A 57,671-nucleotide genomic window follows, 5' to 3' on the forward strand; every position below is an offset into this window, starting at 1 on the left:
GTGATCACGGTGCTCGAGCCGGCCGACCAGGCGCTGGAAGACCGCGAGCGGGGCACCGAGCAGGCCGCAACGCGGGCCAAACAGCGCGCCGCCGTCATCAAGTACGTCAAGGGCATCGCCACCGCAGGCCTGGAAGCCCACTGGAACAATAAATTCCAGATGGAAATCAGCGACCCCGAATGCGGCACGCGCATCCTGCCCATCGTCTACCGCGTCGTCTATGTGGAGAGCAACGAGCATTACATCATGCAGATCCACAAGCGCTACGACCGCGAAGGCGTGACGGGCACCGTGATCGACGTATCGGCGTCGACCAATGGCCAGGTGCACGCGCATGAATTCGGCCACTGCTATGGCTTGCCGGACGAATACTCGTACGTGGCGGGCGACGACGAAACCGTCAAGTACAAGAAACCGGACGGCACCTGGGACGCGCCCGTGCCCTCGCTGTCGGACGATGAGGAACCGGAACCGGCCGCTGCCAACATCATGAACTCGGCCGGCTCCATCATCCTGCGCCCCCGGCACGCCTGGCAACTCGCCATCGAAGTGCAGGAGCTGCTGCGGACGAAAATAGGACGGAAGATCAAATGCGATATCATCCTGAACGGCTCCTAATCGCACTGCTCGCAGTGTCCCTACAACTCCCAGGAAACGCCATGCCGAACGACGTCCTCTCCATCAGCGCCCGCTGCATCGACAATCCGGCCTGCATTTTCACGGGCGGCGACATGCGCGTCGAGGTGCTCATCCAGAATACCGGCAACGGGGAAGTCGGCTATCCGCTCGAATACATGCAACTGCGGGGACCCAACATGCGCCTCATCGACAACGCCAGCGAACAAAGCCAGGTCTTGAAGACGGGCCTGGCAAACCATGCCCTGAAGCGCGCCTTCACCAGAATCGCGCCGGGCCAGTCGGTTGCGCTGCAAAGCATCATCAAGAACTCGGAACTGCTCATGTTCCGCAAGGAATTCGTCGACGTGACGGCCGAAATCGGCGTCTCGACCAACATCCAGGCCGGCGACAGCGAGGAATTGCTGCCATTCAAGGGCAGCGCCAGCCTGAAAATCATCGGCAAGGACACGCTGGAGCGCGAGGCGCAGCGGCGATAAGGCCGCTATCGCACCGGGACAGGGCCGCTGGCGCGGACCTGGGCGACCGGCGCCTCCGCGCCGGCGTGCAACTGGCGCCAGAACGGCGCGTCGGGCCAGCGCTGCTCCCAGCCGTAGTATTGCCGGCGCTGCGCCAGGTACTGCCCGTAGCGCTGCATCACCGTGTGCGCAACATCGCCCAGCGTGGACTGGCCGGCGATGGCGCCGGCCGCCGCCATGCCGTTGGCGAGCGCCTTGACGATGCCGTGCGACGTGACGGGATCGTAAGCCGAGGCGGCGTCGCCGATGGCCAGCCAGCCGTCGCCATGCAGCTGGTCGAGACAGTACGATGGCGCGGGAAAGCTTTGCACGCCGCCCGCCAGCGGCGCCATGCCGCGGGCCAGGGCGGCCGTGTTGGGCGCGGCCGCCAGCCATGCCAGCCAATGGCCGACTTGCTGCAGGCGCTGCGCCTTGACGGTGGCCGCATCGCCGTAAAACGCCAGCAGCAAGGTGGCATCGGGCAGATGGGCGCCATACCACCAGCCATGTTCGACCGCTTCCAGGTGCGTCAGGCCGGTATCGGCGTGCCCGCCGCCGCCGGCGGGCGGCGCGAAGCGCATGGCCAGGCACACCAGCGGCAGGCTGTCGACCTTGCGGCTGCCGCGCTGGCGCGCGAAGACGGCGCGCGTGCCGCTGGCGTCGACCACCAGCTCGGCATGGATGCTGGCCTGGCGCAAGGACCCGGGCGCACCGAGCGCCAGTTCCAGTCCATGGCCGCCGCCAGGCACCGGTGCCGAAGCGGCCAGGCTGGCGTGCATCAGCACTTCCGCGCCGCGCAAGCGGGCCTGCCGCGCCAGGAACTGGTTGAAGCGGGCCCGCTCCAGGTGCCAGCCATGGCCCAGTGGATTCATCAGTGCATCGTTGTAGCCGCGCTTCTCGCTGCCCCACCAGGAACAGCTGCCATGGCAAGGCGCGTGCGCTTCCGCAAAAAAATCCCGAGCGATACCCAGCGCCTGGAACAGGCGGTTCGCCTCGGGCGGGATGCTTTCGCCGATGCGAAACTGCGTGTAGTCGCCGGCCTCGATGACGATCACGTCATGCACGCCAAGCTGCGCCAGCGCCAGCGCGCAGGCGCAGCCGGCCGGGCCGCCGCCGATGATGGCGACCCGGTAGCGCTGCCTGGCCGGCGCAGCCGAAGCGGAGTGCGGCGCTGTCACCAGCATCAGGATTTCGGCTTCGGCCGCGGATTGGGCCGGTACACCTTGTCGATGGCCGTGTTGCGCCAATACTCGACCAGATTGCTTTCGTCGCTGTCGAACAGGCTCGCCACTTCCAGGTAGTAGTCCTTGCAGATGGCCTTTTCGCCGTCCTTGCGCGCAATCGCCGTGCCTTGCACGACCACGCCGATGCGGTGCCAGTTCAGCAGGAACTGCGCGCGGTCCTGGTAGCGCCCCACATGCATGGCGGGCCGGTCGATCTCCGCATTGTCCGGGGTCGTCGATGGCACGCCGTCGGCCCGCGTGCCCTGGCCGCGCACGGAATAGCGCGGCGTCGCCAGTTCGCCGCCGTTGGCGACGACATCGTCATAGGTGTAGACGGCCACGGGCCGCTGCGCCGGCCAGGACGAATACAGCAAGGTATTGTAGCCATTGCCCTTGATCACCGTGGCCGCATCGATCGCCTGCTGGTTATTGCGCACCGTGCCGCCGGGATTCGGATCCGGCAAATGCGTGGCGCAGGAGTTGTAATCGGTATGCCAGGGCAAGGCCATGAACTTCGACAGGTCGCCGGGCTGCACCTCGCCGCCGCGCAGCGGCACATAGCCGGTGCCAAGAAAGGGCTGGTCCTTGACGGCGGCCTGGTAATCGAGCCGCTGTCCATTGATGCGGAACGGGCCGCCGCCGTCATGGCGCCGCCATCCCTGCCGGTACAGGCCGGGGTCGCGCACGATGAAGCCCATCTCGATGCCGGGGCTGTAGCGGCCGCCCAGGCAGTTGAACAGGACGGTGCGGTCCAGCGCTTCGCCGGCGCCCAGCAGGAAACTGCCGCTATCGGGCAGGTAACGGCCATGCGCCCATTGGTCCATGAAAAAATACTGGGCGCGGGTCAGGGTCAGCAGGCTGCTGCCCGCGTCGCCCAGCGACAGCGGCATTTGCGGCCGCAGCGACGGCGCGCCAGTCTGGTCCGGATGGCGGATGAAATTCATGATCGGATAAGTCAGGCCATCCGCCTTCATCTTGCCCAGCAAGTCGTGCTGCTTGATCGCCCTGGGCGGCAGGCTGGTCGTCCAGCGCTGCAGCGAGGCCGCACGCAGGATGGGCTGGACATCGGTGCTGAAATCGCTGCGGTAGCCGATTTGATAGGCGCCGTCCGCATAGACGGCGGGCCGCAGCGCCATCTGTTCCAGCCAGGTGCAATACAGGTCGTCCCACAAGGAGACGACGTTCGCCGTTTGCGGCGCATATGACGGGTCGCTGGACACCACCCAGGCGCTGCCCTCGACGGCGCGCGCCGTGCCGTCGGCAAAGAGCAGCATGGCCGTGACGGGGCCATCGGCCACGTCGTCGAACCAGTTGTCGTTGTTGACATTGTCATCGAGGATGGCTGCGGGCGCATAATTGCCTTGCGCATCAAAGCCGCAGGCCTTGCCATAGCCGCCCAGCACCAGCAGGCGGCCATTCTTTTCCGTGCTGATGGCGCCCAGCGAGGCGATGATGGCGCCAGGCGCGTGCGCCGGCGCGCCGGGCTGCCCGCCGCGCGGGAACGAGACGGGATAGTCGGGCAGGCTGCGCACGGCGCCGCTGGCCGCATCCGCGCACGACGGCGGCGTGGCGGCGTCGAACTGCTGCACGGACTGGCGCGATGCCTGCACGGTGCGCGGTCCGGCGTCGATGACCAGCAGCTTCAGGCGCAGCGGGTCGGCCGGCGTGCCGAAATGCGGCGAGTCGCTCTCGCCGAAGCGCGGATTGCGCAGGGGCGGCGCGCGCCTGTTTTCGAACGGCGCCACGCCGTCCCCGCCCTTCCAGCTATTGGCTTTCTTGTTGGCCAGGTGCACGGTCCAGACGATGTCCTTGACGATCTTGCCATCGACCATGCTGCCGATGGCCACTTCGGCCGCCGCCCCCCGCCGGCCGAGCGGATAGGTTTCCACGCCATCGGCTGCGTCGAACGCATACTGGTAAATCCGGAAGCGGGCGGCCTGCCGCTTGAGTTTTCCGCCGGCGTCGCGCAATTCGGTGCTGACGATGGTCGTGTCTTCCGTGCCGGGCCGGATCGGCAAGCCGCCCGTACCATCTTGGCCATCGAGCGGCATGCCGGCCAGGCTTTCCGGTCCCAGATAGTATTCTTCGCTGTTGCCGACGCGGGCGATGCCGATGGCCGGGTGAATTCTCAAACCTGTGTATGCCATGCTGAACTCCTGATCATCAAGGGTGTCTGTGCCGGTTGGTCAACGCATCACGGCGGCATGCCGTCCCTGACCCACTGGTCGAAGATATCGATGCCCTCCTGCGGCATCCTGCCGTCCGGCGGCATCGGGTGCGGCGCGGACATGACATACTGGCCTTCCCTGCCCCCCGGCTTGCGCAGGCGATGCCCGGCCTCCACCAGCCATTTCTCATTGCGGCTGTCGTAGTCGTAACCGTGAATCGCCACCTGGATCTGCCAGGCAAACGCCTTCACGCTCGCATAGTCGTTCAGGTACAGCCGCTGCACGCCCGTCGATTCGGAGTTCGACAACTTGACCTTGCTCATGTCGGCCACATAGCGCGAAAACAGGCCCTGCACATCGCGTTTGAAACTGGTCCGTTCGCTCATGGCTTGCTCTCCTCATACGTGGGTTCGGCCGGCTTGCGGCGGTCGACGATCCTGACCACCGGCGCGGAAAAATCGCCTTGCCGTATCAGGCCACGGCCCTTGTCATTGGTGGTGATGGCCGCCGTGATGCGCCAGGCCTGCTTGCGCTTTTTCGGGACCAGGCTGTCGACGATGCCGGTGACATCCGTTTCGATCGCATACTTGTCATGCTGGTGCGCGCCGGACAGGGCCCAATGGCTGCTGCTGGTGACCAGGTAGCGATCGCGGAACGATTTTTCGCCGATACGCGCGACCACGCTGGCGGGATGCAAATAGATATCGGCCTGAAAACTGTAATCTTCGTCGGCATGCGCGCGGTCCAGCACCATGTTGGCCCGCTTGTCGCCTGCGACCCGCCGCGCCGGTATCCTGTAGGCGCTGCTCACGGTGAGGTCGGGCCTGGCGACCGTGCCATCGGCCGCATCGTCGCTGAGCAAGGCGGCGAACAGGCTTTTCTGGTTGTTGCCGAAGACAAAACCCGCCTGCTGGTGCCGATCGATCAGGGCCTGGATGTCCTTCTTGCGGGCAAACTCGCCGCCATAGCGCGGCTGGAAGCCATAGCCCTGCCGGATGGTGTCGAAGTACAGATCCGCCCGGCCCATGTTGGCCGCGTAGTCGCCCGAATCGCTGCGCTGCTCATCGCCGCTGCCGGCGCTCCAGCCGACGGGCCTGGGCAGGCTGGCATCCTGCTCGCTGCGCATGTAGCTGGTGCGCCCGCTGCCGCGTATGCCGGCGTCGCCATGCTCGTCGAGCCACTTCTCGAAACTGTAATCGAGGAAATTATGGAAGGCATAGAACAGCGGATCCAGGCCGGCCGTGACGTTGTCGCCCATATTGCCGCCCATGTAGGTGGCGTGCATGTGATTGTGGATCTTCGTCTCCAGGTTGCCGCCGCCCAAGCTGCCGTATTCGTCGCCGCCGAAATCGGCCCAATCCATGTAGTAGATCTGGTAGGCCAGCAAGTTGGGCGAGGCCGTGGCCAGCGAGCTATCGAGCCCCTCTTTCTTGCGGGTCGCATCGTACAAGGGCGAGTCGACATCCTCGAAGGCTTGCGGATAGCGCACGCCGGTGGGCTTGCGGGTGAAATTCCAGTACGGCAGCGCGACATCGCGCGTGCTCGGCCCCCGTTCGCCGCTCGGGTCGGCGGCCTGCAGGGCTTGCTCATAAAAGTACAGCTGCGCCCGGTGCCATTGCAGGAAGGTGTTCTTCTGGTGCTCGCACTCGCCCGGGAATTCCTCATGGGCATTGTCCTCGGTCGCCACCTTGTCGAGGAAGTAGGCAATGTCGCAGCTGTTGCGCGTCGGATCGCCCAGCAGCTGCTTCAGCCTGTCCCCTGGCAAAGCCGCCTGGCGGTCATTGAAGACGTCGACGGAAGTGCAGTTGTGCACCCAGGCTTGCCACAGGAAGCCGCGCCGGTCATACACGTTTTCCTGGCTCTTGCGTTTCATCTCGCTCACCGCATGCTTGAAGGCGTCGAGCTCGGCCGGGGTCAGTTCATCGATATTCTTGCGGTAGCGCACGACGCGCGCACCGCCCTGCTCCAGCTGGGCCCGCGCTTCAGGGGCGCAGCGGGCGACAGCCAGGGCGCCCGATTCGGCGCCGGCAACGGCGCCAGAGCACAGCAGGCTGGCCAGTATGGGAAGGATAGAGGTTTTCATGCGTGACATGCGCCAGGCTCCAGGGACAGGTTGGGAAAGGCGGGAACGCGGCCGGCGCTCCCGCCAGGAACGGTCAGTGTCCGTGTCCGCCGGCGTCGCCGCCACCTTTGCCATCGGGCAGCACGACTTTGACGTTTTGCATCATGCCCTGGTCTTCATGCTCGAGGATGTGGCAATGCAGTACGTACTCGCCGATGTAGCGCTGATAGCGCGTGGCGATCTCGATCTTGTGCTTGGGAATCACCAGCAAGGTGTCCTTCCACGTGCCGATCAGGTCCTTGTATTGCGGATCGACCGGCGGCGGAGCCTCGCTGCCCTCGACCTTGTCGGTCCTGACGATGCTGATGATCTGGAAGGGATTGACGTGGATATGGAAGGGGTGGCTGCCATTCTTGGAAGCGAGTTCCCATATCTGCTGCGTGCCCAGCACCAGCGTGTGGTCGATGCGGTGCGGATGATAGACATACTTCAGGTCGGGCGTCGGCGAATCTTCCGGCTTGCCCTCCACCATGAAGCGGTACTCGTCCTTCACCTTCGCAATATTGAAGGTCACATACTCCTTCTTGTCGCTGCGCATGGCTTCCTGCTCCTTGTCGCTGAAAGCCTTGTGCGGGACAAATTTCGTGAGCTTGAGGCCATTGTTCAGGTCATTGAGGATGTCGGTCTTGAGGTTGCTCGGCAACTGCGCGCTGGGCAGGCGCTTGACGGCGCTGCGCAACTCGGCCAGCAGGAAGTCGCGCGGCGACTCGCCCGCCTTGGCGCGGGCGGCGGCCCTGGTGCTGGTCTCGGCGGCGATCACGCTGATCAGGCGCGTGTTGTTCACGTCATGCATCTGCGTCAAGTTGTTGAGATTGGTTTCCGCATACACGCAATACGCGCCCGCCTTCGGCAGGGAGAACAGGATATCGCTGCGGTAGCCCGGCTGCAGGTAGTTGAGGGTCTTGGCAATGATCCTGTCGTGCGTCAAGCCATCGCTGGCCACCTCGAATTGCGTGATGTCCTCGCCATCGCACAACTCCATCACGTCCTTGTCCTGGTTGGCCACGCTGAGCGCCTGGAACAGCTTTTGCGGATCATTGGCGCGCCGGATGCGCAACACGACGGAAGCCTGGAAACCCGTGTCGATCATGCGCCAGCGGTACAGCCGCTGCGTATCCATCTTCAGCACCGGCTGCACCTTGCCATTGACGGAGGTATAGCGGCCCGACATCAACCAGGCATCCGGGTCTTCGACCTGGCCGAAATCCTCGAGCACGCCCACCGCATCCTTGTCGCACGGCTTCGTTGGCGCCAGGCTGTTGCTGGGGCAGTCATACGGAATTTGCTGCAACAGCATCACTTCGCCGGCGCTGCCGCTGCCATCGTCGGGCTGGAATTGTTTCAGCATGACGTCGAGATCGCCCTGTGCGGTGGCGGTCGGATAACGGTCGCCTTCGACCACCAGCGCGCCGGCCATGCCGCTGGCAACCTGCATGGCCGTCGCGCCATGCTGATGCGGGTGATACCAGAACGTGCCGGCCGGATGGTCGATGGGAATATTGTATTCATACTCGAAATCCACGTCAGGCTTGATCGAGATCAGCACATTGTCGCTATTGCCCGAGGGCGAGACCCACAAGCCATGCGAATGCAGGTTGGTGTCGTTGAAGCAGCCGCGCGGACGCGGCGCATTGATATCGCCCGTCGCGCACTGTTCGGCTGGCAGCACCGGCAACTGGTTGTGCAGCTTGAAGCGCACGGTCTGTCCCGGCGCCATCACCACGGTGGGCGCCATGAAGGTGGCCGCATTCTCGTCGCGGCCATCGAGCGCCAGGCCGCTCGTCTGCTGGTACGAGCGCAGGCGCACCTTGTCATGCTTGGCCGTGGTCGGGTTGTAGATGGTGCCGTTGGCATAGCGGATGTACAGGTCGTAGGACTTCTCGTACTCGTCGCGCTTGCTCGCCGCGCGGCTGACAGGCCTGGCCCGCGCCTTCAGCTTTGGCGGTTCCTGCAGCAGGCGCAGCCCGAGGTCCGGCACGGACTTCAGGCTGCGATCGAGTGTGAGGTTGACCTTGGTTTCCGCGGCGAACGCGGCACTGCAAGCGAACGGCATGGCGGCAAGACACAGCAACACGTACTTGCTGGGAAGACGATGGGACATGGCAACTCCTCGATTGGACTCGGCAATGGAAGCATGGCTGGGCATGCATAGTTTTTATTAGTAACATTGCCATTATGCATAATGACAAAGAGTCAATACTCACACTAAATCACATGTTGTATTTATGGGTGGGGGGATTACGGGCTGGGGCGGCGGAGCTGGTTGCCAGCGCCGGGTGCGAGGGGACGGCGCTGCGGACTGGAGGCTGAGGCTGATGGGGCGCTGGCCGCCAGTGCCGGAGATGAGGGGACGGCGTTGGCCGCCACGCGGCCAACGTGCGCGCGCAGCGCGGCAGCATGAGGATACGGGGAGCCTTGCACGAGTACGCGCAAGGCTTCGCATCCCACGCGCAAAGCGCGCAGGCGCTTTGCTCGTCTCCGCAAGGCGGAAATGAAAAAACCCGCTGCTTCTTTCGAAGCAGCGGGTTTTATTGTACTGGCGGAGACGGTGGGATTCGAACCCACGATACAGGTATAAGCCGTATGCATCCTTAGCAGGGATGTGCCTTCGGCCACTCGGCCACGTCTCCTAGCTGATTACTCAACTATGTCTCTGTAGCTAACTGCGCTGCAGCGACGAACGTCATAATATCGACTGCCCCCCCTTTGGTCAAGGGCGTGGGGCAATATTTTTACATTTTTAAGCTTTTTCCAGCTCGAACGCTTTATGCAGCGCACGCACGGCCAGCTCCATGTACTTTTCATCGATCAGGACGGAAATCTTGATCTCCGAAGTCGAGATCATCATGATGTTGATGCCCTCTTCCGACAGGGTGCGGAACATCTGCGATGCGACGCCCACGTGGCTGCGCATGCCGACGCCGACGACGGACAGTTTCGACACTTTGGCGTCGCCCGTGATGCTGGCCGCGCCCAGCGATTCGCGGTTCGCTTCCAGCACGGCCAGCGCGCGTGCATACTCGCCGCGCGAGACGGTGAAGGTGAAGTCCGTTTTACCGTCGACCGACTGATTCTGTATGATCATGTCGACTTCGATATTCGCGTCCGCCACCGGTCCCAGGATGTGGTACGCCACGCCTGGACGGTCGGGCACGCCGAGCACGGTGATTTTGGCTTCATCGCGGTTGAAGGCGATGCCGGAGATGACTGCTTGTTCCATGTTTGTATCTTCCTCAAACGAAATCAGGGTGCCTGAATTGGCTTCTATTTCCAGCGGCAACATCGGGTCGGTCAGCGACGACAGCACGCGCGTGGGCACGCGGTAGTTGCCGGCAAATTCCACCGAACGCGTTTGCAGCACTTTGGAACCCAGCGAAGCCAGTTCCAGCATTTCTTCAAAGGTGATGGTCTTCAGGCGGCGCGCCTCGGAAACCACGCGCGGGTCGGTCGTGTAGACGCCGTCGACGTCCGTGAAGATCAGGCATTCGGACGCCTTCATGGCGGCGGCGATCGCCACGGCCGAGGTGTCGGAACCGCCGCGGCCCAGGGTCGCGATATTGTCGTTCTCGTCGACGCCCTGGAAACCGGTAATGATGACGATCTTGCCCGCATCGAGGTCGCGTTTGACTTTTTCGTCATCGATCGACTGGATGCGTGCCTTGGTAAAGGCGGAATCGGTCTTGATCGCGACTTGCCAGCCAGCATAGGATACGGCTTGTTTGCCGATCGCCAGCAATGCCATCGACAATAGGCCGACGGACACTTGTTCGCCTGTCGAGGCGATCATGTCAAGTTCACGGGGATCGGGTTGATCCATGATTTCCTTGGCCAGTCCAATCAGGCGGTTCGTTTCGCCCGACATGGCGGATGGCACCACCACGATTTGATGCCCAGCGTCGTGCCACTTGGCAACGCGCTTGGCGACATTCTTGATACGGTCAGTCGAGCCCATCGACGTACCGCCATATTTGTGGACGATTAAAGCCATAAGAGTGAAGTTTCCGCTCAAGAAGAATAAAAAAGGAGGGCTTTACTCTACATGCCGCAATGCAAAATAACAAGCTAAAAAGCGCATTAGCTCATACCAATTACACATATGGAAATAACCAATCCATACAGTCCAGCTGGCTTGAACAGCCACTCGCCGGCCACCCCGGGAGTGGCCGTGGCAGCCGTCCCTGCGCTCAGCAGGACTGCCAGCGCAAGGTCACCCGTGGACGATCCAGCAGGCTCAGACAATGACAATCGAGGCCAATACCAGCTGCATACAGCAATTGTTGCGCCGCACAGACAAGGGGCAGGCGTTCGCGCTCCCAGGCCGGCACGTCGAAGGCCTGGTAATGGTATTTCAAGCTCTTGGTGGGACGGTTCAGCGCCAGCTTCAGGCGCTCGCCGCCTTGACGGAAATCGATGGTCAAGGCTTGAGTTTGCAGCCAGGCAATATCGATGCCTTGGCCCCCCTCCGCCACGGCATCGAAATGCAGCACGCCGCCGTAGGCAGGAAACGCCAGGCTGGCCTCACCCTGCCAGCGAAATTCCTGGCTGGCTTTTTCCAGGCCCGGGATATTCGCGTCGCTCCTGTCGCGCATGCCCGCGAGGTCGTCGAGCTTCGGCGTCAAATACAGGCGGTCGCGGTGGCGCCGCACGTGGCATTCGGGATGCGTGACGAGCAATTGCGCATCGGGCCGCGCTTCGAGCAGTTGCGCCAGCATTTCCGCCAGCCACGCCGTCGACGGCATGCGCAAGCCGCGCGTGCCGAACCAGTGGCGCAGCAGGTTGTAGCAGCGGTCCATGCTCAGCGCGCGCAATTTCGCCAGTTCGATGCAATCGCCATCGAGGCAATCTGACAAGTCTTGCGTCGCCAGCTCCGTCAACAGGCGCTGCGCCGATTGCGCATGCTGGGCGCTGCGGGCGAAGCGTTCCTGGAAACCGGGAAACGCCTGCGCCAGCACGGGCATCACCTGGTGCCGCAGGGCATTGCGGGCGAAACGCGGGTCGTCGTTCGATTCGTCGTGGATGTGCGCAATCGCATGTTTCGCCACATACGCTTCGAGTTGCTGGCGCGACACGGGCAGCAAGGGACGCGCCATTACCAGGTCCGGGTTACCCAGCAGCTCGGGCGCGCTGTTGGCGCCATCCATGCCGGACAGGCCCGCCGTGCCCGAGCCGCGCAGCAATTGCAGCAGCACCGTCTCGGCCTGGTCGTCCTGATGGTGGGCCGTCAGCAGCAGGCGCACGCCGTGCGCGGCGCACAGGTCGCCCAGGGCGGCGTAACGGCGCTTGCGGGCCGCCTCTTCCGTGCCCGTCTTCGCATTTTTTTCCAAGGTGACGCGGCGCGCCTCGAAGGCGATGCCCATGCCGGCGCACAATTGCTCGCAATGCGCCAGCCACGCATCCGCGTTCGGGCTCAGGCCATGGTGCACGTGGAAGGCGTGCAAGGCCGCGCCATGCTCCTGCGCCCAGGCATGCGCCAGGTGCAGCAGGGCCGAAGAATCGAGGCCGCCGCTCAAGGCGATGCCGACGGTGCTGCCCGCTGGCGGCGCGCAGGCGTCCAGCGCGCTGGCAAAGATATCGGGCACGGTGGCGGTTTGTTGCTTTTTCAATGTGGACTCCGGGAATGCAAAGAGGGACAGGTGGATAGCCGAGTGTGTTCGGCTACCTGCCTGTCCCTGGTGTTTTACTGTCTTGTCGGCTTACGTCTTGTCGGCTTACGCTGCGCTAAGCCGACCTACGCCAACCTACGCCGACCTACGCCGACCTGCGACGGCTTACTCGCTCGGCGTGGTTTCCTTGAACTTGCCGTAGCTCAGCAACTTCTCGTGGCGCGCGGCCAGCAAGTCCTTGGTTTTCATGCCGTGGAACTGGCGCAGGGTATCGGCCAGCGCGCGTTTCAGCAAGGTGGCCATCTGCTTCGGATCGCGGTGGGCGCCGCCCAGCGGTTCGTTGATGATCTTGTCGATCAGGCCCATGGCTTTCAGGCGGTGCGCCGTCAGGCCCAGCGCTTCGGCCGCGTCGGACGCGCGTTCGGCGCTCTTCCACAGGATCGAGGCGCAGCCTTCCGGCGAAATCACGGCATAGGTCGAGTATTGCAGCATCAGCACGGCGTCGCCCACGGCAATGGCCAGTGCGCCGCCGGAACCGCCTTCACCGATGATGGTGGCGATCAGCGGCACTTTCAGTTCCGCCATCACGTACAGGTTGTGGCCGATCGCTTCCGACTGGCCGCGCTCTTCCGCGTCGATGCCGGGGAAGGCGCCTGGCGTGTCGACAAACGTGAAAATCGGCAAGTTGAACTTTTCAGCCACTTTCATCAGGCGCATGGCCTTGCGGTAGCCTTCCGGTTTCGGCATGCCGAAATTGCGCATGGCGCGCTCTTTCGTGTCGCGGCCCTTTTGATGACCGATGACCATGCATGGCTGGCCGTTGAAGCGTGCCAGGCCGCCGACGACGGACAGGTCGTCAGCGTAGCTGCGGTCGCCATGCAATTCGTGGAAATCGGTAAAGATTTCATTCACGTAATCCATGGTGTAGGGGCGCTGCGGGTGGCGCGCGATCTGCGCCACTTGCCAAGGCGTCAGCTTGGCGTAGATATCCTTGGTCAGCTGCTGGCTCTTCTTGGCCAGGCGGTCGATCTCTTCCGAGATGTCGACGGCCGAATCGTCTTGCACGAAGCGCAACTCTTCGATCTTGGAATCGAGTTCCGCGATCGGCTGTTCAAAATTGAGGAAAGTCGTTTTAGTCATTGTACCTCCAGGTTTTACCGGCCACGGCGCCAGGGCGCGCGGCGTCATCTATGTTTATTTTACCGTACCGGCTGGTGCGCCGGGGGCTGTATCGGATGCGGCAGGGGCGGCTGCAGGGTCGAGACTGCGCCACAGATACCACGTCGCCACGGTGCGCCACGGCTCCCAATTGGCGGAAACTTCGCGCGCATCGCTGCGGGAAACAGGTTCGCCGGAGAAATAATTGACGCTGATACCCTGGATCAGGCCAGGATCGTCGAGCGGCAAGACATTCGGTCGCAGCAAATTAAATATCAAAAACATCTCGGCGGTCCAGCGGCCGATGCCGCGGATCTGCACCAGCTCGGCGATGACGGCTTCGTCATCCATCTGGTCCCACTGGCTGGCGTGCACGCGCTTGGCCTTGAAATGGTCGGCCAGGTCGAGGATGTATTCGGTCTTGCGTTTGGACAAGCCACAGGCGGCCAGTTGCTCGGCGCCTGCCTTCAGCACTTGCGAGGGCGTGCATTTCGGGCAGGCCAGCAGCAGTTTTTTCCAGGCGGCATCCGCCGCCTTGGGCGTGATCTGCTGCCCGACCAAGGAACGGGCCAGGGTGGTAAACGGGTCGCTATGGCCGACCAGGTGCAGGTCGCCAAATTGCGGGATGAGCTTTTTCATGATGCGGTCGCGCTTCATCAGCTCGATCTTCGCCTCTTCCCAGTAGTGCGGCACCTGGATCACCTGCGCCGCTACCGGGGCTTCCCCGTTGTCCCTGGACGTTGGCATCATGCGCGGCGCCAGTTGGTCGAGCCGTCAGGCTTGTCTTCGAGAATGATGCCCGCAGCCAACAGTTCGGCGCGGATCTTGTCCGATGCGGCAAAGTCGCGCGCCTTTTTCGCCGCGCTGCGCGCCGCGATGGCCGCTTCGATGCCTGCCGCCTCGTCCTGGCCGCTTGCGGCGCCGACGGTGGCTTGCAGGAATTGCTGCGGCGTGCGCTCCAGCAAGCCCAGCACGCCCGCCAAGCCTTTCAGCTGGCGCGCCAGGGCCGGCGACTTGCTCTTGTTCACTTCCGTTGCCAGGTCGAACAAGGCCGCCACGGCCAGCGGCGTGTTGAAATCGTCGTCCATCGCTTCGCGCACGCGCACGGCGTGCGCTTCGCTCCAGTCGATCGCGCCCTCTTCCACCGCCACGTCGGCCAGCGCCGTGTACAGGCGCGTCAGCGACAGGCGTGCATCGTCCAGGTGCACGTCCGAATAATTGAGGGGGCTGCGGTAATGCGCGCGCAGGATGAAGAAGCGGATCACTTCGGCGTCGTACTTTTGCAGCACTTCGCGGATGGTGAAGAAGTTGCCGAGCGACTTGGACATTTTTTCATTGTCCAGGCGCACGAATCCGTTATGTATCCAGTAATTGACGCTGGTATGGCCGAACGCGCCTTCGGATTGGGCGATCTCGTTTTCGTGGTGCGGGAATTGCAAGTCCGCGCCGCCGCCGTGGATGTCGAATTGTTCGCCGAGCAAGGCGCACGACATGGCCGAGCACTCGATATGCCAGCCCGGGCGGCCCTTGCCCCACTTCGAATCCCATTTGACTTCTTCCGGCTCGGATTCCTTCGACGACTTCCACAGCACGAAATCGAGCGGATCGCGCTTGCCCGTGTTGACGTCGACACGCTCGCCCGCGCGCAGGTCGTCGAGCGACTTGCCCGACAGCTTGCCGTAGTGGGGGAAATTGCGCACGGCGTAATTGACATCGCCGTCAACGCCCTGGTAGGCGAGGTTTTTCGCTTCCAGCTGCTCGATCAGGCTCAGCATCTGCGGCACGTATTCGGTGGCGCGCGGCGTATGGTCGGGCGTCAAGATGCCCAGCGCGGCCGTGTCTTCATCCATGTAGCGGGTGAACCGCGTCGTCAGCTGCGAGATCGTCTCGCCGTTTTCCACGGCGCGGCGGATGATCTTGTCGTCGATGTCCGTAATGTTGCGCACATAGGTGACGTCGAAATCGGACGCCTTCAGCCAGCGGTAGATGACGTCGAAGGCCATCATCATGCGCGCATGGCCGATATGGCAATAATCGTAGATGGTCATGCCGCAGACGTACATGCGTACCTTGCCCGCTTCCATCGGGACGAATACCTGCTTCTCGCGAGCCAGGGTGTTGTAAATCTTTAGATTGCTCATCGTACTTTGCAAGTGGAGCGGCCGCCAGCCAGGCAAAACGACAGACAGGCGCGGACACCAGGGGTGCCGCGCCACTGAACTGCCGTGTGCGCCGAGACTGTACGACCCGCTATATTGTTGTTCTTGTTTGTTAGAATTAGGGCGTTAGCGGTCAAGTATAACATTGATAAAAACCATACTGGCCCGATATGAATCAGGTTTTTACGATGTTCAACCGAATTTTCACTTCTTTACAATTAAAGCAAGTTTAGAGAAAAATAACGATTAAGGACGCCTCCATGCAAGAAACCAAATCGAAACGCCTGCCATTCCTGGCCCGCTTCTGCACCCTGTTCGCCAGCCTGACCCTGGGCGGCGCCGTCGTCGCGGCCACGCCTGCAACGCCTTCGGCAGCCCTCGATCCCACGCCGCACGTGGCCCTGAAAACCAGCATGGGCGAGATCGTGCTGGAACTGGACCAGGAAAAAGCGCCGAAAAGCGTGGCCAACTTCTTGCAGTATGTCAAAAGCGGATACTACAAGGGAACCGTGTTTCACCGCGTCATCGATGGCTTCATGATACAGGGCGGCGGCTTCGACAAGAACATGAAACAGAAAGCCACCAAGGCGCCGATCAAGAACGAGGCGCAAAACGGCTTGCAAAACGTCACCTACAGCATCGCCATGGCGCGTACGGGCGACCCGCATTCGGCCACGGCGCAATTTTTCATCAACGTCAACGACAACGGCGCGCTCGACTATCCTGGCCGCGACGGCTTCGGCTATACGGTGTTCGGCAAAGTCGTCAGCGGCATGGACGTGGTCGACAAGATCAAGGCCGTGCCCGTGGCGGACAAGGGACCGCACCAGAACGTGCCCGTCACCCCCGTGCTGATCGAATCGGCGACTTTACTCAAGACAGCGCCCGCAAAACTGTAAAATAGCGTTTTTGCGGTCTCCGCATGCCGCCGTGGCATGCCACGGCCCAAATCAACTTTTCATCCAATTTATTAAGGATCATCATGACCTCCGTCATCATCACCACCAATCTGGGCAAGATCACCGCTGAACTGGACGCCGAAAAAGCGCCGAAAACGGTTGCCAACTTCCTGGCCTACATGAAAGCCGGTCACTACGACAACACGATTTTCCACCGCGTCATCGACGGCTTCATGATCCAGGGCGGCGGTTTCGAACCAGGCATGAAACAGAAACCTGCCGACACCACCGTCGAGAACGAAGCCAAGAACGGCCTGAAAAACGATACCTACACGCTGGCCATGGCCCGCACGTCGGATCCGCACTCGGCATCGGCCCAGTTCTTCATCAACATCAAGAACAACAGCTTCCTCGACTACCCAGGCCAGGACGGCTGGGGCTACGCCGTGTTCGGTAAAGTCACCGATGGCAAGGAAGTCGTCGACGCCATCCGCGCCGTGAAAACCTCGCGCGCCGGCATGTTCGCCGACGTGCCGGTGACCGACGTGATCATCGAGAAGGTAGAAGCCGCTTAATTCGGCTCTGGCACCATGAATAACAGGCATTGCAGCGTTTGCGCCTCTCCATGTACATCACTTTTTGGGAGCGTTGAACGATGACAATGCCTGCCGCACTCTTTATTTCCGACCTGCACCTGCAGAGCTCGCACCCGCGTACCAGCGCCGCCTTTCTTTCCTTTCTGGAACACCATGCGCAATATGCGCAAGCGCTGTATCTATTAGGCGACCTGTTCGAATACTGGGCCGGCGACGATGACCTGGAAGACCCGTTCAATGCGCGTATGACGGCTGCCATCCGCGCCGTCAGCGATGCTGGCGTACACGTGTACTGGATCGCCGGCAACCGCGATTTCCTCGTCGGCTCCGGCTTTGCCGCCGCGGCCGGCGCCACCCTGCTCAGCGAACCGCACGTGGCCACCATTGCCGGCCGGCGCATCGTCCTGCTGCATGGCGACGCCGAATGCACGAAAGACGTCAAGTACATGGAGTTTCGCGCCATGGTGCGACAGCCGGCCTGGCAAAAACAGTTTTTATCCATGCCGCTGGCGCAGCGCAAGGCCATCATCGACGGCTTGCGCCAGAGCAGCCGCGAGCACAATGGCGAAAAATCCATGGACATCATGGATGTCACGCCCGATGCCGTGGCGCAAGTATTTGCCGAACACGCGAGCACCGTGATGATCCACGGCCATACGCACCGCCCTGCCCTGCATAAAGTCGACGACACCTTGCGCTATGTGCTGCCCGACTGGGAATGCGACGTGACGCCGCCGGAAGGGCCGCGCGGCGGCTGGATCGCCATCGATGCACGCGGCAACATCACGCGCCACGATCTCAACGGCGACATCATCGACTAGGCGACCGCCGACCGCGCCACGGGCGTTTGTCCGATAGCCGCGCCCGCCCGGCCCTGCTGTAATGGCGCCATGCACACACATTACATCGGCACGGCCGGCTGGAGCATCTCCAGCGCCGCCGCCAGCCACTTCCCCTCCGCAGGCAGCCACCTGCTGCGCTACGCCCGCGTCCTGTCCTGCGTGGAAATCAACAGCTCGTTCTATCGCCCGCACCAGCCCGCCACCTACGCGCGCTGGGCCGACGGCGTGCCCGACCATTTCCGCTTCAGCGTGAAATTGCCGCGTAGCATCACGCACGAACGGCGCTTGCGCGATGGCGAGGCGGAACTGGATCGCTTTGCGGGGGAAGTGTTGCAACTGGGAACAAAACTGGGCTGCGTGCTGGTGCAGCTGCCGCCCAGCCTGCAATTCGATACGGCCGTGGCCGCCGCATTTTTCAGTGCGCTGCGCCAGCGCTTCGGCGGCATGCTGGCGTGCGAAGCGCGCCACCCCAGCTGGTTCGAGGAAGGCGCGACCGGGCTGTTAACGCTGCAGCGCATCACGCGCGTGCGCGCCGATCCGCCCGCCGGCCAGCCTGGCCCGCACGTGCCGACGACGGAAGTGGCCTATTTGCGCCTGCACGGCAGCCCGACTATCTACTACTCCGACTACCCGCCAGCGTATCTGGCAAGCCTGGCTGCCTGCCTGCGCGAACCGGCGCAGGCAGGCAGCTGGTGCATCTTCGATAATACAGCGGCCGGGGCCGCCCTGTTCAATGCGCTGGACTTGCAGGCGCGGCTGACGGACTTGCCAGCCGCGCCTGCCCATAGCCGGGCCTAAGGCAAAGGCGTCTGGACGATGGCACGTGCGGTATAGCCGTACAGCGTGCCATTGCCAAAAGCTACGATGTCCACGATGGGATTGCCCCATGCCAGCTGCGGTGTGGAAATAACCCCAGCCGGGTTGATTTTGCGCACGCCATCCTGGCCGCTGACGTACAGGTTGTCGGCCTTGTCGATGGCCAGGCTGGGCATGCCCGCAAATGACAGGCTGCCCACGCCAGGCGCACCGTCGATATTTTTACTCGAGTACAAAGTGCCGGCAAACACGGTCACGCTGCCGGAACGATTCGCCTTGAATATCACCTGATGATAGTAGTCATCAAAATACATCTCCCCTTTGCTGTCAAACACAATGCTGTAGGGAAGGACAGATTGGGGGCCGGGATCGCGATCGCCGAGGGCGCGCGTGAGCGCGTCAAAGGACACGAACAAGGAAAATACACCGCCGGGCGGGCGCCGGTAAATGCCCTCGCCGAAGATCTCCATCCATGTAATATAGCCATCCTTGTCAATCGCCAGGATATACTGCTGAAGGCCATTGGTGTCAGCCGGCAATTGCTCGATGGTCGACATGACCCCGTCGCTATTGATCTTACGTAAATTAAACGCAGGCGCATCCGGCGCCCTGTCGGCAACATACACGGCCCCGTCCGCACCGCAAGCGATCGCCACGGGGCTGGCCATGGTCGCGCTGAGCCGCGCGCCGTCGTCGCTGCCGGCGCGGCCGGCAATCCCCGCATACAGCTCGAGCTTGCCATTTGGCGCCAGCCGGCGCAGCACCTTGCCGGCCGCATCGAGCAGATAGACATTCCCCGCGGGGTCGCTGCACATGGTCGATGCCCTGACATTGCCCACGCGAGCCGCAGCGCCCACGCCGTCCGCCGATCCGGCATCGCTCAGCATGACAGGCACGGTCGCAATCCTGTTGCCGGCATCCACCCGGTTCAGCCGTTGCAGGCTGGAATCGAAGACCAGCATGGCGCCTGAATCCTCGCTCGATATCAGCGCCAGATTTTTCCAGTCGAGATATTTCCCTGTCGCGTCGGGCACCACGCGCCCCGCCACCGTCGTCACCTCGCCATCGGGTGTCATGCGGCGGATGGCGTCGCGGTCGGCCAGCAACAAATTGCCGCTGCGCTCGAACATCATGCTGCGCACGCCCCGGAAGCTGGCATTCGCCCCCTTGCCATCATAGCCAGTCGTTCTCGCATTTCCAGCAACCAGGGTCGCCACACCACGATCAAAGCGGTAGACCTTGCTGCCGCCACTGTTGCTCAAGTAAATGACGCCGTTGGCATCGACCGCTATCTGCCCCGCTAGTCCTGCCCTTGGCAGGCCATTCGGCTCGGCAAACAGGACATTGATGGAACTGACCACGCCAGCCGGCGTCACCCGGCGAACCGGCGCCGATCCGTCATCGACGAGCAGCACATCATCGTTGCGGTCCATGGCCATGCTGGTGATCCATCCGAACCGCGCCTGCGTCCCCGCGCCATCGGCGTATGCAGTATCGCCATCCTGCCCCTCCTGCGGCCCGCTGCAATTGGCGCGGCGCTTCCCGGCCAATGTACTGACCACCCCGGCAGGCGTAATTTTTCGCACCAGTCCATTGCAGCTGTCGGCCACGTACAGATTCGCCTTGCCGTCGATCGCCAGCGGTGCGCGACCGCCGCTCATGTAGAAGGTCGCGCTGGCGGCAGGCCCGTCGACGGCACCCGTCTTGCCCGGCATGCCAGCGTAAATACTGAGGCTGCCGTCGGGGGCAAGCTTGTGGATCACCTGCGTGGACGAATCGGTGAAGTAAGAATTGCCCGCAGCATCCTGCACCATGCCATCGATACGCTGGATACGCTCCTGCACGCCGGCCAGCACGATGGGCAGGCAACGCACGGCAAGCGTGCTGACATCCGCACTGACCATCGTCGCCGCGCCTTGCGCGATGCTGCAGCCCAGGCCAGCGGAGGCGCTGTCGACCTTGCCATCGTAACTGGCGCCCGCCGCCAGCTTGCCGGCAAAGCTGAACGCGCCGTTGGCCGTGACGGTCACTTTATCCGTGCCGTTCGCCAGCACGACGCTGGCGCCGGGCAGCAGGCCGCTGACCGTGCCGCCCAGCAGGTAGCGCGGCGTGTCGACCGGCGGTACAGGCGGTGGCGTGGCCGTGCCACCGCCGGAACCGCCGCCACAGGCGCTCAGTACGGCCAACAGGGCGATGCCGCAGCCGGCGCGCCTGAACAGTTTCTGCAACTCGTCATATCGATTGATCATTGCTGCTTTCATGGTGACTGGCGAAGATATTCGCCAGAAGTTATCAAGTAAGATTCTCAAAGACGCAACATTATAGTTTCCTCATGGATAGAAAAACATGATTTTGTTGACATTTTAATTTTCACTGTTATAGTTAACTACAACACCAACTCAATAAATCACGGAGCTTCGATGCCTACAGCACTTTTTACGCGCCGTCCCGCCCCGCCCTTGTCGGAGCGCATCCCATGAGCGCGGAATGGAATGACAATAGTCCCATCTACCGCCAGCTCAAGGCCAGGGTAGTGGGCATGATGCTCGATGGCGTGCTGCAGTCCGGCGACGCCTTGCCTTCGGTGCGCCAGGTGGCGGCCGACTATCAATTGAATCCCATTACGGTCTCGCGCGCCTATCAGGAACTGGTCGACGATGCCCTGGTGGAAAAACGCAGAGGACTCGGTATGTATGTCTTGGAAGGCGCCCGCGACAAATTGCTGGCCAGTGAACGCGAGCGCTTCATGCGCGAAGAATGGCCGGCGATGCTGGAACGCATTACGCAACTGGGCCTGAATCTGGAACAACTGCTGCTGGCCAGCCGCCAGGACGGCGTCAAGGGAGAAGGCGCATGAATGCATTGAACAACGACAGCGTCATCAGCGCGCGCGGCTTGCGCAAGCAGTACGGCAAGCAGGTGGCCGTCGACGGCATCAGTTTCGATATCGCGCCGGGACGCATCGTCGGCCTGATCGGGCCTAACGGCTCGGGCAAGACCACCACCCTGAAAGCCATCCTGGGCCTGACGGGCTTCGATGGCGAGCTGTCGGTGCTGGGGCGCGATCCGCGCCTGCAGCGCGACGCGCTGATGGACGATGTCTGCTTCATCGCCGACGTCGCCATCCTGCCGGGCTGGCTGCGCGTGCGCGACGCCATCGACTTTGTCGCCGGCGTGCATCCGCGCTTCGACCGCAGCAAGGCCGAGCGCTACCTGGCGCATACCAAGCTGGCGCCGAAGATGAAGGTCAAGGCCATGTCGAAGGGCATGATCGTGCAGCTGCACCTGGCGCTGGTGATGGCCATCGACGCCAGGCTGCTGGTGCTCGACGAGCCGACCCTGGGCCTGGACATCCTGTACCGCAAGCAGTTCTACCAGAACCTGCTGGAAGACTATTTCGATGAAAACAAGACCATCGTCATCACCACCCACCAGATCGAGGAAGTGGAACATATCCTCAGCGACCTGATGTTCATTCGCGACGGCAAGATCGTGCTGGCCTCGACGATGGAAGAAGTGGGCGAACGCTATGTCGAGGTGATGGTGGGCCCGCAGCATGTCAACCCGGCGCGCGCCCTGCAGCCGATCAGCGAGCGCAGCGTGTTCGGCAAGTCCGTGATGCTGTTCGATGGCGTCGCCCGCACCCAGCTGGCCGCCCTCGGCGAATTGCGCACTCCCAGCCTGGCTGACCTGTTTGTCGCGACCATGAAAGGATCGTACCAATGAGCATTTCCCCCATGAAAAAAATGCAATGGCTGCTGCGGCGCGAGCTGTGGGAGCACAAGGGCATGCTGCTGTGGACGCCAGCCGTGATCGGCATCGTCATGACCTTGCTGGGCGCCTTGATGACGATCGGCACCATCGCCAAGACCAAGACGCGCACGGCGCTGACCATCAATGGCGAGGAAGTGTCCTGGAGCGCCATCTTCAATACCCGCACCTTCGGGCCGCGCCGCACGGAAATCATCGACGCCGTCGCCAACAACTACACGTACGCGGCCGCGCCCCTGTTCCTGGCGCTGGGTTTCCTCGTGTTTTTCTATTGCCTGAGCGCCCTGCATGACGACCGCCGCGACCGCAGCGTGCTGTTCTGGAAGTCGCTGCCCATCTCGGATGCGCAGACGGTGCTGTCGAAAGCCATCATCGCCCTGCTGGTGGCGCCGGTAATCGTCGCCGCCGCCGCCAGCATCACCTCGCTGGCGCTGGTGCTGATACTGAGCGGCGTGCTGGCCGCCAACGGCATCCACGTGTTTGCCGACCTGGCCAGCTCGCCCGGCCTGTATCTGGGACCGCTGCGCGTGTTCGGCTTGCTGCCCGTGTATTGCCTGTGGGCCTTGCCCACCGTGGGCTGGTTGCTGATGGTATCGAGCTGGGCCAAGTCCAAGGTCTTCCTGTGGGCTGTCGGCGTGCCGCTGCTGCTGCTGATCTTGACGGTCTGGGCGGGCAAGATGACGCTGACGGAAAGCGACGTCAGCTGGATACAGATGAATGTCATCGGACGCGCCCTGCTGGGCACCCTGCCCGGCAGCTGGTATCTGTTCGAACCGGAACTGCTGCCGCAAATGCGCGCCCTGGCAGAAGGCGGCTCGCACATGACACGCCTCGACGTGTTCAGCAATTCCTGGTCCAGCCTGGCCCTGCCAGCCGTCTGGCTGGGTGCCGCGGCCGGCGCGGCACTGCTGTACGCCGCCATCCGCCTGCGCCGCTGGCGCGAGGAGGGCTGACCGCCCCCTCCCCTGCGCCGCAAAAACGCCCCGCCCGCCGGGGCGTTTTCTATTTCATCCCTCCCTCCTGCCCGCCGGCGTATCTCACTACGCTTCCGATAGTGATTATCAAGAATTTCCCTTCGCAAATAAAGACTATTGATTCGATAGCAATTATTCGATATTGAAATTACAAATAATTATTTCTATCGCATTTTATTGGCGATCAAATTTAATAATCACCAACCAAAAAACAACAACTACCAATCTGATAGCGAGACGGTTTTTCAAGGAAAGTCGCGAAAATAATGGAACCTGGCAGCGGATTCAGCTGAAAAGCTCCGTTTCGTGACAATCCGTGATTGTTTCCTTCAGCAAAGCTTGAAAGAATAGAGCCATGGCGAATGATCAAAATGAAATTGAATGTTTCAAAATTGAAACTAACATCAGAGTGACAGCAAGAGCGGAGATAGAAAAACATCCGCATCCCGACAGTGGATATCGCCAGGCAAGCCAGTCCCCGGCGCTGCGCAAAACGGGAAAATGAAGGAGCCGAAAAACAAATGCAAAAATAACATTTTTATTATTTTGAAATAGCCGCACTTTTCTACCAGCGGTTTTTATTCAAATATGTTTTACTTGCCACCATACGCATCAGCAGTACCCAAGATCGATCACGGCCCAAGCCACGCCGGAGAAACCATGGAAACAAATTATATTTATTAATTTTTTAATCTCTTAAAAAATTTAACGAACACATAACCTATTCCGGAGATTTTCAAATGGCCACCGCACAAAATCCAGCACAAGTTCCCGTCAATGCCGAAGCCGCCGGCGCCAAGCTCGCCACGCCCGTCAAAAAAGCCGCGAATGCCAAGAATGGCGAACGCAAACAATACGACGAGGAAGAGCTGGCGCGAGGCGCCGTGGCCGACCAGACCATGCCGCCAGAGAACGTCGTCGAAGTCACCGGCAGCGCCGACAGCAATGGCACGGCCGGCGCCCTCGGCGCCGCAGCGGCCGTGGCAGCCGCGGCGGCGGCAGCCGGTGGTGGTGGCGCCGCAGCGGGCCAGGCAGGCGGCACGGGAACGGCCAATACGGGCACGCCACAAAGCGACAGCAATGGCGGCGCTGCGGGTGCCGGCGCGGGAGCCGGAGCCGGAGCGGGCGCCATTCCTAGCGGCAGCGTCGTCGACGTCGCCGGCGCATCGGCTGGCGCAGGTGCAGGCGCCGGTGCGGGCGCTGCTGGCGGCCTGGGCGGACTCGGCGCCCTGGGCGCGATTGGCGGCCTGGGCCTGGTTGCCGCCGCAGCCGGCGGTGGCGGTGGCGGCGGCGCCGCCGCTGGCGGTTCCGGCACGGGCGGCACGGGAACGGGCGGCACGGGTGGTACCGGCACGGGTGGCACGGGTACGGGCGGTACTGGAGGTACTGGAGGCACGGGAGGTACGGGCGGCACGGGCGGCTCGACCGGCGGCCAGGGCGGCACGGGCAATCAATCCACCACCACCACCGTCACCGATGCCGCCATCCTGGCCGCCGCCGCCGCTCTCGCCGCCGCCAACGCCGCGCTGGCCGACGACGCCAATGCGGCCACGGCTGCAGCCACGGCTGCCGCCTCGCAAGCCGCGGCCAACGCCGCCCTCCTCGCCGACCAGCTGGCGGCGCAGGCAGCGGCAGCGGCGGCGGCGGCACTGGCGGCCGCCAATACCGCCACCAGCGACGACGCGCTCGCCATCAGCACGGCCGCCGTCCTTCCCGGCATCCAGGCGGCCGCCAGCGCCGCCACGAATGACGACAGCGCTGCCGCGGCCGCCAACGCCACGGCCGCCGCCTCGCTGGCCGCCACGACGGCCGCTCAGAACGCCGATGCGGCCGCCATCACGGCCGCCGCCAATGCCGCCGCCGCACAGGCCGCTGCAGACGCGGCACAAACGCAGGCCGACCAGACCAACGCGCCAGCGCTGCAATTGATCGCCGATGCGGCCGATGTCGTCGCCGCCGCCGCCAACACGCAAGCGGCGCTGACGGACGCCGCGGCGCTGGGAGCGATCTCGGCCAACGACGCCGCCGCTGCCGCTGCCGCCACGGCCCTGGCCAATGCCACGGATGCCGCCGCGCTGGACGTGGCGGCAACCGCCGCCGCCAACGCCGCCGTCGCGGCCGGCATACAAGCGAGCCTGACCGACGCCGCCACCCTGTCCCTCACTTCAGATGCGGATGCAGCCGCCGCAGCGGCCGCAGCCAGCGTGGCCAACGCCACCGACGCCGCCGCGCTGACGGCCGCCTCGAACGCCGCCGCCACGGCGGCAGCGAATGCGGCCACGGCCGCCAATGCCAGCGATGCGGCGGCGCTGGGCGTGGCCGCAAGCAACGCCGCCACGGCCGCCACGGCCGCCGCCAACCAGGCGGGCCTGACCGATGCCGTGGCCCTGACGATGGCCTCGGACGCCGCTGCCGGCGTCGCCGCCTGGGATGCGTCGATCGCCAATGCCACCGATGCCGTGGCCCTGCAGGCAGCCGCCAACGCGGCCGCCACGAACGCGGCGAATGCCCAGACACAGGCCAACATGACGGACGCCCCCACGCTGGGGCTGATCGCCGACGCCGCCACCCTGGCGTCGGACGCGGCGCAGGTGCAGGCCGACCTGACCGACGCGGCCGCGCTGGCCCTGATTTCCAGCGCCGACGCCGCCACGGCGGCAGCGGCGGCCGCCCTGGCCAACAACACGGATGCCGCCGCGCTCGACCTCGCCGCCGCCGCTGCCGCCACCGCGGCTGCCAATGCCGTGGTGACCGCCAACCTGAGCGATGCCGCCGCCCTGCAGATCACGGCCGATGCCGCCGCCAGCACGTCCGCCAGCGCCGCCGCGCAGGCGGCCCTGACCGACGCGGCCGCGCTGCAAGTGATTTCCGATAACGACGCCGCCGCCGCGCTGGCGGCGCAAACCACGGCCAACCAGACGGACGCGGCCGCCCTGGCCGCTGCCGATGCCGCCGCCGCGAACGATGCCGCCAATGCCCAGGCCGTGGCCGACCAGACTGATGTGGTTGCTCTGCAGCAAGCAGCCGACCAGGCCGACGCCGATGCAGCGGCCGCCAATGCGCAAGCCAGCCTGCTGGACGTCAACGTCGCCCTGAATGCCTTCAATCTCGCCAACCTCGCCGCCCTGGCCGCCAATGTCACGGCCGGCCAGACCAGCGTGATCGACCTGACGGCCACCGTCAACGCCTTGCAGCTCGATGCCGATGGCGCCGATGCCGATGCCAACCTGACGGACGCCCTCATCCTCGCCGGCATCTCGACCGCCGATGCGCTGACGGCGGCCGGCTTGCAAGTCACCGCCAACCTGACCGACGCTGGAGCGCTCATCAGCGCCGCCGCCGCTGCCGTCTCGGCGGCGGAAACGGCCGCCCTGCTGGGCGGCATCGATATCTCGGCCGTCAGCGCCGCCGCTGCGGCCCAGGCCGCCGCCACGGCCGCAGCGGCCACGGCCGCACTGACCGATGCCGGCGCGCTGGGTCTTGTCTCCACCGCCGATGCCGCCGCCGAACTTGCCGCCCAGGCCGCCGTCACCACCCTGACGGCCGCCAATACGCTGGCGCAAAACGCCCTGACCACGGCGCAATTGCTTGCCAATCAAACCGATGCCGTGGCCCTGGGCCTCGCCTCGTCGGTCGCCGATGCGGCCGCCGCTGCCGCCGTCACGACGGCTGGCCAGACGGACGCCATCGCGCTGAGCCTCATTTCCACGGCCGATGGGCTGGCTGCCGCCTCGGCCGCCAGCCTGGCCGCCCTGACGGACGCCGCCGCGCTGGGACTCACCTCCACCGCCGACGCCGCCACCGCCGCCGCCTTGCAGGCGACGGCCAACCTGACGGACGCGGTCGCCCTGGGCCTGGCCGCCACCGTCGCGGCGGGCGCCGCCAATACGGCGACGAATGTTGCCAACCTGACCGATGCGGTTGCCCTGGGCACGCTCTCGGCCGCCGCCGCCACGGTAGCCAGCACCACTGCCGGCACCGCCGCGCTGACGGACGCCGTGGCCCTGGGCCTGGTCGCCACCGCCGATGCGGCACTCGCCGCTACGGCCCAGACGACGGCCAACCTGACCGATGCCGTGGCACTGGGCCTCGTCTCGACGGCCGCCAACACGGCCGCCGGCCTGGCTGCCGCCACCGCCAACCTGACGGATGCCGTTGCGCTGGGCACCGTCTCGACGGCCGCCACCGCCGCCGCCAATGCGGCTGCCGCCACCGCCGCGCTGACCGATGCCGTCGCCCTGGGCCTGACGGCAACCGTCGATGCGGCGGCCGCCACCGCCGCGCAAACGACGGCCAACCTGACGGACGCCGTCGCCCTGGGCCTGGTGGCGACGGTGAATGCCACGGCCTCGACCCTGGCCGCCACCACGGCCGGCCTGACCGATGCCGTCCTGCTGGGCACCGCGCACACGCTCGACGTCACGGCCGCCACCGTGGCCGCCACCAAGGCCGCCCTGACGGATGCCGCCGCGCTGACCACCATCGCCAATAACGACGCGGCGAATGCCGCCGCCCTGGCCGCCTATTCGGCAGCCCATCCGCTCGACCTGGTGGCCGCGCTGGCCGCCACCGTGGCCGCCACGACGGCCGGCCTGTCGCACACGGCGGCGCTGGCGGCGCAAGCCGACGACGCCGCTGCCGCTTCGACCGCCGCCACGGCGGCCGCCTCGCTGGTCACGCTGAACAATGCGATCGCCGCCGACAATGCCGCCACCGCCGCCGCCACGCTGGCCCTGACCTCGCAGGCCGCCGCCACGGCGGCGCAGCTGGACGACACCCTCGCGGCGACCGCCGCCGGCGTGGCCGCCACCTCGCTGGCAGCGGCCCAGGCGGCGCAAGCGGCCGACGCCGCCGCCGCCGCGACAGCCGCCACGGCCGCCAATGCCCTGGCCGCCCTGAACGCCGCCCTGCAGGCCGACGCGAATGCCGCCGCCACGGCCGCCGCCGCCGTGACGGCCAGCGCCGCCGCTGCAGCCGCCGTCGCCGACGACCTCGCCGCCGCCACGGCCGCGACCATCGCCAGCACCTCGCTGGCCGCCGCGCAAGCGGCACAGGCAGCCGACAACGCCGCAGCCAGCGCCGCCACCATCGCCGCCAACGCACTGGCCGCGCTGAACCAGGCCCTGGCCGACGATGCCGCCGCCGCCGCGGCCATCCTCAACTCCACCAACGCCACGGCCGCCGCTGCGGCCGCCACCGCCGCCGATACAGCTGCCGCCGCTGCCGCCGCCATCGCCGCCATCTCGGCCGCCGCCACGCAGCACGCGCAGGCGGACGATGCCGCAGCAGCGGCAGCCGCCCTCACGGCCGCCATCTCGCTGGCCGCCACGCAGGCCGCGCAGGCGGCCGACCTGGCCGTCGGCACGACGGCGGCGACGGCGGCCAGCGCGCTGGCCGCGCTGAACCAGGCCCTGAACGACGACAGCGTCGCCGCAGCAGCGGCCACGGCGGCCAACAATGCGCAAGCGGCCCTGAATGCGGCCACGACGGCGCTCAACGCGGCAATCCTGACGGCCAGCGCCTCGCTCGCCGCCACCAATGCCGCCCTGGGCGCCGACGCCACGGCGGCAAGCACGGCAGCCGCCGCCGCGGCCGCGCAGGTCATTGCCGACGCCGCGCTGCTGGCCGACGCCGGCCTGGCCGCCCTCGCCACGGCGGCCAACAATGCACTGGCCGCGGCCAGCGCCGCACTGGCCGCCGACGATGCCGCCGCCAGCGCCGCGCACACGGCGGCCCTGTCGGCAGCGGCCACGCTGGCGGCGCAACTGGCCGACACGGCGGCCATCAACGCCCATGCCGCACTCAACGCAGCCATCGCCAACCTGAACGCGGCGGTAACGGCCGATACCAACGCCCTGGACGCCGACAATGACAAGACGCTCAAGCTGAACCTCCTCATCTCCGCGCAGAATGCGTCCGATGCGGCAGCGCAGGCCAATGCGAATGCGGCAGCGGCCCATGCGGCGCTGGCGGCGGCCCAGGCCGACGATGCGGCGGCGGCCACCGCTGCCGCAAACGCGGCGTCGGCGCATGCGGCAGCGGTGGCGGCGCAGAATGCCGATGCCGCCGCTGCAACGGCGGCGGCCCAGGCGGCAATCTCGCTGGCCAACACGCTCAATGCCCAGGCCGACGACGCCACGGCGGCAGCGGCCGCCACGGCCGCCGCGAATGCGCAGCTGGCATTGAACGCGGCCATCGCCGCCGACGCCAATGTCGCCGCCACCGCGGCGGCAGCGGCCGCTGCCCAGCTGGCGGCGCAAAATGCGCACGCCGACGATGCCGCGGCAGCAGCGGCGGCAGCGGCGGCAGCCATTTCCCTGGCCGCCACGCAAGCGGCCCAGGCCAGCGATGCGGCCGCCGCCGTGGCGGCCGCCAATGCCGCCAACGCCCAGGCGGCGCATGACCAGGCCGTCGCCGACGACCAGGCAGCGGCCGACGCCGCAGCAGCCGCATCGGTGGCGCAAGCGGCCGCCACGGCCGCGGCAGCAGCCGACGCGGCAGCCACGGCCAGCGCAGCGGCCGCAGCGGCGGCTCTGATCGCCGCCCAGGCAGCGCAGGCCGACGACGCTGCCGCCAACCTGGCAGCGGCCAATGCCGCCGCCTCCGCCGCCGCACACACGGCAGCCATCGCCGCCGACGCCCTGGCCGCCAGCACGGCAGCAACGGCGGCCACGGCCCTGGCGGCGGCCACGGCGGCCCAGAATGACGACGACGCGGCGGCAGCAGCAGCCGCCCAGGCCGCCATCTCGCTGGCCATCACGCAGGCGGCGCAGGCGGACGATGCGGCAGCGGCGGCCGCCACGCTGAATGCGAACAACGCGGCGGCGGCGGCGCTTGCCGCCCATGCTGCCGATGCCGCCGCGCCGCTGGCGCAAGCGCAGGCCGCAGCCTCCCTGCTGGCCTTCCAGGCGGCCCAGGCTGACGACGCGGCGGCTGCAGCGGCGGCCGCCAATGCCGCCACGGCACACGCCAACGCCAACGCCGCGTTTGCCGACGATGCGGCCGCGGCCCAGGCCCACGCCGATGCGCAGGCGGCCGACGCGGCGCTGGTGCAAGCCAATGCCGTGGCGGCGCAAACGGATGCCGCGGCGCTGGCCCTCATCTCGGATGCGGACGCCGCCCACGCCGCCGCCGTGCAAGCCATCGCCGACCAGACCGATGCCGTGGCACTCACGCAGGCTGCCGACGCGGCGGCGGCGGCAGCAGCGGCGGCAACGCTGGCGGCCAGCCTGACCGACGCCAACGCCCTGCACCTGGCAGCCGATGCGGCAGCGGCAGCGGCCCTGCAAGCGCAGGCACAGGCCGACCTGACGGATGCCGCGTCGCTGACGGTGGCGGCGAATGCCGATGCCGCAGCCGCGGCCGCCGCCCAGGCCCAGGCCGACCTGACCGACGCCAGCCAGCTGTTCGTTCTGAGCCAGAATGCCCTGCACAATCCGCTGACGGTAGCCGACTTCAGCACCGGCCTGCCGGCTGCCGGCGGCGACGTCATCGACATGTCGGCCATCGCCCACCTGACGGCCTCGGTGGCGGTGGGCGTCAACCTGAGCACGGACTTTGGCAACGACAACCTGTTCATCTTCGACGGCACATCCGTGTCGATCGGCGCGGCGGCCAGCGCCATCGCGGCCGACAGCAGCGTGCTGTCGGGCCAGGGCTACATCGTCATCGCCGATGCGCAGAACAGCGGTGCCGTGACGGTGTACCACTCGAGCGACCTGAGTAGCGCCAATGCCATCGACACGGCGCTGGTGCTGCTGAGCGGCGTGAATATCACGCAATTGACGGCGGCCAATTTCCATGTCTGACGCCATCGCCATGCAAGGCTAGCTGAAACGGGTACGGGAGCGCGGCGGTTCTGCCGCCGCGCTCCCGCTATCCAGTGATACCGAATGCAGATCTGCAGGCCGCACGGCCGGAAAAACACGGGATGAGATCACGCAGTTTCCCAGCAATACCCCTCCGCCGGGCCCTCTGGTCCGGCATCCTGCCCTGCATCGCGGCCGTACTGGCGGCCGTGGCCATGGCAACGGCCGCACCAGATGCCAGCGCCCAGAGCAGTACGGCATGGAATTTCGACCAGGTCTTGCAGCAGGCGCTGCAAAGCCATCCGGCCGTACAGGGCAAACGCTCGGCGCAGGCGGCCGCGCGGGCCGACCTCGATGGCGCCCAATGGCAGCGCTTTCCCAGCCTGTCGGCCGAAGTCCCCACCGGTTCGCAGGAAACGGGCGGCGTGGTGCGCATCGAGCAGCCGTTGTGGAGCGGCGGGCGCATCGACGCCGGCATCGACGCGGCCGGCAGCCGGGTCGATGCGGCCGGCGCGGCCATCGAGGAAGAACGCCTGAGCCTGTCGCTGCGCGTGATCGGCGCCTACACGGAAGCGCTGCGCCAGACGGCGCGCGTGCGCTCGGCCGAAACGGGGCTGGCCGAGCACCAGCGCCTGCTGGACATGATCAAGCGCCGCGTGGCGCAGTCGGTCAGTTCGCAAACGGACCAGCGCCTGGCCGAGTCGCGCGCCTACCAGGCGGCCAACGACGTGTCGAGCGCGCGCCAGGCGCTGGAGAACGCGCTGGCGCAGCTGTCGCAGCTGGCCGGCAAGCCCGTGCGCCTCGTCAGCGCCACCGGGGTCGGCGTGGGCGAACCGCTGCCCGACGCCAGCCTGGAGCGCGTCATGCGCCAGGCCATCGCCTACTCGCCCACCCTGCAGCGCCTCGATTTCGAAGCGCAGGCGGCCGACTCGGAAATCACCATGCAGCGCTCGGCCTACATGCCGAAAGTCGTGCTGCGCATGGAAAAACCCACGGGCGGCATCAACGCCGACAACCGCACGCGCGCCATGCTGGTGCTGCAGGCGCAGCCGGGCGCCGGCCTGTCGGCGAAGGCCGGCGTGGATGCCGCCGTGGCCCGGCGCGAAGGCGCGCGCGCGGCGCACGACGTGGCCGAGCGCGAGGTGCGCGAACGCTTCACCCTCGACTGGAACGAGGCCGAAGCGAGCCGCCAGCGCCTGGGCAACGCGGGCGAGGCCAGCACCACCTCGACGCAGGTATTCGAATCGTATGCGCGCCAGTACGTGATCGGCCGCAAGAGCTGGAACGACGTGCTCAACGCCGTGCGCGAAGCAACGCAGGCGCAATTTTCCCTGGAAGACACGCGCGCGCAGGCGATCGCCGCCAGCCTGCGCCTGGCCGCGCAGACGGGCACCTTGGCCGGACGCACGGCGCCGGCCGGCACGGCGCGCGCAAATTGACACCGACATCATGCAAACAGGAGACAGCGTGGATACCTCCATCAAACATGGCTTGCTGACGCTCACCGAGCGCGCCGCGCGCCTGACGGGACAGCACCTTGCCGCCGCCCGCCTGGCCGACTTGCAGCGCCAGCTCGATGACATAAACGACGACGCCGGCCCCGGCGTGGCCCTCACCACCGTCTGGCAGGCGGCCGGGCTGGAAGGCGCGGCGCGCCTGCTGCACGAGCCGACGCCGGGCGAACTGCCGTTCGCCGTCTACAGCGCCAGCACGGGCTGGGGCTTGCTGCAAGCGCGCGGCGCCGATGGCGCCTGGAGTGGCGAAGGCATCGACGGGCGCCCCTTGCAACTGGCCTCGCTGGCCGGCCTGGCCTGCGTGGGACTGCCGCGGCGCGCGGAAAAAAGCGCGGCCCGCCCCGGTGCCCTGGGCCTCGTGCGCAATGCGCTGTGGCTGAAAAAGAGCGTGTTTGTCGACGCCGTGCTGGCCACGGCGCTGGTGACCCTGCTGACCATGGCCACCTCGCTGTTTTCCATGCAGGTGTACGACCGCGTGATCCCCAACCAGAGCTTCAGCACCCTGTGGGTGCTGGTGGTCGGCGTGGCGCTGTCGATCGGCCTCGAATTCATCCTCAAGCAGGTGCGCAGCCGCATCGTCGACCACTCGTGCAATGACGTCGACCACGAATTGTCCGAGTGGTTCTTCCAGCGCATGCTGGGCATCCGCATGGAGGCGCGCCCCGCTTCCGTCGGCACCCTGGCGGCGCAGGTGAAGGGGTTCGAGATGGTGCGCGGCGTGCTGACGTCGACGTCGCTGTTCGTGCTGACGGACGTGCCCTTCGCCCTGATTTTCCTCGCCATGATCACCATCATCGGCGGCTGGCTGGTGGTGGTGCCGCTGGTGGCGCTGCCGCTGGCTCTCGTGTGCGGCCTGATGTTCCAGCGCGCCATCCAGAACCACACGCGCAAGAACCTCAACGCCAGCAACCGCAAGGCCGGCTTGCTGGTGGAAGCCGTCGACGGCGTCGAGACGCTGAAAGGCAGCAGCGCCGAATGGATGATGCAGGCGCGCTGGGCCGAGCTGGTGGCCGAGACCAGCCACGCGGAGCAGAATATCCGCGACTATGCGGCCCTGTCGCAAAACATCACGGCCGCCTTCCAGCAGCTGACCAACGTCGCCCTCATTTCCATGGGCGCCTGGTTCGTCGCCGAAAACCAGATGACCATGGGCGCCCTGATGGCCTGCACCATCATCAGCAACCGCGCGCTGATGCCCATCGTGCAGCTGCCCGCCGTGATGGTGCAATGGGCGCATGCGCGCGCTTCGATCGACGGCCTGGAACAGGTCATCAGCCTGCCCAATGAAGCGGATAACGCGCAGTTCGCGCTGACGCCGCGCAGCCTCGATACGGGCCTGCGCTTCGAGCGCATCCGCTTTACCTACGGCGGCGCGCAAAAGGTGGCGCTGGAAGTGGACAACCTCGCCATCCGTCCCGGCGAACGCGTGGGCCTGGTGGGCGCCATCGGCTCGGGCAAGAGCACCCTGCTGAAACTGGCTTCGGGCCTGTACCAGCCGGCCGAAGGCAAGGCCTACCTGGGCGACGTCGACATGGCGCTGCTGGCGCCGCCCGTGGTGCGCGAAATGGTCGGCTACCTGCCGCAGGAAACGCGGCTGTTCAGCGGCACCCTGCGCGACAACCTGCTGCTGGGGCTGGCCGACCCGGGCGAGGAAGCCATCCTGGCGGCGGCCAGGCGCACGGGCTTGATCGAGCTGATACTGGGCCAGCCGCGCGGACTGGCGCTGGCCATCACGGAAGGCGGGCGCGGCGTGTCCGGCGGCCAGCGCCAGCTGATCGCCGTCACGCGCCTGCTGCTGGCCAGGCCGCGCGTCTGGCTGCTGGACGAGCCGACGGGCGCCATGGATGCGAAGACGGAGGCGCGCATCGTCGGCCTGCTGGGCGAACTGGCGGCCGAAGGCGTGACCATGGTCGCCACCACGCACAAGAACGCCCTGCTGCCCCTGCTCGACCGGCTGGTGGTGCTGCAGGCGGGACGCGTGCTGCTCGATGGCCCGCGCGACGTTGTCCTGGCCAAGCTGTCGGGCAAGCCGCAAGCGGTTCCCGCTTCCGCGCCCGCGCCGGTGATCCAGCCGGCGGCAGCGCAAGGAGCCGTCGCATGAAACTGGCCAAAGTCGAAACGCGGGAAGAAGCCAAACGGGGCCGGCTGCTGATCTGGAGCTGCGCGGCGGCGCTGGCGGGCGTCATCGCCTGGGCCTCGTGGGCGGAGCTGGACCAGGTCACGCGCGCCAACGGCCAGGTGATCGCCAGCTCGCGCAACCAGATCATCCAGGTGGCCGACGGCGGCGTGCTGGCCGAGCTGCGCGTGCACGAAGGCAGCATCGTGAAAAAGGGCGAACTGCTGGCGCGCTTCGACCGCACGCGGGCCGAGACGAGCTACCTGGAAAGCACGGCCAAGGCGGCCGGCCTGAAGGCGGCCGTGGCGCGGCTGCAGGCGGAAGTATTTGGCGGCGCACCGAAATTTCCGCCCGAATTGCAGGCGTTCCCGGAATTTCGCGCCAACCAGCTGGCCCTGTTCAGCAAGCGCCAGGGCGCCGTGCAGGCGGAAGTGAGCGCGCTGGAAAGCGCCATGAAGCTGATCAAGGAAGAGCTGGAAATGAACTTGCCGCTGCTGGAAACGGGCGACGTCAGCCGCGCCGAGGTGCTCAAGCTCCGGCGCCAGGTGGTCGACATCCAGGCGCAGATCACCAACCGGCGCAACAAGTATCTGCAGGATAGCCAGACGGACATGGTGAAAGCCCAGGAAGACCTGGCCGGCGTGCTGCAGACCGTGACCCAGCGCAAGGAGCAGCTGGGTTCGACCGACATTTACGCGCCCACCGACGGCATCGTGCGCAATGTGCGCCTCACCACGCTGGGCGGCGTGGCCAAGCCGGGCGAGGAAATCCTGCAGATCGTGCCCACCGACGACGACCTGATCATCGAAGCGAAAGTGAAACCGGCCGACATCGCCTTCATCAAGCCCGGCCTGCCCACGGCCGTGAAGCTGGACGCCTACGACTACGGCATCTACGGCCGCCTGCGCGGCACCGTCAGCTACATCAGCGCCGATACCTTGAGCGAGGACAACAAGGGCAACGAGCAGCCCTATTACCGCGTGCAGATCAAGACGAGCGGGCGCAAGCTGATCGGCAAGAACGGCGAACCGATTTTGATCCAGCCCGGCATGACGGCCACCGTGGAAATCAACACGGGCCGCAAGACGGTACTGCGCTACCTGACCAAACCGATCACCAAGACGTTTTCGGAGTCCATGGGGGAAAGGTGAAGCAGCGCGTAAGCTGAGCAAGGCTGGCTCCAGGCAACGGCCGGCCTCGCCAGCCTCGCCCGTCCGGCTACCTGCTGCAACGGCCATGTCGTGGCCAGTACCGAGTGGCAAGTCGCGGTCACTGATTCTGGATAGCAACACATATTCGGTACTTTTGGTTAACAAAGATGAGCCAAACTTGCCTGGGAGGGCGCTAAAATAGCGTCCCTCCCTTCATCGGTTTATCCGGGCAATCTCACGTCCCTCCTGATTCATGGCACTCGATCCCTCCACCATCCTCATCCTCTCGACCGCGCTGGCCGCCGCCGCCGCGCTTTACCTGGCCGTGGAGTGGCGCGACGTGCGCGAAAAATCGCTGCTGTTCTGGAGCGCGGGGTTCGCCGTCATCACCGTCGGCTGCGTCCTGGCCCTGCTGCGCACCAGCGGCTACCTGCTGATCGGGATCTGGTTTGCCAACGGCTTGCTGATCGCCGCCCACTGGCTGTTCCTGGCAGGCGTCGCCAGGTTCACGAACATGCGCCTGTCGCGCGCGTGGTATCTGCTGGGCCTTGCCTGGCTGGCCATGCTGCTGGTGCCCGGCGCGGCATGGTGGTCCAAGGTGATGTTCGTCATCCAATCGCTGCTCATTGCCGGCATCAGCCTGCGCGCCAGCTTCCTGCTGCGCCCCCATGGCGTTTCCCTGAGCGTGGGCGCCGTGCAGCTGCGCTACGTCCTGCTGCTGCATGGCCTCTTTTATTTTGCCAAGGCCGCATCCATCGTTGCGCTCGATACCTTTGTCGACCTGGCTGCCTTCCGTGGCGAGGTCATCCAGGTTTCTCTGGTGGAAGGTGCCATGGCGATCATGCTGATCGCCTTGTCCATGACCGGCACGGAACGCCACCGCCGCGAAGAACGCATCGAGCAGCTGGCCGCGCGCGATCCCCTCACCGCCCTGTACAACCGCCGCGCCCTGGAGCAGCGCGCGCCCGGCCTGCTGGCACAGGCTACGCCGCACAGCCCCGGTGCCCTGCTGCTGATCGATATCGACAACTTCAAGCAGGTCAACGACCTGCACGGCCACAGCGCCGGCGACAAATTGCTGGTGGCCCTCAGTGAAATGATCTGCAATACGCTGCCGCAGGGCGCGCTTGCCGCCAGGCTGGGCGGGGATGAGTTCGTGATCCTGCTGCGCGGCGCCAGCAGCGACAGCGTGATCACGCTGGGCAACGCCTTGCGCGGCTTGTTCGGACAGATGGCGCAGCAGGCATTTTTCACGCCCAAGGCGGTCACCCTGAGCGTGGGCGGCACGCTGTTCGAGCGGCCGCCAGCGGGCCTGGAGGCGCTGCTGGAACTGGGCGACGCCGCCTTGTACGCATCAAAGCGTGACGGGCGCAACAGCGTGCGGGTGGTGCGGGCCGCCTGATGCCAGGCGGCGTTTCCAGCTTGTCGGCCGCAACGACAGAGGCGCGCTCCGACGAGCCGATGCGCTCAGCCGCCGTGCATCAGCCGCGCATACAACTCGGCCACGCGCTCGACCGTGATGCCGTCGCGCTGCTCGACGGCCAGCGGGTGCTCCGTCGGTTCCAGCTCGATGGAGGGACGCACGCCATCGTCGCGCAGGTGGACGCGGGTTTTCAGGTTCAGGGTATCGGGGTATACGCAGAGCGGCGTGCTGAGCCAGCCGAAGAAGGGGCCGATGTGGGCGCGTTTCGCGTCGTTGAAGCAGGCGTCCCAGGCATCGAAACTGTCGCCGCTCAGCGATACCCACACGCCCCAGCTGAACGGTTCATCGTGGCCATGCACGGGGATGTCGATGGTGGCGCGCACGAAGCAGTGCTCCTCGTCGACGATGCAGGCGTCGCTGTCGAGCTGGCAGCGCGCCGCCCGTTCGGCCGGCGCCATCTGCTCGTACAGCCATGGCGCGTCCGCGCCGAAGCTGGGCATGCCCGTGTGGGTCTCGCCGCAGGAACGGCACAAAAAGGAAAAAGTCACGCGTGCAGGGCCCTTATTCGAACTGCTTGCGGAATGCCTCGAACTGCGCCGCCAGGCCATCGAAATCGCTGCGCAACTGCAGCACTTCCTGTTCCAGCTGGGCCACACGGCTGCCCTGCTGCGGGGCGCTGACGGCGCCCGCGTAGCCGGCGGCCGTCTCGTCGCGGGCCAGCGCTTCCTCGCCGCCCAGCAAGTGACCGTAGCGCGGTTCCTTGGCGCCGGGCGCGACGGCCAGTTTCGCCACCAGCGGCGGGTATTTGTCGATCAAAAATTGCAGGCCGGACTCCACCTCGGCGACGGATTTAAAATCATGCACGCGGCCGCTGCGGCTGCGGATTTCGCCGGCCGTCTGCAAGCCGCGCAACATCAGGATCGTCAGGATGGCCAGCTTGTCCTGCTCCAGCGACCATTTGATGCGCATGCGGTGTTCATACTTGGCGACCCTGGCGCCCGCCTGCGTGATGCCGTTGACGAACTTGCGCTGCATCAGGCGCTGCAGCACGTCGTACACGGTTTCCTCGGTCAGGGCCATGACGGGGTCGCGGCTGGACAACTGGTTGCAGCCGTTGGTCAGGGCATTGAGCGACAGCGGATAGCTGTCCGGCGTCAGCGCTTCCTTCTCGGCCAGCACGGCCAGCACGCGGATCTCGAACGGGTCGAGCAGATTGGGATTGTCGCTGCTCTTGTCAGCTGCCGTCACATCAGTATTCATGCATAAATCCTTAATCGACCAGTTTGTTCATTTGTTCCGAATCAAATTTATCACATTCCGGCACGCCCTGGCAGCAAATGCCCGCCGCCTTCAGGGTGGCGAGGATGGTTTCGATGCGCTGTTCCTGCGCCACGGCGTGCGTGATCAGGCCTTGCAGCGCCTTCGACAGCGGATCGTCGCCGTTCGGCGTGACGCCGTACGCGGCGAACAGGTGCGCCGTGCTGCCTTCGCGCAAGGCGTTGACATCCTTTTGCACGATGTGCGCGGGGTTGCCGACGGCCGTGCCGCCGGCCGGCACGGGTTTCAGCAGCACGGCGTTCGAGCCCACCTTGGCGTACTCGCCCACCGTGAAGCTGCCCAGCACTTGGGCGCCGGCGCCGACGATGACGCCGCGCTCGAGGGTCGGATGGCGCTTGCTGCCGCTGTGCAGCGAGGTGCCGCCCAAAGTGACCCCCTGGTAGATGGTGCAGTCGTCGCCGACGATGGCCGTCTCGCCGATCACCACGCCGAAGCCGTGGTCGATGAAGACGCGGCGGCCGATGGTGGCGCCCGGGTGGATTTCGATGCCCGTGATGATGCGGCCGAGGTACGAGATGAAGCGCCCCACCCACTTCATGCGCCGCGTCCAGCACCAGTGCGCCCAGCCATGCATGACGATGGCGTGCAAGCCCGGATAACAGGTCAGCACCTCCCAGCCATTGCGGGCCGCGGGGTCACGTTCAATGATGCTGTTGATATCTTCGCGCAGGTGGTGGAACATAAGACGGATTTCTGAATGGGTAAGAGACAAGACGCTAAATGGTAGCGTATTCGGCGGCGTGCTGCCGGAGAGGCAGATAAACAAGCGCCGCCTCGAGGGCGGCGGCTTGTCAGGGTAGCGCTACAAAACGTTCAGGGCAAGGCGCATTGCCGAAGACAGTACGCAAGTACGGCGCGGCAATGCAACACCGCCCTGGACGTTTTTTAGCCTTCTTTCGCGATGCGCTGGCGGCGGGCTTCGTACAGACAGACGCCCGAGGCGACCGACACGTTCAAACTCTCGACGGAGCCAAACATCGGGATGCTGACGAGCATGTCGCAGGTGTCGCGCGTCAAGCGGCGCATGCCTTCGCCTTCGGAACCCATGACGAGAGCCGTCGGGCCCGTGAAATCGGCTTCGTACAAGCCTTTTTCGCCGTCGTCCGACGTGCCGATCAGCCAGATGCCGCGGTCCTTCAATTCGCGCATGGTGCGCGCCAGGTTGGTCACGGTGATGTACGGGACGGTTTCGGCTGCGCCGCTGGCGACCTTGGCGGCCGTGGCGTTGAGGCCCACGGCGCGGTCCTTCGGCACGATGACGGCATGCGCGCCGACACCGTCGGCCACGCGCAGGCAGGCGCCCAGGTTGTGCGGGTCGGTGATGCCGTCGAGAATCAACAGCAGCGGCGGGCCGTCGATGGCGTCCAGCAATTCATCGAGGTTACGCGCCAGCGACAGTTGCGAGGCAAACGCGATCACGCCCTGGTGGCGGCGCGTGCCGACGATCTTGTCGAGGCGCGACGAGTCGACGGGCATGACGCGCACGCCGGCCGACTTGGCGGCGGCGATCATATCCTTCATGCGGCCGTCAACACGGCTGGCATCGACAAAAATTTCTTCCACGGACGACGCTTCATGACGCAGGCGCGAGGTGACGGCGTGGAAGCCGAAAATCATTTTATTCTTCATTATCTATCTATCGCTTATCGCTTGTTCTTGCTTGATTTTGATACAGTTTTTGCTGCACGTGGTGCCGCCGCGGCGGGTGCCGCGGCCGGTTTCTTGCTGCGCTTCGGCTCGCCCTTGGGCGCGGCCTTGGGAGCTGCTGCCTTCGGTGCGGCCTTGGCTTGCGCCTTGCCTGCAGGCTTGGCGCCATTGCTGCCATGGCCAGCCTTGACGCTGGTCTTGATCTCATGGCGCTGCTCGGTCGCAGGACCGGGCTTGACCATGGATTTCTTTTCGCCCTTGCGCTTGCCGCTGCCGTTCGGCTTGGCTGGCGCTTCCTCGCCCGCCAGTTCCGCATCGGTAACCAAACGCAGGTCGATCTTGCGCGTTTCCAGGTCGACTCTTGCCACTTGCACCGTCAGGCGGTCCGTCAATTGATAACGCTTGCCCGTGCGTTCGCCGCGCAGTTCGTGGCGCGCATCGTCGTACTGGAAGTAGTCGGTGCCCAGTTCGGTAACGTGCACCAGGCCTTCGACGAACAGGGTGTCGAGTTGCACGAACACGCCAAACGTGGTCACGCCGGTGATCGTGCCGGTGAATTCCTCGCCCAGCTTGTCCTGCATGAAGTAGCACTTGAGCCATGCTTCGACGTCGCGCGACGCTTCATCGGCGCGGCGCTCGTTGGCCGAGCAATGCACGCCCAGCGCATCCCAGATGGTCAGATCCGTCTTCTTCGGCTTGCCTTCGGCCTTGTCCTTCGCCTGCTGCTTGCGCGTGGCATTCGACACGTTCGTGTTCAGCACGGTCTTGTCCGACAGCTTCGGCTCGTATTTCTTGCCTTGCAAGATGGCCTTGATGGCGCGGTGCGTCAACAGGTCGGGGTAGCGGCGGATCGGGCTGGTGAAGTGGGCATACGCCTCGTACGCCAGGCCGAAGTGGCCGATATTGTCCGGGCTGTAGACGGCTTGCTGCATCGAGCGCAGCAGCATCGTTTGCAGCAGGGCCGCGTCGGGACGCATCTTGATCTGCTGCATCAAGGTCTGGTAATCCGATGCCGATGGCGTGTCGCCGCCCGTCAGGTTCAGGCCGACCTGCTTGAGGAAGGTGCGCACTTGCGTGAGCTTTTCCTTGGTCGGACTGGCGTGGATGCGGTAAGTACCTGGATGCTTGTTGCGCAGCAATAAATCGGCCGCGCAGACGTTGGCCGCCAGCATGCACTCTTCGATGATCTTGTGCGCTTCGTTGCGCGTACGGGGGACGATCTTTTCGATCTTGCCGGCGCTATTGCAGACGATATACGTTTCCGTCGTCTCGAAATCGATGGCGCCCCGCTCCGTGCGCGCCTTCAGCAAGGCGCGGTAGACGGCTTCCAGGTTCTGCAAATGCGGCAGGATGTCGGCGCGGCGTGCCGCCTCGGGACCCTTGGTGTTGCCCAGTACGGCGGCCACTTCGTCATACGTGAGGCGCGCGGCCGAATGGATGACGGCCGGGTAGAACTGGTACGCCTTCAGCTCGCCCTTGTCGCTGACGACGGCGTCGCAGACGAGGGTCAGGCGGTCGACGGCCGGGTTCAGCGAGCACAGGCCATTCGACAGCTTTTCCGGCAGCATCGGGATCACGCGGCGCGGGAAGTAGACGGACGTGCTGCGTTCGAGCGCGTCGGCATCGAGCGCGTCGTTCGGTTTCACGTAATGGCTGACGTCGGCGATGGCGACGATCAGGCGGAAGCAGTTGGCGCGGCCGATCTTGACGGGCTCGCAATACACGGCATCGTCGAAATCGCGCGCGTCTTCGCCGTCGATGGTGACCAAGGGCACATCGCGCAAATCGACACGGTCTTTCAGGTCGGCGGCACGCACTTCGAACGGCAGTTTTTCAGCTTGCTTGAGGGCGGCGGCGGAAAAGATGTGCGGCACGTTGAATTTACGCACGGCAATCTCGATTTCCATGCCGGGGTCGTCCAGGGCACCGAGCACTTCGACGATCTTGCCGACGGGCTGCTTGAAGCGCATCGGCTGCTCGGTCAGCTCGACGCTGACGATCTGGCCGGCCTTCGCCTTGCCCAGCGAACCGGTCACTAAAATGTCCTGGCCGATGCGCTGGTCTTCCGGCGCCACGACCCAGGTGCCGTTTTCCTGGATCAGGCGGCCGATGACGTGGGTATTGGCGCGCTGCGTGACTTCCACGATCGTGCCTTCCGGACGGCCGCGGCGGTCGGTGCCGACGATGCGGGCCATGACCTTGTCGCCATGCAGTACTTTCTGCATTTCTTTCTCAGGCAGGAACAGGTCGGCGCTGGCGTCGTCGGGAATGACGAAACCGAATCCATCGCGGTGGCTGGTGACGCGACCGGCGACGAGCGCGCTCTGGTCGGCCAGCGCGAACACGCCGCCGGCATCAGACTTGAGCTGGCCGTCGCGCTCCATCGCCTTCAGGCGACGGACCAGGACATCCATGGAATCGGCATGCACTTGCAGCGTTTTCCCGAGAGACTGCGGATCGAGAGGCGCGTTGACGCTGCGGAATATGCCGAGAATGTCCTCCCGGCTGGGGATGGTGTGGGTATTTTGGCTCAAAAGTATTTCTATAGTTGGTATTGACAGTGATCAAACGGAGAACAAAGACCGATGACATCACCGTCAATATTGACGCGGTGATGTCCGGTAGTGTACCGGACGACGCCTTGGTTTGCCTAACGGACAGCGTAGCGGAAACCGTACAAGTACCCCGCCGATGAAAAAAAGGAGAAAAGCTGCGCAATGCATTTGACTTCGGCAAATATTGCTCTATAATCTCGGTCTCTTGCAGCGACAAACCTTCACGGGAATGCAGTTGCAGGAAAGCGGTACAGGGTTGATGTGCAGTATGGAGCGAAAGCTCATCTGGCGCAAAACTCTTCAAGTCGCTATAATAGCAGAATTGTTGTTGTAAGTTGTTTTGCAACAAATACTCGAGCAGTAAAAAGTAGTAAGTAGCAGCATCAGTGCCCACGTGGCGGAATTGGTAGACGCGCATGGTTCAGGTCCATGTGCCTTCGGGTGTAGGGGTTCGAGTCCCTTCGTGGGCACCATTACCTAATTCGCAAAAAAGCCGCAAACTTTCACGAGTTTGCGGCTTTTTTCATGGTCGCAGCCACGACATCGGCGGCCAGGCAGTTAATTATCAAAAAGAAACTTCTCCCATCCATTTGATAGTATATTGACATCTCCCCATGCCACGCATCACGCGTGGCCGGCAACGGCATTTTGGAGATAAGTCATGACATGCAGGCCCCGCAAACACCAACGAATTCTTCTCGGCAGCTTTATGGCATTGAGCCTCGGCGCTGGCGCCAGCCCGGCGGCGGACTGGGTGACCACCCGCTCCAGCAGCCCGGAAATCGTCAAGCCGGCGCCGGAACAAGTGCAATTGCAGGTGCAAAATCCGCCGTCCTTCGCCTGGCCGCGCCATGGCAGTTATCCCGCACAGTATGTCGTGGAGATTGCGCCGGTTGGCGGTGCCGCGAGCAGCTACACCGTCTCGCGCAACTTCCTGCTGCCATCGAGCGCACTGCCTCCCGGCCAGTATGAATGGCGCGTGAGCCCACGCGCCACATCCCCCGACTGGTCCGACAAGCGCCCGTTTACCATCGACAGCAATTCACGCAATTTTGTCGTTCCCGAATCGTCCGAGCTGGCGAGCACCGTGCGGGCCCATCCGCGCCCCCGCCAGTTGCCAGCCTCCTTTGCGCAAGCCAGCGCCTGGGATGCTGCCATGGATGGCAAACGGCGCCCCTTCCTGAACCGGCTCGTCAGCGAAGTCAATCTGAATACCACCGCCGTGGCCAGCGTCAACGATGGCCTGTGGACCACGCCCAACGATGGCGGCCAGTACGGCCGCATCGCCAATGCCGCCGGCGCCGTGATCCGGCAAATGGAGGCGGCCGCCCTGCTATTTCGCCTGACACAGGAACGCAGGTATCTGGACGAAGCCATAGTGCGCGGCGACCAGCTGGCCGCGCTGAGTCCGGATGGACCCACCAGCTATAAAGCCCAGGATCAGGTGGCGCGCATGATTGCCCTGGTACTCGCCAAGGGCGCCGACTTCCTGTGGCTGGACCTGGACCTGCCACGCCGCAGCCGCTGGCTGTCGGTCGCCGCGCAACGACTGACACCCATTTATGCCGATCTGTCCGCCGCCGGCGGGCGCCTGGATCAATCCCCCATGGACTCGCACGGCGTCGAGGCACTCGGCTACCTTGCCGCCACCTCAACCTTGCTGCTCGACGCCAGGCCGGAAGCGCAAGCCTGGTTCGACTTCGCCGTGCGCTCGTACATGCATATCGTCCACGTCTGGAGCGGTCCGGAAGGCGGCTTTGCCAATGGCTCGGCGTACGGCCAGTACACCACCGACATGCAACTGCAATTATGGCAACCGCTGGCCGAAGCCACTGGCGTCAGCCTGTTCAACAAACCCTGGGCCGCGGGATTTTCCGATTATTTCATGCAGTTCATTCCACCGAACGCACCGCGCCACGTCTTCGGCGATGTCCATGAAAGCAAGCCGGACCCGGCGCTCCTGAAGGCGTATGTGGCACGGCAAGCCACGCCGGCGGCGGCCTGGTACAGCAGCCAGCCAGGCGCGCAGGAAAATCCCATTACCCTGCTGCAAGCACCCTACCCGCTCCCCGCCGACACGGTCGCGCCCGAGGCACCACCCAACGCCATGCTCTTTCCCAGCATCGGCTGGGCTGCCATGCACAGCGACATGAGCAACCCGGCCCGCACTTCCGTCTACTTCAAGTCGAGCCCGTTTGGCGCCTTCAATCACAGCCACGGCGATCAAAACAGCCTGGTCATCAACAGCGGTGGCAAGCCACTGCTGATCGAAGCCGGCTACCAGGACTACTATGCATCGCCGCTCTCGAAAAGCTGGTACCGCCAGTCGCGTGCGCACAACGCCATCACATTTGATGGCGGCAAAGGCCAGTTCATCGAAGGCCATTACGAGATGCGCTACAAAAACGGCAAGATCACGACATTCACGCACGCGACAGACCTCGACTACGTGGAAGGCGATGCCAGCGCCGCCTACAGCAACGACTTGAGCCTGGCCAGGCGTCAGGTATGGTATTCGCGCCTGAACGACGTGGTGGTGGTGCGCGACAAGCTGAACTCCGCCACAGCCCGCACTTTCGAGTGGAATATCCATGCGCTCAATACCTTATACCTGTACCCGAATGGCCGGGCCAGCATAGAAAATGGCACGGCTTCGCTGTGCCTGCAATCACTACGGCCGGACGAGGAGCAATTGTCCGGCTTTAGCGCCCCCAATCCGCCCCTGGAAGCCAGCCAGCAACATGCCGCCTATATCAAGACGACCCCGGCCATGACGGCGGAGTTCCTGATCGTGCTCGATGTCGGCTGCAAATCGGTGCCCACCTCCTTGCAGCTGGTGCCTGGCGGACGCTTGCTGCAGATAGGCACGCAAACCATCACCCTGCCGCAATAAGCGGCAAAGGCCTGTTTTTGCTTAAAAAACAGGCAGAATTATCCCCTCTTTCATAGGGAAATGCCTTTTTTCAAGTGAAAAAGGTATTTCTTGAAGAAAAGTGCAAAATGTTGATTGACCGAATGCGCGCCAGCCCTTATGATTTTGTCCTCGCTGCAGAACACGCAGCGACAAGCAGCAAGCAGTAACAATGCCCACGTGGCGGAATTGGTAGACGCGCATGGTTCAGGTCCATGTGCCTTCGGGTGTAGGGGTTCGAGTCCCTTCGTGGGCACCACCAGCAACGGTTTGCATGACGTTGTGATCCGCAGTAAAAAGTAGCAAGGTAGCACAGCAGTTAGCAGCACAATGCCCACGTGGCGGAATTGGTAGACGCGCATGGTTCAGGTCCATGTGCCTTCGGGTGTAGGGGTTCGAGTCCCTTCGTGGGCACCACCAGCAACGAGTCGTTCATCGTTGTAATCCGCAGTAAAGTAGTGAGACATCGCAGTAGCAGTAGCAACAAGCAGCATCAGTGCCCACGTGGCGGAATTGGTAGACGCGCATGGTTCAGGTCCATGTGCCTTCGGGTGTAGGGGTTCGAGTCCCTTCGTGGGCACCATTACCTAATTCGCAAAAAAGCCGCAAACTTTCACGAGTTTGCGGCTTTTTTCATTCCAGAATGCCGCGCAGTCTTCCCGACCTGCGGCACTCTCCCCTTATTTGACCAGCGCCGCCTTCACGGCCTCGGCCAGGGTCGTCGTCGGACGGCCGATCAGCGTACTCAGCTGCTTGCCGTTCTCTTCCAGTCCGCCTTGCGCCGCGCCCGCATCGGAATCGGCCAGCAAATCGGCAAAGCCTTCCGGCACGCCCACGCCGACCAGGGCCGCCTTGAAGTCCGCCTGCGGCATATCCTTGTAGACGATGCTCTTGCCCGACTGGCGCGCCACTTCGGCCGCATAGTCCGTCAAAGTAAAGCCGTGGTCGCCTGCCAGCTCATATATGGCTTGCGGCTGCTGCGCCGTCAGGACGGCAGCGGCGGCGGCGGCGTAGTCGGCGCGCGCGGCCGACGAGAAGCGGCCCTGTTGCGCCGCGCCCAGCACGACGCCGTGCTCGAGCACGGGCGCCAGGTGTTCCGTATGGTTTTCCAGGTACCAGCCGTTGCGCAGGAAACTGTAGGGCAAGCCGGAGGCGCGGATGGCCGCCTCCGTCACCACATGCTCGGCGGCCAGGCCCAGCGGCGACGTATCGGCGCGCAGGACGCTGGTGTAGGCGAGCAGCGCCACGCCGGCGCGCCTGGCTGCATCGATGACGTTCTGGTGCTGCTGCGCGCGCTGCCCCACTTCGCTCGACGAGATCAGCAGGATTTTCGTTGCCCCCTGGAATGCCGCATCGAGGCTGGCGCCATCGTTGTAATCGGCCTGGCGCACTTGCACGCCCTGGGCGGCCAGGCTGGCGGCCTTGGCCGGGTTGCGCACGGCGGCAATGATATTGCCAGCAGGGATGGATTTGAGCAGGCTGGCGATGACGTGCTGGCCCAGCTTGCCTGTGGCGCCGGTAATGACGATCATGATTTTCTCCTTGGAAGGTGATGGCTAAAATCCTATAATAGGACTATTGCTTACTTATTGTAAGTACGTACCTTTTGGTAAGTATGAGATTTTCTTTTCCATGCATCACCCGGCGCGCTTGATGACGCCACTTTTACGGACACCCTATCATGGACATAGACACTCCCGGCGCCAGCATGCGCGCCGCCCTCGCCCGGCAAAACCAGGGGGCGCACCTGCTGGCGGCCGCCTGTCCGTCGCGTGCCGTGCTCAGCCACCTGACCAGCCGCTGGGCCGTGCTCGTGCTGGTGCTGCTGCTGAGCGGTACGCGGCGTTTTAGCGAGCTGCGCCGTGAAGTGGGCGGCGTCAGCGAGAAAATGCTGGCGCAAACCCTGGAAGCGCTGGCCGGCGACGGTTTCGTGCTGCGCCAGGCCTACCTGGTGATTCCACCGAAAGTGGAGTACAGCCTGACGCCGCTGGGACGCGAGGCGGCCGAACGCCTGGCCGTGCTGGTCGACTGGATAGAGGATAATTACCCGCGTATCGAACAGGCGCGCGCCGAGCTGGCAGCGACGCCGGAGGCGAAAAACGCCGCTTGAAGCGGGCGTGACGGTCGCGCAAACGCGTTGCTTTGCATAATTATCAATTATCGTTTACTCCTCCTTGCCTTGATGTAATATTAGTCCCATGAACCGCGTAAGGGCGCGACACCATGAATCAGTTGATTTCCTCCATCGCCGACCGCGCCAAGGTGCTGCTGGTCAGCAGTTCGCCGAACGATGTGCGCGAACTGCTGTATGTGCTGGACCGGCACAACCTGGGCACCGGGCTTGCCGGCGATATCGATGAGGGCGTGGAACTGGCGTCCGGGGGCACGGACCTGATCCTGCTCGACGCGGCGCTGGCGGGCACGAATATCGGCGCCACCTGCATGCGGCTGCGCAATGCGGGCGGGCGCCACAGCGTGCCCCTGCTGCTGATGTCGGCCACCCCCAGCGCCGAGGAACAGGGCCGCAGCGTGGGCGCCGGCGCCAGCGACTACATCCGCATGCCCTTCAATGCGCGCGACGTGGCGGAAAAAATCCTCATGGAACTGGCGCTGCACAAGGCCGAGGCGCCCGCCGCGCGGCCCCTGGCCGACACCGCCACGCCGCCGCGGCCCCTGCATCCGCAGACGCTGGAAGTCAATTACCATTCGATCCTGGCCGGCTCGCCCGATGCCGTGCTGCTGTTCGACATCGACAACAAGCTGCTGATCGACGCCAATCACCTGGCCGAAGAGCTGTTCGGCTTGCCGCTGGCGGAATTGCTGCAAGGCGGCATGGAGCAACTGTTTCCGCAGACGCAGGACGATGGCCTGTCATCGCCGCAATTGCTCGATGAAAAGATCCGCGAGACCCTGCAGGGCAAGATCGTCGTCTTCCGCGCCACCTGCTGCCATCGCGACGGCCACCCCATCGCCTGCGAACTGCGCCTGATGCGCCTGTCCGTGCCGGGCCGCCAGCTCGTGCATGCGCGCATCATCGACTTAACCGAACGCAACCTGGCCGAAGCGATGCGCTCGGGCCAGAGCGCCTTGCTGGAAATGGTCGCCAAGGGCGCGCCGCTGATTCCCACGCTGAACCAGCTGCTGCTGCTGATCGAAGGCCAGTCGCGCGGCGTCTACTGCTCCATCATGCTGCTCGACGACGACGGGCGCCACATGCACAGCGCAGCCGGCCCCAGCCTGCCGCCCGACTACATGGCCCTGCTCGAAGGCGTGGAAATCGGCCCCGGCGTGGGCTCCTGCGGCACCGCCATGTTCCGGCGCGAGCCGGTGGTGGTCAGCGACATCATGCACGACCCGCTGTGGGCGCCCTACCGCGAGCTGGCCGCGCCATTCGGCTTGCGCGCCTGCTGGTCGCGCCCCATCTTCGGCCAGGATGGCATCGTGCTCGGCTCGTTCGCCATGTATTACCGCGAAGTGCGCAGCCCCGACGCCCACGACCAGAGCTTGATCGACGCGGCCACCGACCTGGCCGGCATCGCCATCGGCCGCATGCGCCATGAACGCGAGTTGCAGCGCCACCGCGCCCACCTGGAGGAACTGGTGGCGGAACGCACGGCGGCATTGACGCAGGCCAAGGAACAGTCCGAACAGGTGAACCGCGAATTGGCGGCCGCGCTGGACAACCTGTCCATCACGCAAGAGGAACTGGTGCGGCGCGACAAGCTGGCGGCGCTGGGCGCCCTGGTGGCCGGCATCGCGCATGAACTCAATACGCCGATCGGCAACGGCCTCGTGGTGGCCACCACGATGGCCGAGCGCACGCGCGAAATCCAGGCCAGCTTCCACGACGGCTTGCGCCGCTCGGAACTCGACGCCTACCTGACCCAGGCCGGCGAGGCGGACGCCATCATGCTGCGCAACCTGCAGCGGGCCGCCGACCTCGTCTCGAGCTTCAAGCAGATCGCCGTCGACCGCGCCAGCTCGCAGCGCCGCCACTTCCTGTTGCGCCAGTTCATCGCCGAACTGATGCTGCCGATGTCGACGCCGCTGAAGGCCGCCGGCCTGAGCCTGAAGCAGGACGTGCCCGACGGCCTGGCCATGGACAGCTATCCCGGCCCGCTGGGCCAGGTACTGAGCAACCTGCTGGAAAATTGCCTGCGCCACGCATTCGAGGGCCGCAGCGGCGGCAGCATCACGCTCACGGCGCGCGGCAGCGACGATGGCCAGGGCATCACCGTGTCCATCGCCGACACGGGCGTGGGCATCACGGCCGACGACCTCACGCACATCTACGACCCCTTCTTCACGACCAAGCTCGGCTCGGGCGGTTCGGGCCTGGGCCTGCACGTGGCGCACAACATCGTCACGGGCGTGCTGGGCGGCCATATCGACGCCAGCAGCAGCCCCGCCGGCACCACCTTCACCCTGCAGCTGCCCGCCGTGGCGCCGCAGTCGCCCGCCCCCTGACGCCCAGGCACGCTACAATGCGGGCACGCTTTTCTTTTGGAGCACTGCCATGAAATACCTGATCGCGGCCAGCCTGCTGCTGGCCTGCACCTGCGCGTCGGCCGGACCTGCCCCCTGGTACCAGTGGCGCAGCAAGGTCGACGGCACCCTGTCCTGCGCCCAGTCGACGCTGGGATTTGGCTGGGAGCTGGCCTCGGGACCGTACAAAGATAGCCGTTGCGAAAAACCGGCGCTTGTTAAATAATGGGGTCATAACAACACGGGGAACCGGCTTGATTGCTTAAAGAATTAGCGATGGCAATGCGGCGTCGAAAGAGTATGGAACGATAAGAACGTATCTATTCAAACCGAGGAGACCACATGTTTACGAATCCCGAACAATTCGCATCGGCCACCAAGGCCCTGTTTGAATTCCAGCTGATGACCTTCAATACCCTCACCACCAAGGCCGTGCAAGGCGTGGAACAGGTGCTGGCGCTGAACATGGCCACCGCCAAGTCCGGTATCGCGGATGGCATCGCCGCTGGCAAGGAAATCAGCCAGGCCAAGGATCCGAAGGCCGCCATGGCCGCCGCCGCCGCCCAGCTGCAACCGGGCGTGGCCGGCGCGAAAGCGTATAAACAGCAACTCGACGACATCATCAAGGAAATCCACACGGAATTCACCACGGCCGCCGAAGCCCACGTGGCCGAAGCGAAAAGCAATTTGAGCGCGCTGATCTACGACGTGACGAAAAACGTGCCGCCGGGCTCGGAAAACGCCGTCGCCATCGTCAAGGCCGCCATCGACAACGCCTTCCTCGGCTACGAGCAAGTCACCAAGGCCACGAAACAGGCCGTGAAAACGGTGGAAGAGCAGATCGCCAAGGCCAGCGCGCAAGTGGCGCAGGCAACGGAAAAGGCGACGAGCGGCGCCACCGCCGCGGCTGAAAAAGCAGCGCCTGCCGCCAAGCCCAAGGCGACTAAAAAGTAAGCGATGTAGGCAGGATTAGCGCGGCAACGCCGCGCGTAATCCGACGCATTGTTGGCGCCAATGGTGATGTCGGGTTACGCGCGCAGCGCTAACCCGACCTACAACCCGGCGGACGACACGTCCACCGGCATGATCCTGTACACGCAGCGCCTGCCTCCCTCCAGCAGGTATTCGCTGCGTTCCACCGTGCAGTCGTCCCCCAGTACCCGTTGAAAGATGGCCAGTTCCGAGCGGCAGAAATTCTGGCATGCCGTGGCGGCCGCGCAGATGGGACAATGGTTTTCCACCAGTAACACGCTGCCATCGTCCTGCGCCTCGGCATGGGCCATGTAGCCCTCGCCATCGCGCGCCTGGGCCAGGGACTCCACCCTTTGCGCCAGATCAAGCCGCACGTCGACCAGCTTGCCATACGCGGCTTCGCTGCTGCGTTCGCGCGCGCTGATCAGCTTATCCAGTCCCTCGTCGCCAAACAGGGCTTGCACTTGCGCGATCAATTCCACGGTCAGGTCGGCATGGCGGTCGGGAAAGCGCGCATGGCCCGCCGGCGTCAATTGCCAGCGCCGCGACGGCCGCCCTACCTTGTCGGCCACATCCTCGAACGCCACCAGCCCCTTGTCGCGCGCCGCTTCCAGCTGGCGCCGCGCGCCCATGGACGTGATATCGAGCAAGGCGGCCAGCTGCTGCGCCGTCTGCGGCCCGCGCATCTTCAGCAGGAACAGGCTCTGCTCCGACGTGCTGGCGTTCATGCCACCGCCTTCGCCTCGCCGACACCGGCCAGCTGGCGACGCCAGGCCGCCATGCGCCAGGCGGCCCAGGCTGCCGAGCAGGCGCCGGCGACGAGGATCAATCGCGTATCGATCAGGGTCAGCACGGAGCCGCTGAGGGCGACGACGATGTTGGCGATGCAAAAGGTGGTGGCCAGCAAGCCCATCACGGCGCCCTGCCCGTGCGCGCTGAAACGCTCGGCGCACCAGCCCTGTATCACCGTGTTGTACAGCGCATTCGGGATGCCGAACAGCACGATGGCGGCGATGCCGACCCAGATATTCCCCAACGCCAGGACTCCCACGGCCAGCGCCACGCCGCAGGCATACCAGCAGGCGCGCAGCAGCGGCGCGTGGCGGCTGGGGCCGCCTGCCAGCAAGGAGGTGATGGTCATCGTGCCGCACAGGCCGACATTCACCCAGGCAATCGCCTGCGCATTGTAGTTGGCCGTCTCGACCAGCCACAAGGGATAGAACTCATAGAAACTGGCCACGCCGCACGTCAACGCCAGCTGCACGATGAACAGGGTGCGCAGCTCGTCGTGGCGCAGCAGGTTCAGCGAATGCTGGTCGCGCGCCACCTGCCACCAGGACGTCGTCAGCAACGATGGCGTTTCGCGCGGCAAGCCGACGGCCACCAGCACGGCGACCAGCATCAGGGCGGCGGCGGCGATCCAGAACGGCACCGTCACGCCCCACACGAGGGTCGCGCCGGCCAGGATCGGCCCCACCAGCCAGCCCAGGTAAAACGCGCCGTTCAGCCACGACATGGCGCGCAGGCGCAGCGGCCCCTGCAGCTGGTCGGCCAGCATGGCGCGCGCCACGGCGCCATTCCCTTCCAGCAAGCCGGTGATGAAACGGGCGACGATGAACAGCGGATAGGACTGGATCACCAGCGCCCACGCCGTGATGGCGTGGCCGATGGCGGCGCCCACGGCCGTGCGCATCAGCAGGGGACGGCGGCCATAGCGGTCCGACAGCGGTCCCAGCAAGGCCGAACCGATCAGCAAGCCCAGCGGATTGATGGTCAGCGCCAGGCCGAACAGCAGTTTCGATGGCAGGCCGAGGAAATTATTGAAGGCATTCGGCGCCTCGGCCGCGAACAGCGGCGGCAAAATCGGATACGGCAGGGATGCGCCGATGGTCGACAGCAGCGCCAGCAGACAGGCGGCGGAGATCAATATGATGTTTTTCATGCAGCCTCTATCCGTTTCTTGATTATGTGTATATGGCAAGGCTACGTGGACAGCGCAGATAAGTAAACAAAAAAGTTTATTAATTGAGTGACGCCACTGCGTGTCCCCTGGAATCCTGCAACGCCTTGCTGCCGTGCATGGCATTGCGTCGGCTATCATTCCTGCTTACCACGTTGAACAGGGCACATATGACACTGTCGCAGATTGAAGATAGCCACGGCTTTTCTTACCCGCCACTCTATAAGCGGCTCGCCCAGGACGGCATGCTGGAGGTGGGCGAATACGGGCCGGACTGGTACCGCCTGGTATTTCCGACACTCAAGGAGCATCCTACCCTGCTGCTGCATGCGGACGACTTCGAATTGCTCAATGTAAAGGGCGTCGCTGAAGCGATGGAAGAGCTGGCAGACGCCGGCGACTACCGGCAGATCGACCCGGCCTTCCAGTTCATCCCGTTCGCGCAAACGGGCGCCGGCGACCATTACTGCTTCTTTGCTTCCCGCCAGCAGGACGGCGAGATGCCCATCGTGCTGCTGTGGCACGACCAGAATGAAGCCCAGTACCTGGCGAAGAACCTCCACGATTTCATGTTTCACATGCTGCTCAATGCCATGGCCGACCAGGATACCTACAACGAGGTGAGCGACGAGGAATTCAGGGATCAGCTGGAAAAAACCCTGACCACGCACGCGCGCTACCTGACGCCGCAGCAAGGCGAGGTATTGCAGGCGCTGCTGGCCAGGGATCTCATCGATTACGAGGTGCCGTTGCCGAAGGGACGCAAGGAGGTGCACCGGGGCTTGCTGACCGACATAGAACTCGCCAGGCTGCGCGAGCAATTCATTCCTTACGACAAGTTCGACAGCTATTTTGCCTACAGCACGGCTGGCTGAACATAAAATCGCTGGGCAAGCGGCGGATGAAGGTTTAAACTGTATATAAACACAGTAAAACCCGTCACATTGCCGCTAGCCCTACTATTATTCCCATGTTGAGAGTCCTGGAAAATCCCCTGTACTATCTGGATAATTTCCAGGATGTGCTGAACTGGATCGGCGCGCGCTATGCCGATCTGCTGAGCGCGGAAGAAACGCAATTCATCACCCAGTTCGGCACGCTGCCGCTGGCGTCGCGCGCCCTGTTCGTGCGCCTCGTCATGCGCAAGGGCTGTCTGTTCCGCGCAAGCAAGCTCAACTACGACGAGATCGGCGGCACGCGCGCCGCCGCCCTGCCCCTGCTGGCCTTGCACTGGGTGGCGGCCGATCCCGCCATCTCGCTCGACGAACTGTTCGAACTGCTGCTGAAAGGGGAAATCGGCCAGGCTTTCGGCCTCGCCGCGCCCCTGAAGGCGGCGCGCAAGGCCGAGCAGCTCGAAGCCTTGCGCGAGGCCCATGCGGAAGACAAGCCGTTTTCCGCCTGGTATCCGTCCTCGGACGACGTGCTGTACCGCATCGACAAGCAGGCCCTGTGCGACCGCCTGCGCCTGATTTACTTTGGCAACTATCACCAGGACTGGTCGGAATTCGTGCTGTCCGACCTGGGCGTGTACCAATACGAAAAAGTGGAATTCTCGCCGCAGTCGCGCGGTTTCCGCACGCGCCAGGATATCGAACACTATGAAGTGCTGCACCAGTGCCGCGAACGCTACAACGACAGCGCGCTGGCCGACGAAGTGCTGCAGGAACTGGCGGCACTGCCCTTGCCTCCGGAGAATACCTGGCTGCTTGGCCGCCGCGACAAGCTGCGCTTCCAGATCGCCCAGCACCTGGAAAAATGCCAGGACTGGCCCACCGCCTACCGCGCGTACGCCGATTGCCGCTATCCGGGCGCGCGCGCCCGCGCCATCCGCGTGCTGGAAAAGGATGAACAGCCGCAGGCGGCCTACGACAGGCTGCTCATCGCCCTGGCGGCGCCGGAAAGCGAGGCGGAACAGCAATTACTGCTGCGCATGGCCCCCCGTTTGCGGCGCAAGCTGGGCCACGCCAGACAGGCTGCCAGCGCCCCCGCCAGCGTCGAGCGCATCGACTTGCAACTGCCGTTTCCCCGCGAAGCATGCTATGTGGAAGGCGTGGTGCAAGCCCATCTGAGCCAAAGCGACGCGCCCGTGTACTACGTGGAAAATACCCTGATCAACTCGCTGTTCGGCCTGCTGTGCTGGCCCGCCATCTTCAAGGCCATCCCCGGCGCCTTCTTCCACCCGTTCCACCGGGGGCCGGCCGACTTGCACAGCGCCGACTTTTCCCTGCGCCGCAGCGCCGACTTCGCCGCCTGCCTGGCGCAGCTCGACGACGGCAGCTACCGGACGGCCATCCGCGCCACGCATGCCGCCAAGCACGGCATCGTCTCGCCCTTCGTCAGCTGGGAGGTGCTCGACGATGGCTTGCTGGAACTGGCGCTGGCCTGCATGCCGGCCGCGCACCTGAAGAAGGCATTCGAACGCATCTTGCTCGATATCAAAAGCAACCGCAGCGGCTTGCCCGACCTGATCCAGTTCTGGCCGGCCGAACAGCGCTACCGCATGATCGAAGTCAAGGGTCCGGGCGACCGCCTGCAAGACAACCAGCAGCGCTGGATCGCATATTGCGCGCAGCACGCCATGCCCGTCAGCGTGTGCTACCTGCAATGGGAGGCGGCCGCGTGACGTACACGATCGCCGTGCGCGCCCTGTGCGAATTCACCGCCAAGGCGGGCGACCTGGACTTGCGCTTCACTCCCTCGCCCACGGCCCAGGAAGGCATGGCTGGCCACGCCACCGTGACGGGCCGGCGCGACGACGGCTACCAGCGCGAAATCAGCCTGTGCGGCGACTTCGGCCCCCTGCACGTGCGGGGCCGCGCCGATGGCTACGACCCCGCGCGGCGCCAGCTGGAAGAGATCAAGACTTACCGGGGCGAGCTCGACGCCATGCCCGCCAACCACCGCCAGCTGCACTGGGCGCAGGCACGCATCTATGGCCACTTGCTGTGCCAGCAGCTGAAGCTGCCCATGCTGCGCGTGGCGCTCGTGTATTTCGACATCGCCAGCCAGAAGGAGACCGTGATGCACGAGGAATGCACGGCCGAGGCGCTGCGCATTTTCTTCGAGCAGCATTGCGCGCTGTTCCTCGACTGGGCCGAGCAGGAAATGGCGCACCGGGCCAGCCGCGACGCGCAACTCGCGGCCATGGCCTTCCCCCACGCCGACTTTCGCCCGGGCCAGCGCCAGCTGGCCGAAGCCATGTACAAGGCCAGCAGCCGTGGCTGCGGCTTGCTGGCGCAGGCGCCGACGGGCATCGGCAAGACGGTGGGCAGCCTGTTTCCCATGCTCAAAGCGACGGCCGCGCATGGCCTGGATAAACTGTTCTTCCTCGCCGCCAAGGTGCCCGGGCGGCAAATGGCGCTCGACGCCTGCGCCATCCTGAAGGACAGCGCGCCGCTGCTGCCGCTGCGCGTGCTGGAACTGAGCGCCAAGAGCAGCGCCTGCGAGCATCCGGACAAGGCGTGCCACGGCGAGGCGTGTCCGCTGGCCAAGGGCTTTTACGACCGCTTGCCGCTGGCGCGCGAGGTGGCGCTGGCCAGCGGTTTGCTACTGGACAAGGAAGCCGTGCGCGCCATCGCCTTGCAGCAAGGTATCTGCCCGTATTACCTGGGCATGGAATTGGCGCGCTGGAGCGATGTCGTCATCGGCGACTACAATTATTATTTCGACCTCAGCGCCATGCTGTACGGCATGACCCTGGCCCACGCATGGAAGGTCAACGTGCTGGTCGACGAGGCGCACAATATGGTGTCGCGCGCGCGCAGCATGTATTCGGCGGAACTGGCACAGATCGACCTGAAGATGCTGCGCAAGTTCGCGCCCGAGGCGCTGAAAAAACCGCTGGACCGCGTGTCCCGCCAGTGGACGGCCCTGCTCAAGCAGCAGGAGGGCGATTACCACGTGCATGCGGCCTTGCCGGACAAATTCTTTGGCGCCCTGCAAGGCGTGGCGACGGCCATCGGCGACTACATGGCCGAGCACGCAGCGTCCCTGGACGAGGACTTGCAGCGCTTTTACTTCGACGTGCTGCTGATCAACCGGCTGGCCGAGAGTTTCGGCACGCATTCGCTGTTCGACGTCAGCAAGACGGAGACGGGCTCCACCGTCTGCATCCGCAACATCGTGCCGGCGCCCTTCCTCAAGGAACGCTTCGCCGCCAGCCACAGCACGGCCCTGTTTTCCGCCACCCTGAGCCCGTGGAATTACTACAGCGATACCTTGGGCATGCCGGAGAACACGGCCTGGGTCGACGTGGAGTCACCGTTCCATGCGGAACAATTGTCCGTGCGCGTGGCCGACAGCATTTCCACGCGCTACCAGCACCGCG

Annotated in this window: 42 protein-coding genes and 5 tRNA genes (2 of these 47 only partly in view); 27 read left to right on the top strand and 20 right to left on the bottom strand. The window is 64.7% G+C overall.

All coding sequences use genetic code 11. The features are described 5' to 3' along the window. Together tssI and O0880_RS23075 are read left to right on the top strand one after the other, a co-directional pair. Nucleotides 1–618, top strand: partial view of a type VI secretion system tip protein TssI/VgrG gene (tssI, locus tag O0880_RS23070; protein WP_289889135.1) — the 3' portion only. 3,228 nt of this gene lie to the left of the window's left edge; 618 of the gene's 3,846 nt are visible here — the last part of the coding sequence; its start codon lies beyond the left edge, outside the window; the stop codon is at nt 616–618. Between the two features lie 41 nt (nt 619–659). Continuing rightward, entirely contained in the window at nt 660–1,115 is a 456-nt protein-coding gene (locus tag O0880_RS23075) for a hypothetical protein (protein WP_289888984.1), read from the top strand. Nucleotides 1,116–1,120: 5 nt separating this feature from the next. Here O0880_RS23075 and O0880_RS23080 read toward each other — a convergent pair whose 3' ends face one another. The 11 genes from O0880_RS23080 to cysS form a co-directional block, all read right to left on the bottom strand. Continuing rightward, nucleotides 1,121–2,317 carry an FAD-dependent oxidoreductase gene (locus tag O0880_RS23080; RefSeq protein WP_289888985.1) on the bottom strand — a complete coding sequence of 399 codons (1,197 nt, stop codon included), beginning with the start codon at nt 2,315–2,317 and terminating at the stop codon, nt 1,121–1,123. After that, nucleotides 2,317–4,503, bottom strand: a complete 2,187-nt coding sequence (locus O0880_RS23085; RefSeq protein ID WP_289888986.1) for a LodA/GoxA family CTQ-dependent oxidase — start codon at nt 4,501–4,503, stop codon at nt 2,317–2,319. Before O0880_RS23085 ends, O0880_RS23080 begins: the two co-directional genes overlap by 1 nt. A 47-nt stretch (nt 4,504–4,550) precedes the next feature. Continuing rightward, nucleotides 4,551–4,910: a hypothetical protein gene (locus O0880_RS23090; RefSeq protein WP_071324375.1), complete on the bottom strand. Its 360-nt coding sequence runs from the start codon at nt 4,908–4,910 to the stop codon at nt 4,551–4,553. Beyond that, nucleotides 4,907–6,607 carry a tyrosinase family protein gene (locus tag O0880_RS23095; protein ID WP_289888988.1) on the bottom strand — a complete coding sequence of 567 codons (1,701 nt, stop codon included), beginning with the start codon at nt 6,605–6,607 and terminating at the stop codon, nt 4,907–4,909. The genes O0880_RS23090 and O0880_RS23095 overlap by 4 nt, the downstream gene beginning before the upstream one ends. Before the next feature lie 73 nt (nt 6,608–6,680). Then, nucleotides 6,681–8,747 (bottom strand): multicopper oxidase family protein, encoded by a 2,067-nt coding sequence (locus O0880_RS23100; RefSeq protein ID WP_289888989.1) that lies wholly within the window; start codon nt 8,745–8,747, stop codon nt 6,681–6,683. 436 nt (nt 8,748–9,183) lie between these two features. After that, nucleotides 9,184–9,276 (bottom strand) — tRNA-Ser (locus O0880_RS23105). A 110-nt stretch (nt 9,277–9,386) separates the two neighbouring features. After that, nucleotides 9,387–10,634, bottom strand: a complete 1,248-nt coding sequence (locus tag O0880_RS23110) for an aspartate kinase (protein ID WP_071324377.1) — start codon at nt 10,632–10,634, stop codon at nt 9,387–9,389. A 196-nt stretch (nt 10,635–10,830) separates the two neighbouring features. Beyond that, nucleotides 10,831–12,249 (bottom strand): tRNA lysidine(34) synthetase TilS, encoded by a 1,419-nt coding sequence (tilS, locus tag O0880_RS23115; protein WP_289888990.1) that lies wholly within the window; start codon nt 12,247–12,249, stop codon nt 10,831–10,833. 165 nt (nt 12,250–12,414) lie between these two features. After that, nucleotides 12,415–13,389, bottom strand: coding sequence for an acetyl-CoA carboxylase carboxyltransferase subunit alpha (locus O0880_RS23120; protein ID WP_034756951.1), 975 nt, complete (start codon nt 13,387–13,389; stop codon nt 12,415–12,417). Nucleotides 13,390–13,443: 54 nt separating this feature from the next. Further along, nucleotides 13,444–14,154, bottom strand: coding sequence for a DNA-3-methyladenine glycosylase (locus O0880_RS23125; protein ID WP_071326570.1), 711 nt, complete (start codon nt 14,152–14,154; stop codon nt 13,444–13,446). Further along, on the bottom strand, nt 14,154–15,548 hold the full coding sequence (gene cysS, locus O0880_RS23130) for a cysteine--tRNA ligase (protein ID WP_289888995.1): 1,395 nt from the start codon (nt 15,546–15,548) through the stop codon (nt 14,154–14,156). Before cysS ends, O0880_RS23125 begins: the two co-directional genes overlap by 1 nt. Nucleotides 15,549–15,826: 278 nt before the next feature. On the opposite strand from cysS, the gene O0880_RS23135 reads away from it, so the two are divergent. The 4 genes from O0880_RS23135 to O0880_RS23150 all read left to right on the top strand — a co-directional run bounded on the left by O0880_RS23135 (nt 15,827) and on the right by O0880_RS23150 (nt 18,701). Next, nucleotides 15,827–16,465, top strand: a complete 639-nt coding sequence (locus tag O0880_RS23135; protein WP_071324380.1) for a peptidylprolyl isomerase — start codon at nt 15,827–15,829, stop codon at nt 16,463–16,465. A gap of 83 nt (nt 16,466–16,548) precedes the next feature. Beyond that, complete coding sequence (locus O0880_RS23140) at nt 16,549–17,040, top strand: peptidylprolyl isomerase (RefSeq protein WP_071326571.1); 492 nt, start codon at nt 16,549–16,551, stop codon at nt 17,038–17,040. An 86-nt stretch (nt 17,041–17,126) separates the two neighbouring features. Continuing rightward, nucleotides 17,127–17,882: a UDP-2,3-diacylglucosamine diphosphatase gene (locus O0880_RS23145; RefSeq protein WP_289888997.1), complete on the top strand. Its 756-nt coding sequence runs from the start codon at nt 17,127–17,129 to the stop codon at nt 17,880–17,882. A gap of 69 nt (nt 17,883–17,951) precedes the next feature. Continuing rightward, nucleotides 17,952–18,701, top strand: coding sequence for a DUF72 domain-containing protein (locus tag O0880_RS23150; protein ID WP_289888998.1), 750 nt, complete (start codon nt 17,952–17,954; stop codon nt 18,699–18,701). On the opposite strand, the gene O0880_RS23155 is transcribed toward O0880_RS23150, so the two are convergent. Continuing rightward, nucleotides 18,698–20,980: a hypothetical protein gene (locus O0880_RS23155; protein ID WP_289888999.1), complete on the bottom strand. Its 2,283-nt coding sequence runs from the start codon at nt 20,978–20,980 to the stop codon at nt 18,698–18,700. The two genes, O0880_RS23150 and O0880_RS23155, sit on opposite strands and share 4 nt — an antisense overlap. A gap of 215 nt (nt 20,981–21,195) precedes the next feature. Here O0880_RS23155 and O0880_RS23160 point away from each other — a divergent pair, with 215 nt between their 5' ends. The 9 genes from O0880_RS23160 to O0880_RS23200 all read left to right on the top strand — a co-directional run bounded on the left by O0880_RS23160 (nt 21,196) and on the right by O0880_RS23200 (nt 37,455). Further along, nucleotides 21,196–21,576, top strand: a complete 381-nt coding sequence (locus O0880_RS23160; protein ID WP_071324384.1) for a GntR family transcriptional regulator — start codon at nt 21,196–21,198, stop codon at nt 21,574–21,576. Next, nucleotides 21,573–22,445: an ABC transporter ATP-binding protein gene (locus tag O0880_RS23165; protein WP_071324385.1), complete on the top strand. Its 873-nt coding sequence runs from the start codon at nt 21,573–21,575 to the stop codon at nt 22,443–22,445. Before O0880_RS23160 ends, O0880_RS23165 begins: the two co-directional genes overlap by 4 nt. Beyond that, nucleotides 22,442–23,443, top strand: a complete 1,002-nt coding sequence (locus tag O0880_RS23170; RefSeq protein WP_289889001.1) for a hypothetical protein — start codon at nt 22,442–22,444, stop codon at nt 23,441–23,443. Before O0880_RS23165 ends, O0880_RS23170 begins: the two co-directional genes overlap by 4 nt. 376 nt (nt 23,444–23,819) lie before the next feature. Then, nucleotides 23,820–23,969 (top strand): hypothetical protein, encoded by a 150-nt coding sequence (locus O0880_RS23175; RefSeq protein ID WP_289889003.1) that lies wholly within the window; start codon nt 23,820–23,822, stop codon nt 23,967–23,969. A 235-nt stretch (nt 23,970–24,204) separates the two neighbouring features. Then, a complete protein-coding gene (locus O0880_RS23180) occupies nt 24,205–31,272 on the top strand; it encodes a hypothetical protein (RefSeq protein ID WP_289889005.1) in 7,068 nt (2,355 codons plus the stop codon). Nucleotides 31,273–31,487: 215 nt separating this feature from the next. Continuing rightward, the gene (locus tag O0880_RS23185) at nt 31,488–32,711 is read left to right on the top strand and encodes a TolC family protein (protein ID WP_289889006.1); all 1,224 of its coding nucleotides are present in this window, start codon (nt 31,488–31,490) and stop codon (nt 32,709–32,711) included. A 28-nt stretch (nt 32,712–32,739) separates the two neighbouring features. After that, nucleotides 32,740–34,887 (top strand): ATP-binding cassette domain-containing protein, encoded by a 2,148-nt coding sequence (locus tag O0880_RS23190; protein ID WP_289889008.1) that lies wholly within the window; start codon nt 32,740–32,742, stop codon nt 34,885–34,887. Continuing rightward, on the top strand, nt 34,884–36,053 hold the full coding sequence (locus O0880_RS23195) for an HlyD family type I secretion periplasmic adaptor subunit (protein ID WP_071324389.1): 1,170 nt from the start codon (nt 34,884–34,886) through the stop codon (nt 36,051–36,053). The genes O0880_RS23190 and O0880_RS23195 overlap by 4 nt, the downstream gene beginning before the upstream one ends. Before the next feature lie 253 nt (nt 36,054–36,306). Continuing rightward, nucleotides 36,307–37,455 carry a GGDEF domain-containing protein gene (locus O0880_RS23200; RefSeq protein ID WP_289889010.1) on the top strand — a complete coding sequence of 383 codons (1,149 nt, stop codon included), beginning with the start codon at nt 36,307–36,309 and terminating at the stop codon, nt 37,453–37,455. 65 nt (nt 37,456–37,520) lie between these two features. On the opposite strand, the gene O0880_RS23205 is transcribed toward O0880_RS23200, so the two are convergent. From O0880_RS23205 to rnr, 5 genes are all read right to left on the bottom strand, one after another. Beyond that, nucleotides 37,521–38,024 carry a DUF2199 domain-containing protein gene (locus tag O0880_RS23205; protein ID WP_071324391.1) on the bottom strand — a complete coding sequence of 168 codons (504 nt, stop codon included), beginning with the start codon at nt 38,022–38,024 and terminating at the stop codon, nt 37,521–37,523. Nucleotides 38,025–38,037: 13 nt separating this feature from the next. Further along, a complete protein-coding gene (locus O0880_RS23210) occupies nt 38,038–38,736 on the bottom strand; it encodes a YceH family protein (protein WP_071324392.1) in 699 nt (232 codons plus the stop codon). Between the two features lie 10 nt (nt 38,737–38,746). After that, nucleotides 38,747–39,496 (bottom strand): serine O-acetyltransferase, encoded by a 750-nt coding sequence (gene cysE / locus O0880_RS23215; protein WP_071324393.1) that lies wholly within the window; start codon nt 39,494–39,496, stop codon nt 38,747–38,749. 203 nt (nt 39,497–39,699) lie between these two features. After that, nucleotides 39,700–40,443 carry a 23S rRNA (guanosine(2251)-2'-O)-methyltransferase RlmB gene (rlmB, locus tag O0880_RS23220; RefSeq protein ID WP_071324394.1) on the bottom strand — a complete coding sequence of 248 codons (744 nt, stop codon included), beginning with the start codon at nt 40,441–40,443 and terminating at the stop codon, nt 39,700–39,702. Between the two features lie 14 nt (nt 40,444–40,457). Next, nucleotides 40,458–42,995 carry a ribonuclease R gene (rnr, locus tag O0880_RS23225; RefSeq protein ID WP_289889011.1) on the bottom strand — a complete coding sequence of 846 codons (2,538 nt, stop codon included), beginning with the start codon at nt 42,993–42,995 and terminating at the stop codon, nt 40,458–40,460. Between the two features lie 409 nt (nt 42,996–43,404). Between rnr and O0880_RS23230 the strand changes: the two genes are divergently transcribed. The 5 genes from O0880_RS23230 to O0880_RS23250 all read left to right on the top strand — a co-directional run bounded on the left by O0880_RS23230 (nt 43,405) and on the right by O0880_RS23250 (nt 46,510). Then, nucleotides 43,405–43,489, top strand: a tRNA-Leu gene (locus O0880_RS23230). Between the two features lie 236 nt (nt 43,490–43,725). Continuing rightward, entirely contained in the window at nt 43,726–45,909 is a 2,184-nt protein-coding gene (locus O0880_RS23235; protein WP_289889012.1) for a heparinase II/III family protein, read from the top strand. Nucleotides 45,910–46,101: 192 nt separating this feature from the next. Beyond that, nucleotides 46,102–46,186, top strand: a tRNA-Leu gene (locus O0880_RS23240). A 73-nt stretch (nt 46,187–46,259) separates the two neighbouring features. Beyond that, nucleotides 46,260–46,344: transfer RNA gene (locus tag O0880_RS23245), tRNA-Leu, on the top strand. An 81-nt stretch (nt 46,345–46,425) separates the two neighbouring features. Next, nucleotides 46,426–46,510, top strand: a tRNA-Leu gene (locus tag O0880_RS23250). Between the two features lie 97 nt (nt 46,511–46,607). On the opposite strand, the gene O0880_RS23255 is transcribed toward O0880_RS23250, so the two are convergent. Continuing rightward, complete coding sequence (locus O0880_RS23255; protein ID WP_289889013.1) at nt 46,608–47,459, bottom strand: SDR family oxidoreductase; 852 nt, start codon at nt 47,457–47,459, stop codon at nt 46,608–46,610. Between the two features lie 149 nt (nt 47,460–47,608). On the opposite strand from O0880_RS23255, the gene O0880_RS23260 reads away from it, so the two are divergent. The 4 genes from O0880_RS23260 to phaP all read left to right on the top strand — a co-directional run bounded on the left by O0880_RS23260 (nt 47,609) and on the right by phaP (nt 51,366). Beyond that, complete coding sequence (locus O0880_RS23260; protein WP_071324398.1) at nt 47,609–48,037, top strand: helix-turn-helix domain-containing protein; 429 nt, start codon at nt 47,609–47,611, stop codon at nt 48,035–48,037. 113 nt (nt 48,038–48,150) lie between these two features. Beyond that, a complete protein-coding gene (locus tag O0880_RS23265) occupies nt 48,151–50,394 on the top strand; it encodes an ATP-binding protein (protein ID WP_289889014.1) in 2,244 nt (747 codons plus the stop codon). 49 nt (nt 50,395–50,443) lie between these two features. After that, complete coding sequence (locus tag O0880_RS23270) at nt 50,444–50,638, top strand: hypothetical protein (RefSeq protein ID WP_071324400.1); 195 nt, start codon at nt 50,444–50,446, stop codon at nt 50,636–50,638. Nucleotides 50,639–50,754: 116 nt separating this feature from the next. Continuing rightward, nucleotides 50,755–51,366, top strand: a complete 612-nt coding sequence (gene phaP, locus O0880_RS23275) for a TIGR01841 family phasin (RefSeq protein WP_289889015.1) — start codon at nt 50,755–50,757, stop codon at nt 51,364–51,366. A 98-nt stretch (nt 51,367–51,464) separates the two neighbouring features. On the opposite strand, the gene O0880_RS23280 is transcribed toward phaP, so the two are convergent. Beyond that, complete coding sequence (locus O0880_RS23280) at nt 51,465–52,112, bottom strand: metalloregulator ArsR/SmtB family transcription factor (RefSeq protein WP_289889017.1); 648 nt, start codon at nt 52,110–52,112, stop codon at nt 51,465–51,467. Then, nucleotides 52,109–53,326 carry an MFS transporter gene (locus O0880_RS23285; protein ID WP_289889018.1) on the bottom strand — a complete coding sequence of 406 codons (1,218 nt, stop codon included), beginning with the start codon at nt 53,324–53,326 and terminating at the stop codon, nt 52,109–52,111. Before O0880_RS23285 ends, O0880_RS23280 begins: the two co-directional genes overlap by 4 nt. A gap of 188 nt (nt 53,327–53,514) precedes the next feature. Between O0880_RS23285 and O0880_RS23290 the strand changes: the two genes are divergently transcribed. From O0880_RS23290 to O0880_RS23300, 3 genes are all read left to right on the top strand, one after another. Then, a complete protein-coding gene (locus O0880_RS23290; protein WP_289889019.1) occupies nt 53,515–54,219 on the top strand; it encodes an SMI1/KNR4 family protein in 705 nt (234 codons plus the stop codon). Nucleotides 54,220–54,314: 95 nt separating this feature from the next. After that, nucleotides 54,315–55,967, top strand: a complete 1,653-nt coding sequence (locus O0880_RS23295) for a VRR-NUC domain-containing protein (protein ID WP_289889020.1) — start codon at nt 54,315–54,317, stop codon at nt 55,965–55,967. After that, nucleotides 55,949–57,671 carry the 5' portion of an ATP-dependent DNA helicase gene (locus tag O0880_RS23300; RefSeq protein ID WP_289889021.1) on the top strand. It continues 551 nt past the right edge of the window, so only the first 1,723 of its 2,274 coding nucleotides appear in the window; the start codon lies at nt 55,949–55,951; the stop codon falls past the right edge of the window. Before O0880_RS23295 ends, O0880_RS23300 begins: the two co-directional genes overlap by 19 nt.

This window comes from Janthinobacterium sp. SUN118, from assembly GCF_030397695.1.
Taxonomy (GTDB): domain Bacteria; phylum Pseudomonadota; class Gammaproteobacteria; order Burkholderiales; family Burkholderiaceae_D; genus Janthinobacterium.

What these genes read in the sequence shown, in the direction of transcription:
- rlmB (WP_071324394.1), bottom strand. Translation starts at nt 40,443, where the DNA reads ATGAAGAATAAAATGATTTTCGGCTTCCACGCCGTCACCTCGCGCCTG.
- O0880_RS23195 (WP_071324389.1), top strand. Translation starts at nt 34,884, where the DNA reads ATGAAACTGGCCAAAGTCGAAACGCGGGAAGAAGCCAAACGGGGCCGG.
- O0880_RS23255 (WP_289889013.1), bottom strand. Translation starts at nt 47,459, where the DNA reads ATGATCGTCATTACCGGCGCCACAGGCAAGCTGGGCCAGCACGTCATC.
- cysE (WP_071324393.1), bottom strand. Translation starts at nt 39,496, where the DNA reads ATGTTCCACCACCTGCGCGAAGATATCAACAGCATCATTGAACGTGAC.
- O0880_RS23265 (WP_289889014.1), top strand. Translation starts at nt 48,151, where the DNA reads ATGAATCAGTTGATTTCCTCCATCGCCGACCGCGCCAAGGTGCTGCTG.
- O0880_RS23140 (WP_071326571.1), top strand. Translation starts at nt 16,549, where the DNA reads ATGACCTCCGTCATCATCACCACCAATCTGGGCAAGATCACCGCTGAA.
- O0880_RS23290 (WP_289889019.1), top strand. Translation starts at nt 53,515, where the DNA reads ATGACACTGTCGCAGATTGAAGATAGCCACGGCTTTTCTTACCCGCCA.
- O0880_RS23150 (WP_289888998.1), top strand. Translation starts at nt 17,952, where the DNA reads ATGCACACACATTACATCGGCACGGCCGGCTGGAGCATCTCCAGCGCC.
- O0880_RS23155 (WP_289888999.1), bottom strand. Translation starts at nt 20,980, where the DNA reads ATGAAAGCAGCAATGATCAATCGATATGACGAGTTGCAGAAACTGTTC.
- O0880_RS23210 (WP_071324392.1), bottom strand. Translation starts at nt 38,736, where the DNA reads ATGAATACTGATGTGACGGCAGCTGACAAGAGCAGCGACAATCCCAAT.
- O0880_RS23235 (WP_289889012.1), top strand. Translation starts at nt 43,726, where the DNA reads ATGGCATTGAGCCTCGGCGCTGGCGCCAGCCCGGCGGCGGACTGGGTG.
- O0880_RS23260 (WP_071324398.1), top strand. Translation starts at nt 47,609, where the DNA reads ATGGACATAGACACTCCCGGCGCCAGCATGCGCGCCGCCCTCGCCCGG.
- O0880_RS23110 (WP_071324377.1), bottom strand. Translation starts at nt 10,634, where the DNA reads ATGGCTTTAATCGTCCACAAATATGGCGGTACGTCGATGGGCTCGACT.
- O0880_RS23185 (WP_289889006.1), top strand. Translation starts at nt 31,488, where the DNA reads ATGGCAACGGCCGCACCAGATGCCAGCGCCCAGAGCAGTACGGCATGG.
- O0880_RS23280 (WP_289889017.1), bottom strand. Translation starts at nt 52,112, where the DNA reads ATGAACGCCAGCACGTCGGAGCAGAGCCTGTTCCTGCTGAAGATGCGC.
- O0880_RS23200 (WP_289889010.1), top strand. Translation starts at nt 36,307, where the DNA reads ATGGCACTCGATCCCTCCACCATCCTCATCCTCTCGACCGCGCTGGCC.
- O0880_RS23120 (WP_034756951.1), bottom strand. Translation starts at nt 13,389, where the DNA reads ATGACTAAAACGACTTTCCTCAATTTTGAACAGCCGATCGCGGAACTC.
- O0880_RS23175 (WP_289889003.1), top strand. Translation starts at nt 23,820, where the DNA reads ATGGCGAATGATCAAAATGAAATTGAATGTTTCAAAATTGAAACTAAC.
- O0880_RS23135 (WP_071324380.1), top strand. Translation starts at nt 15,827, where the DNA reads ATGCAAGAAACCAAATCGAAACGCCTGCCATTCCTGGCCCGCTTCTGC.
- O0880_RS23295 (WP_289889020.1), top strand. Translation starts at nt 54,315, where the DNA reads ATGTTGAGAGTCCTGGAAAATCCCCTGTACTATCTGGATAATTTCCAG.
- O0880_RS23145 (WP_289888997.1), top strand. Translation starts at nt 17,127, where the DNA reads ATGCCTGCCGCACTCTTTATTTCCGACCTGCACCTGCAGAGCTCGCAC.
- O0880_RS23180 (WP_289889005.1), top strand. Translation starts at nt 24,205, where the DNA reads ATGGCCACCGCACAAAATCCAGCACAAGTTCCCGTCAATGCCGAAGCC.
- O0880_RS23165 (WP_071324385.1), top strand. Translation starts at nt 21,573, where the DNA reads ATGAATGCATTGAACAACGACAGCGTCATCAGCGCGCGCGGCTTGCGC.
- cysS (WP_289888995.1), bottom strand. Translation starts at nt 15,548, where the DNA reads ATGAGCAATCTAAAGATTTACAACACCCTGGCTCGCGAGAAGCAGGTA.
- O0880_RS23075 (WP_289888984.1), top strand. Translation starts at nt 660, where the DNA reads ATGCCGAACGACGTCCTCTCCATCAGCGCCCGCTGCATCGACAATCCG.
- O0880_RS23170 (WP_289889001.1), top strand. Translation starts at nt 22,442, where the DNA reads ATGAGCATTTCCCCCATGAAAAAAATGCAATGGCTGCTGCGGCGCGAG.
- O0880_RS23080 (WP_289888985.1), bottom strand. Translation starts at nt 2,317, where the DNA reads ATGCTGGTGACAGCGCCGCACTCCGCTTCGGCTGCGCCGGCCAGGCAG.
- O0880_RS23095 (WP_289888988.1), bottom strand. Translation starts at nt 6,607, where the DNA reads ATGAAAACCTCTATCCTTCCCATACTGGCCAGCCTGCTGTGCTCTGGC.
- O0880_RS23285 (WP_289889018.1), bottom strand. Translation starts at nt 53,326, where the DNA reads ATGAAAAACATCATATTGATCTCCGCCGCCTGTCTGCTGGCGCTGCTG.
- O0880_RS23085 (WP_289888986.1), bottom strand. Translation starts at nt 4,503, where the DNA reads ATGGCATACACAGGTTTGAGAATTCACCCGGCCATCGGCATCGCCCGC.
- O0880_RS23100 (WP_289888989.1), bottom strand. Translation starts at nt 8,747, where the DNA reads ATGTCCCATCGTCTTCCCAGCAAGTACGTGTTGCTGTGTCTTGCCGCC.
- O0880_RS23270 (WP_071324400.1), top strand. Translation starts at nt 50,444, where the DNA reads ATGAAATACCTGATCGCGGCCAGCCTGCTGCTGGCCTGCACCTGCGCG.
- O0880_RS23125 (WP_071326570.1), bottom strand. Translation starts at nt 14,154, where the DNA reads ATGCCAACGTCCAGGGACAACGGGGAAGCCCCGGTAGCGGCGCAGGTG.
- O0880_RS23090 (WP_071324375.1), bottom strand. Translation starts at nt 4,910, where the DNA reads ATGAGCGAACGGACCAGTTTCAAACGCGATGTGCAGGGCCTGTTTTCG.
- phaP (WP_289889015.1), top strand. Translation starts at nt 50,755, where the DNA reads ATGTTTACGAATCCCGAACAATTCGCATCGGCCACCAAGGCCCTGTTT.
- O0880_RS23160 (WP_071324384.1), top strand. Translation starts at nt 21,196, where the DNA reads ATGAGCGCGGAATGGAATGACAATAGTCCCATCTACCGCCAGCTCAAG.